Source organism: Halalkalibacterium ligniniphilum (assembly GCF_000334155.1).
Lineage (GTDB): Bacteria > Bacillota > Bacilli > Bacillales > Bacillaceae_D > Halalkalibacterium > Halalkalibacterium ligniniphilum.
In genome coordinates, this window is the sequence record NZ_ANNK01000047.1 from 1 (window position 1) to 57671 (window position 57671).

The following is a 57671-nucleotide window of genomic DNA, read 5'->3' on the forward strand; positions in this document are numbered from 1 at the left end:
CAACGCCAGTCATCGCTATGTCTCTACTCATGCGTTATCGCTCGTTAGAAGATGATACATTCACAGGGAAAGTAGTTGCAGCGCTGCGGAATGAATTTGGTGGCCATGCGGTAGAGAAAAAATAATACATTATAAAAAGGCTCCCCCCCTTTATGGTACACATGAAAAGGGGGGGGTAGCTTTTTTAAAGCTAAAAAAGCTCAAGTGCAAAATCTCGTTTTACACCTGAGCAAAGCGGTAAGGTAAGGTAAGGGATTAGAAGATTACTATTTTTTCGCCGTTAAATGCAGCGGCGTAAAGCTTTTCCATATCTTCTACTGATACTTCACGAGGGTTAGCTGGCGTACAAGGGTCCTCAACCCTGCTGCTATTTTATCTAAATGCTTTTCGAACTCTTTGTTGTTGACACCGAATTCTTTTAAGGTTAATGCGATGTCAAACGCTCTATTTAAATGGCGAAGTAGCTCTGTAAAAGAGTCGATGAGCTCATTGTCCGTGTTTCCAGAAAGTCCAAGCATTCTTGCTATATCAGCGAAACGGAGCTATTCGCTTTTTTATTAAAGTCAATGACATACGGAAGAAAAAGGGCACTTGCTAAGCCATGTGGAATATTAAAGATTGCTCCTCCCTACGGTAATAAAAAAATAAAACCGCAAAGCCTGTTGAATAAACTGCTTTGCGGTCTCTTTATGCATATGCCTATTCAAGGTTGGCGTGCTTGAGCAGGTCAGCAGTCCGCTTTAACTCAGCAATGATTTCCGCTAGATAATCTGTCGTTTGCATGCTCATTACCCTTGTTGGATCCATTTTTGCATTTCTGCAGCCGCCGCTTTTTTATCCTCTTGACCTGTGATTCCACCACCAACGATGACAAGATCTGGTTGTGCTTTAATCACTTCTGGCAACGTTTCTAATTTAATTCCACCAGCGATCGCTGTTTTTGCATTTTTAACAACACTTTTAATCGTTTGAAGGTCTTCAAACGAGTTTTGACCAACTGCTTGAAGGTCATAGCCTGTGTGGACACAAATGTAGTCAACACCAAACTCGTCCAGCTCTTTGGCACGTGTAGCAATGTCTTTGACTGCGATCATATCAACAAGAATTTGCTTGCCTTGTTTTTTCGCTTCTTCAACAGCACCTTTGATCGACTGATCCTCCGCTGCGCCAAGAATCGTGATAATGTCAGCACCAGCCGCAGAGGCTTGGCTTACTTCATAGGCAGCTGCGTCCATGATTTTAAGGTCCGCTAACACCGTTAAATTAGGGAAGGCTGCTTTCACTTCCTTCACCGCTTTCAGTCCTTCATTGATAATCACAGGTGTACCGATTTCCACCACATCAATGTGCTCTTCTACTTCTTTTACTAATTCGATCGCTCCTGGAATGTCTACTAGATCTAACGCTAATTGAAGTTTCATGCAATCTTCACTCCTACTAAGAAATTTCGTTTTGATTGCATCTCTTTACAGATGCATTCACTACACTGTAGCTGAGTCATAAGTATAAGTGAGGAATGATTTAGTTGGAAGTACGCACTTTAAATTTACATAGTGTCGAAAAGTATACTATAAGAAATGGCGGTCGTATGTAAATAATGGAACTTAATAGAGTTGATTTTGCTGTGGAAAATGATTATAAAAGCTGAGAACCCAAGCTACTAAAAGAATGTTGAACAAAGATGCGATGAATCTAGTGAAAATAAGGGAATTGAATGACGAAAATAAATGCTTGACACTAAATGTGAGTGGCAGTAAGATGAGAATCAAAGATGTAATCGATTACATCTTGAAGTGAGGTAGTTGTTTATGTCGACAATTAAAGATGTGGCCAAACGTGCAAATGTTTCTGTCGCAACTGTTTCTAGAGTACTTAGCAAATCTTCTAATGTATCAAAAGCGAAAAAAGAGCAGGTTTTAAAAGCGATAGAAGAATTAAATTACCAACCGAATGCTTTAGGTCGTTATCTACGAACCTCGCAAACAATGACGATTTTAGTTGTCATACCAAATATTACTAACCCATTTTTCTCAAATGTTTTGCGAGGAATTCAAACATATGCCAATCAAGAAGGATACCGTGTCCTTTTGATGGATGTTGAACACTCTGGCTTTCAAGAGCAAAATTACGTAGATATGCTTGAACAAAAGCAAGTGGATGGCTTAATTATGTTAACATCACGTATAAATCCAGAGGTTCTCCATACGATCAGTGAAAAGCATCCCGTTGTCCTTGCCTGTGAATATATTGAGGGATCGATGATTCCTACTGTATCTATTGATAATATAAGCAGTGCAAGGAAAATGACTGAGTATCTTCTTGGACTTGGTTATAAGAATATCGCCCATATTTCAGGACCGATGAATACGATTTTAAGCATTGATCGGTTAAAGGGCTACAAGCAAGCGCTGCAAGCCCGTGAACGGCCGATCAAGTCATCGTCGATTCAAGAAGGAGATTTTACAGTTGAATCAGGCTACAATGTGATGACAAAATTGCTGGCAATGGAATCACGACCAGATGCTGTTTTTGCAGCAAATGATGAAATGGCAATTGGAGCGATTCATGCGATTAAACACCGAGGTTTACGAGTACCAGAAGATATTGCAGTTGTTGGTTTTGATGATATTGAAATCGCTTCCTATTACGATCCGCCGCTGACGACGATCCGTCAGCCAACCTATAAAATAGGCAGGAAAGCAATGAATTTATTAATCGAATTATTGGGTAAAAAGACACTTTCACAGCAACAATTTGTGTTAGATGATGATTTAATTATACGTAAATCTTGTGGACATGATGTGAAGACAAACTTTTCATGGAAGTAAGAAGCTTTACCCATTAAAGGGGGTGTTCGTCGCACCATATTTCCACAGTCAGCCATCATAAAAACAGTATGATTAAGGAGTGATTAAGTTGAAACTTGCTTATCAAACAAATACGTGGGGCGGAGTTGTAGGACATCCTGGTGGTGTAACGTCCATAAAGGATTCATATTATTTAACTCACGGCTCAACAGAGGAAGCATTTAAAGACATTTCTGAATCCGGTTACAAGGGGATTGAAATATTTGAGGGAAACTTAATGGCTTATGATGCTGAGGATTTCAAAAAACTTTTAACCCAATATAATCTTGAATTTGTCGGAGTATATACAGGTGCGAATTTCATTTATTCTGAAATCCTTCCTGAAGAATTAGAAAAGATTGAAACCGTTGCCAAACGTGCAGCTGAACTAGGCTGTATTCATTTAGTCGTTGGTGGAGGAGCGATTCGCTCAACAGGTATTCAAGAGAATGATTACGAAAAATTAGCCGATGGTCTAAATAAGGTGATCAAGATTGCAAATAAGTATGGATTGGTTCCTCACTACCACCCACATCTTGGTTCATTAGGTGAATCACCTGAGCAAATTGAGAAAATCTTTAGCTTAACAGATATTAATTTCTGTCCAGATACGGCTCACTTGGAGGCTGGTGGTGGAAACCCTGCTGAACTCATGAAGAAGTACAAGGATAGATTGAAATACGTTCATTTTAAAGATTTAGAAGGAACAAATTTTCTTCCATTAGGTGAAGGAAAACAATCCTTCTCTGCGATGATGAATGTTTTAAATGAAATCGATTTTGATGGATGGATAACGGTTGAGCTTGATGCATTTGACGATCCGAAAAAGGGTGCACAAATCAGTAAGGATTATTTGAAGAATCAATTTAATCTTATATAAAATTTGTAATCGATTACAATAGTAATTAATAAGGGGGAAGTAAACCATGAAAAAAATGAAAACTGTTGCTTTTTCTTTTACCTTGAGTGCTCTTCTGATTGCATCTGGTTGTGGCGCGGACGACAGTGCGTCACCTCCTGAGCAAGCAGGGGATACAAATGGCGGTGAGCAAGCGGAGCAGGCTGAGGATGTAGAAGTAGATGGGCCGATTACAATCAATCCAGGCATACCGAAAGATACTGAAATCTTTAGTAAAGGACCTCAAGGAGAGGTGGCAGAATCTGCTCATGACCTTGTTTTAACAGAAGAAGAAATTGAAGAAATTCGAAAGGGCGAATATACGGCGGCGATAGCAATGCACTATGCAGGAAATGACTGGTCAAGAGCGCAAGTGAACGGGCTTGAGGCAACGTTTGCAAAAATGGGAATTGACGTCATTGCCGTAACAGACGGCCAATTTAGTGTTGAAAAGCAAATGTCTGATATTGAAACAATCATGGCAAGACAGCCTGACATTTTAGTAAGTATTCCAGTTGATCCAGTCTCATCTGCGAGCGCTTACAGACAAGCAGCAGAAGCAGGTACGAAGCTTGTCTTTATGGATAACGTACCAGATGGATTTACTCCTGGAGAAGATTATGTAAGCGTTGTATCGGCTGATAACTACGGAAACGGTGTAGCTGCTGCTCACGAAATGGCTGAAGCATTAGGTGGAGAAGGTAAAATCGGTGTGATTTATCATGACGCAGATTTCTTTGTGACAGCACAACGTGTGGAAGCTTTTGAAACGACGATTAAAGAAGAATATCCAAATATTGAAATTGTTGACCGTAGTGGAATTGCAAATCCTGAAGATGGTGAGCAAGTTGCAGCAGCGATGCTAACAAGAAATGCAGACCTTGATGGGATGTTCGTCGTGTGGGATGTTCCAGCGGAAGGCGCATTGTCTGCAGCTCGTAGTGCAGGGCGAGATGACCTTGTTGTCACAACGATTGACCTTGGATCAGGTGTTGCGTTAGACATGGCTAGAGGTGGAAATATTAAAGGTGTAGGTGCGCAGCTTCCTTATGATCAGGGGGTAGCCGAAGCGATCTTAGCTGGTTATGCATTACTTGGAAAAGAAGCTCCGCCTTATATTGCCGTTCCTGCACTGTCGGTTACTCAGGATAACGTCGTAGAATCTTGGGAGCTTGTCTATAGTGAGCCTGCTCCAGAAGAAATTCAAAATGCAGCAGAGTAAAAAAAATCGAATGAAACTGATAGATTGAAGGAGGAATTATTTTGAAGAAACAATTAAATGTCGGAATGATCGGTGCTGGTTTTATGGCGAAAGCTCACTCAATGGCGTATGCGTCCATGCCAATGTTCTTTACAAATACAGAAGCAACCCCTTATCGGAAAACAATTGTCGATGTAACGGAGGAATTAGCAAAAGCTGCAGCAGAACGACTCGGCTTTGAAAACTATTCAACAGACTGGCGCTCAGTCGTTGAGGATCCGGAAATCGATATTATTGACATCGTAACGCCAAATGATTCCCATGCAGAAATTGCCATTGCAGCAGCAAAAGCAGGGAAGCATATTATTTCTGAAAAGCCTCTTGCTCGAAATGCGAAAGAGACAAAGGAAATGCTCGAAGCTGTGCAGCAGGCAAAGGTTCGAAATATGGTTGCTTTCAACTATCGAAAAACACCTGCGGTTGCACTTGCAAAAAAGTTTATTGATGAAGGGGCGATCGGTAAAATTATGAACTTCCGTGGTACGTATCTTCAGGATTGGTCAGCAGATCCTGAATCACCACTATCATGGAGATTTCAAAAAGACAAGGCTGGCTCAGGGGCATTAGGTGACATTGGAACTCATGTGATTGATTTTGCTCACTATTTAGTGGGAGATATTGCAGAAGTTATGGCGACAACACAAACATGGGTGAAGGAAAGACCCATTCAAACAGGTGGAATCGATTCACTTGGGAACGTAAAAGGTGGAAACACTGAAAAAGGACCAGTGGATGTTGACGATGAAATATCAACCTTGCTCCGATTCAAAAATGGGGCAGTAGGAAGCATTGAAGCAACCCGTAATGCATGGGGGCGTCATAACTTCCTCACCTTCGAAATTCATGGTGAAAAAGGCTCGCTTTATTTCAACTATGAACGCCGTGATGAATTACAGGTTTGCTTTGCAGAGGATGGAGACGACCGTCGTGGATATCGCACGATTTATACTGGACCAGCCCACCCGTATGGTGAAGGATTATGGCCAATTCCAGGACTTGGAATCGGGTACAGTGAAACAAAAATTGTAGAAGTGTACCATCTTATTGAAGCGATAACGAAGAATCAAGAATGTGAACCAAATTTCCTTGACGGTCATAAAATTGCCCTTGTAAGTGACGCGATGCTTGAATCAGCTGAATCACAGCGCTGGGTGCGAGTGGATCTATAACGGTCACGTGTGAACATTTAGGGCCTCTTGTGCAAGAGGTCCTTTTTAAAAAGGAGAGTTGGTCATGTCACAGCCATTCTTAAGCATGACAAATATTCAAAAGTCGTTTAATAAAATCAATGTTTTAAACAATGTAAACTTTGAAGTGGAAAAAGGTGAGGTTCACGCACTGATGGGCGGGAACGGCGCAGGTAAGTCAACGTTAATGAAGATTTTAACAGGTGTCTACACCTCCGATGGAGGAACGATCACGATTGATGGAAAAGAGGTTCAACTGAATAATCCGAACGATGCAAGCGCAGCTGGGGTATCAATGATCTTCCAGGAATTTAGCTTAGTTCCTAAGTTAACAGTTGCTCAAAATATCTATTTACATCGTGAGCCGAGAAATCGATTTGGTTTTATTGATGATAAAAAAATGATTGAGGATAGTCAAAAAATCCTCAATGAACTTGATTTGCATTTTTCTCCAACTGATTATGTCGAAGATATTAGCGTGGGATTTTGGCAAATGACTGAAATCGCCAAGGCTATTTCCAATGATACAAAAATTCTCATCATGGACGAACCAACATCGACGTTAACACAATCAGAAACTGAGGTTCTATTTCAAATGATTGAAAAACTAAAAGCTTCAGGGATAACGATTATCTATATTTCCCATCGAATGGATGAAATTTTTCGAGTATGTGACCGAATTACCGTCCTTCGAAACGGTACCAACGTTGTAACCGATTATTGTAAAAACATGAACATGGAAGAAGTGATTAATCATATCGTCGGTGGTAAATTAAAGAAGGCATTTGAATGGGAAGAACGACAGGTAAATCGCTCTGGAGCGCCGCTCTTAAAGGTAGAAAATTTGAAAGCTGGTACAAGGGTTGAAAATGCAAGCTTTCAATTATACCGTGGTGAGATTTTAGGCGTTGCAGGGCTCATGGGAAGCGGTCGTTCAGAAATGGCAAGAGCCTTATTTGGAATTGATAAAATTGACGAAGGTGAGATCACAATCAACGAACAGAAAGTGACGATTCAAAACCCTCAGGATGCGATTCGTCAAGGCATTGCTCTCGTTCCAGAAGACCGAAGAGTTCAGGGACTTATACTCGGGCATTCTGTCAAAGAAAATATGATTTTGCCGATTTTGAGCAAAGTTTCAAAAAATGGCTTTATTCAAGAGAAACGTGCAAATGAAATTGTAAACGATTACGTTAAGAAGCTAAATGTAAAAACCGATCATATTTTTAAGCAGATTTCTCTTTTGTCTGGGGGAAATCAGCAAAAAGTCGTTTTGTCAAAATGGCTTGCAAATGACCCTGATATCCTTATCCTTGATGAACCTACAAGTGGTGTCGATATTGGAGCGAAAAGTGAAATTATTGAATTGATTCGAGAAATTGCAGAGTCGGGAAAAGCAGTTATTGTTATTTCATCTGAAATGACCGAATTACTGGCCATTAGTGATCGAATTTTGATCATGAAAAACGGAGTTGTAACAGATTCGATTGAACGACGGGAGATTGCAACAGAGGAGGATGTAGAACGTGCCATCCAAAACGTTTAACTCATTAAAGCATTTCGATTGGCGGACCAATATTGTCTATCTTGCATTTATCGGGGTTTTTATTTACTTCTCGATTTCTTTAAGTGCAGAAGGATTTTTAACATCGGGTAACTTACTCAATATTGCAAGGCAGACGGCAATGATTTCGATTATGGGTGTTGCCATGACCTTTGTTATTTCCTCAAAGGAAATTGACTTATCGGTTGGATCGATTGCTGCGTTATCTGCTTTGACAACTGCCCTGACATTACAATCAGGAGTTGGATTAATTCCAGGCGTAGCTGTCGGGCTTGGTACAGGGCTACTCATTGGTTTTATTAACGGGTTCTTAGTAACGAAAATTATGATTCCATCTTTCTTGGTGACACTTGCCATGATGGGAATTGCGAGAGGTTTGGCGATGTGGATTTCCGACACCGCTCCAGTTCCAATTTTAAATGAGAGCTATATCTTCTTATTTGGCTCAGGAGATGTATTTGGTATTCCAATCTTACTACTGTGGACAATCGTCATTGCTGTCATTGGTCATATTATGTTGAGAAAATCGACGTTCGGTCGGCAAACGCTTGCCACAGGTGGTAATGATAGTGCAGCAAGGTTTACAGGTATTAATACGAACCGAGTCCGTTTATACGTCTTTATGGCATCAGGTTTGATGGCCGCCTTAGCGGGAATGCTTTATGCAGGGCGGATGCAAGCTGGACGCTTCACATTTGGTACTGGTGATGAATTATCTGTTATTGCTGCAGTTATTCTTGGGGGAACAAGTCTATTTGGTGGCGTAGGAACCGTTATTGGTACCGTTATCGGTTCTGTGATGATTGGGACCATTAACAACGGGTTAATCCTAATGGGCTTAGATGTGAGCCAACAGATGGTTGTGCAGGGACTCATTATTATACTCGCTGTTGCCTTTGGTAGAAAAGCGAAGCAATAAGATTAAAATAGTAAGGAGGCAACAACATGAAGGTAGGGATCGTAGGCACAGGCTTTACAGCTCAAGCGCATATTGAAGCTTTAAAGAGACTGCATAATGTTAACATTATTGCGATTTCGTCAAGGAATCTAGAGAAAGCAAGGGCATTTGCCAAAAAGTACGATATCCGAAAAAGCTATGACGACTTTTATGCGCTTATTGATGATGAAGAGGTTGAGGTCATTCATAATTGTACACCGAATCATGTTCACTTTGACGTGATGAAATATGCGTTAGAAAAAAACAAGCATATTATATCGGAAAAGCCGCTCGCTCTTAACAGCAAGCAATCCGAACAATTGCTGCAGCTAGCGGAGAAAAGTCGTGGAATTGCTGGGGTATGCTTTAATTATCGTTTCTTTCCAATGGTGCAGCAGCTAAAAGCGATGATTTCTGATCGGCAGCATGGAAAGCCGTTTTTAGTTAGAGGTGGATATATTCAAGACTGGCTTCTCTATCCAAGTGATTATAACTGGAGACTTGAACCTGAAATGAATGGTCCATCGCGTGCGATTGCCGACATTGGCTCCCATTGGTGCGATACGATTCAGTTTGTTCTTGGTAAAAAAATTGTCGCAGTGTTCGCTGATCTTGAAACGGTGCATAAAGAGCGATTTAAGGCAAAGGAAGAGCAGCAAACCTTTGGCTCTGCAACGTCTGGTGAGGTTGAAAAGCGTCTAATTTCAACAGAAGATTTCGGAAGTGTTTTAGTAAGATTTGAAGATGGTGTGAAGGGCTCTTTCACGGTTTCCCAAGTAACAGCAGGGCGCAAAAATCATTTTCATTTTGAGATTTCTACAGAACAAGCCGCATATTATTGGGACCAGGAAAAGCCGAATACGCTATGGATTGGTCATCGGGATGAAGCGAATAAAGAATTAGTAAAGGATCCCTCGTTATTAGATGAACGTGCGGTAAAATATGCCCATTATCCTGGCGGGCATCAAGAAGGATGGCCCGATGCTCTGAAAAACCTTTTTGTCGACTTTTATCAAACAATTGAAAATGGACAGATTGAAGTCGGTTCTTTTGCGACGATTCAAGAGAGTCATCATGTGATGAAATTGATCGATGCCATCCTTGAAAGCAACGAAAAACAACAATGGATAACGTTAAATTAGTAATTGGAGGCAGTGAATATGAAGCTTGGTGTTTTTACGGTGCTCTATCAGGATCTTTCCTTTGAAGCGATGCTAGACAAAGTTGTGGAACTAGGGATTGAGGCAGTTGAGATCGGAACAGGAAATTATCCTGGGAAGAATCATTGTGACCCTGATGAGCTTTTAAATGACCCCAAAAAAATTGAGCAGTTTTTACAAGCAATTAAAGACCGAAACCTGACAATTAGCGGCTTAAGCTGCCAAGGGAACCCTCTGCACCCAAACAAAGAAATTGCAGAGGAGCACCATCAAACATGGCGTAAAACGGTTCAACTCGCTAAAAAACTTAATGTGGACGTTGTCAATGTATTTTCAGGCTGTCCAGGAGATTCACCGAATGCAAAGCTACCAAACTGGGTGACGTGTTCTTGGCCACCTGAATACGAAGAAATCAAGAATTGGCAGTGGGATGAAGTGGTCGTACCATATTGGACAAAAGAGGCGGAATTTGCAGCAGAGCATGGCGTTAAAATCGCCTTTGAAATGCATCCTGGCTTTGTTGTCTATAATCCTGAAACATTGGTTGAATTAAGAGAGCGAACAGGCAGCAGCAACATTGGTGCCAATTTTGATCCAAGCCATCTCATCTGGCAAGGGATTGACCCAGTTAAAGCATTAAAATTCCTTGGCAAAAAAGAGATGATCTATCATTTCCATGCGAAAGATACGTACTTAGACGCAGGAAATATTGAAATTAATGGTGTTTTAGATACAAAGCATTACAGTAATATTCTCGACCGCTCATGGACGTTCCGAACGATTGGCTACGGCTCATCAGAAAAAATGTGGCGTGATATCATTAGTACGTTAAAAGCGATTGGATTTGATGACGTTGTTTCCATTGAACATGAAGATATGCTCGCATCCATTGATGAAGGGTTAAAGCAAGCAATTTCGATGCTGCAAAACGTGATGCTGAAAGAGCAGCCTGGCGAGATGTGGTGGTCATAAGAGGTTTACAAGTGTAAATGCTCTACATCAATTGAAGAAATGTAAAGCGTGAGAATGCTCAAATAAGTGAGTGTTCTTGCGTTTTTTTTATTTGGTTAGTTAAACCTTCTTGAGCGGATCGCTCTTTTAAAATGGTATGAAAACGAGGCCTCAGAGCATCATTTCAATAAAGGTAGTCCTGTAAGCTTCGTCCCCTTTTCCACAGAAAACGAACATAGCAAATGATTGAATAGAATTTTCGGAAAAATATTGTATACTTGTAATACAGGATGTAACACATTAGTTGCAAAAGTTTATAAATAGGAAAGAATGCTCGAATGTGAACGTAAGCGCTTTCCTTTACGAGCAGATGAAAAGCAATGTTACCCATAGGGAGGGGCTATCACATGAACACGATTCAATCCTACAACTATTACATGCCTACAAATGTCGTCAGTGAGGTAAATAGCTCAAAGCGGACAGGGGAAATCGTTAAAGACGTTGTCCAAAAAAAAGTACTTATAGTAACGGATAAAGGAATTCGAGATGCAGGCTTATTAGAGGGAGTGATCGCATCCCTTGAGTCAGTGAAACTATCCTACGCGATTTTTGATCAAGTAGAGCCAAATCCAAAAGCAGAGACGATTGGAATCGGGGTTACGTACTTAAAAGAAAATGATTGTGATGCTGTTATTGGTATTGGTGGAGGGAGCAGTATTGATACGGCAAAGGCGATTGCTTTTATTGCGACAAGTGGAGGCCATGTCCTAGATTATGAAGGGGTTGGGATGATTTCAACATCACCACTCCCGATCATTGCGATTCCTACAACCGCAGGTACAGGTAGTGAGGTGACAGCATCGACCGTGATTACAAATGAAAAAACGTTATTTAAAGCAGCGGTTATTAGTCCTTATCTCTTTCCCAAAATTGCAATATTGGATCCTGTTTTAGCGATGAAATGTCCACCGTCGATTACGGCAGCAACAGGTATGGATGCGCTGACTCATGCGATTGAATCCTATGTTTCAAAGCTCGCTCAGCCGGTTAGTCAAGCCCTTGCTCTACAAGCGATTAAGCTGATCAGTCGAAATTTACGAAATGCTTATTTCGTAGGTACAGATTTGAAGAGCAGAAGTGAAATGTTAGAAGCTTCCATGCTAGCAGGCTTTGCCTTTTCTCAATCACGCTTAGGGAACGTTCATGCGATTTCACAAGCTTTTGGCGGTGTATTTGATATTCCTCATGGCATTGCAAATGCTACATTATTACCGTTTGTATTAAAATACAATTTGCCTGCATGTCCAGAGAAAATGAAAGATATTGCTGAAGCGATGGGAGCAGATGTATCTAGGCTTTCTACTTCAGAAGCTGCAAGCAAGGTATTAGAAATGGTCATTGAGTTAAATGAGGCGTTTGACATCCCTTCAAACATTAAAGACTTAGGTGTTTCCCTCAACCAATTGCCAAAATTAATTGAGGATTCAATGAGAAGCGGGAATATTTTGGCGAATCCCCGTTTGACGAATGCAAATGATGTAAAAACCATTATTGAAGATGCCTATTATGGGAAGTTATAAATCGAGTGAACAAACGACAAAGGTGAAGCCTATTTGCAGCTTCACCTTTTTGTGCTTTGACGTTTGTTAAGCATCAAGCTATTCAGGATTTTTATTCGTTAAAGGTTGAATTTCGAGCTTATAATCAACATGGACACTCATTTGCTGCCATTCATTGAGCCACTCCTCTTCACCCATTGGTTTCGTAATAGGGCCAAGTGTGTATCTACCTATTTCCAAAGGGTCGACTTGCAGCTCTTGCATTTTTTTTAGTAACCCGGTTGTCCGCGTTTCTAAATAGGCTTCAATTTCTTTGATGAGTGCTTCTAATTCAGTTACTTTACTAAGGTCTTTATCACCTTGGTACTCATCAATGAGGCTTGAGACATTGACAGTAAGAAAAAATGATGCATTTTTTCGATCGACCTCTATCGTCGTAGTTGAACGGAGATAACCCAACGTTGTTGAGAACTTAAGTAATGGGAAGAGCTTAAGGTATTCATCGTTTTCAATAAGCTGGAAGATTTGATCGTCCACATCTTTGATTGTTTCCATTAATGTATCGAATTGAAACAGGGCAGTCCCTTCATATGTAAAATCATCTTCCGTTACTTTAAAAACTGGCAGATAAGGACTTGCATAAGGGGTATAAAGTTTATTTTTAAACTGATGCAGATTGACGATGCTCATTTCCCCTTGGTTTGTTTTTTCGTAATGCTTCAACATTCGATAAAGAAAATAGTCGAGATTTTCCTGTTTTTCAACCTGGTTGTTAATGTATTCTTCAAAGCTTCCCGTTACGATGACAAGGTACAAGCGTTGAGAAATATCAAGATCCTTCAATAATGTATCGATCAATGTAAGAATCCCTTTTTTCGCAAGCTCTTCGTTAATGAAAACCATTCGCAGCTGTCCAGCTTTTAATTCTCGGTAATACACTAAATTAAATTCCTTCTCTCCTTCCTTTAGCAAATCAACCTCCAACGTAACTAAACGCTTTTTTTCTTTTACTAAAGGAGGTACCATCGTACTGATGTTTATTTTTCCTTGTCCTGTATCTTTAACAGACCAAAAAATGACAGGTGCAATTTCTTCAACCATATTGTTTTCAACAAAAGGAGAACACCCGCTGATAAAAAAAACGAAAGTAAAAACAATCAAGCTCTTTGTAGTTGTCTTTTTTGTTTTCATGATTAGATACACCCCTTTCGTTTTCCTGCAACGAAAAGAATAGTAGGAATACATAAATACGTCAAAGCACCAACCCAAAGCTGCGTGTTAAGCCAGAGGTTTTGTTTGGCTTCGTCTTGCCAAATGCCTTCGTTTACCAAGATCATGCATGCAAGAATGAATAGACTGCATATAACAAAGCCAATCGGCGTCGGCTGCTTATGGACCTTGTTACCAATAATCCGGATGGCACCATAAAACAATAACAAAAAAATGGCAAGTACAAATGCATAATGAAAAATATAAAAAGTCAGCAAGATTAAATCAATTCTTTCGAAAACAGGCGACTGGATATAGCGGAGCATATTAACAATTGGGAAGTTGGTTTTTTCTAAGTAATGTGCACCGAAAAAAAATAACGAAGCAATAAACAAGATGATGTATTCTAGGACAGAAAGGGCATTTGCATAGAGTAAATGTTTTTTAAACGTTTGCTGTGGAGCGAACCAAGGTGCCAAAAAAATCAAGTATTCTGGTCCTGATAAGGAAGACCAGACAAATAATACACCTTTCCAAGAATGGAGCGACCATTCTGAGGGGAAGAGTGGATATAAATCACGTAAAGAGGCGATCGGTGGAAAATAAAAAAAGAAAAAAAGAAAAATTACCCAAACTAAACTTAAAAATACGATTACAGCAAAGCGTAGCGTATTTTCCATTCCCTTTGCAGCTAAATAGCAGCTGCACAAAAAAAGAACAATAATCAGCCAATTTGTGTTAATGGAAGGGAACATAAATTGCTGAACGATTTCCACATACCCGATTACGAAAACAGTGACTTTTAGAACAATAACAAGTAAGCCAATAACCGTGAAAAAACGAATCGGACGTTTACCAAAAAGCTGCACAAATCCTTGGTAGCCATTTCTTGAATGGTCTGAGGAAAACCATTTCGAGAAAATCACAAGGTTAAAATGTGAAGCGACACCGACTGCAAGAATGATCCAAATCATATACGGGTCAATCAAATAAATTGGCATGAGCAAAACTAAGTAGAGCATTTGCATTCGATTGACAAAAAATAAGGCATATTCACCACCTAAAGTCGATGTTTTCATATATAAGGAAGAGAGGGACATAAAATCATCTCCTTCGACTATAACGCCATTTTTGCAAAGGATACAAAGAAAGAGGACGGATTTTCGTCCACTGCAAAGGGCCACGAATGAACAGATCAATCCAGTCTTTCCAGTAAAATGGCGAGACTGGTGCCAGGTAAGGCTGTTTTAAAGAAGTAAGGCTATTTAAATGGGCAAGCAAGCCAACGAATCCAATCATGATGCCGAAAATCCCTAAATAAAGAGAGAGGATTAAAAATATAAATTGAATGAGTGTATGCGATTTCGTCATTAAATAATTGGGCACTAAAAATGAAGCAATGGCCGATATACCAGCGAGTACAATTAATACTTTACTGGCAAAGCCTGCTTCTACAGCAGCTTGGCCAACAATAATACCACCGATGACACCTAAGGTTTGGCTTGATTTCGTCGGCATACGTAAGCTAGCTTCTTTAATAATTTCCATCGTTCCTAAAATTAAAAACGATTCCCAAAAAGGGGTGAAAGGTAATTTGCTTCTCGATTCTAGTAAAACAGAAAGGATTTGTAATGGTAACATTTGGTAATTATGAGTTGAAAGTGCTACATATAGAGGCATTAATACTAAAGATAATAGAAAGCTTAAATAACGAATGCTCCGTAAAAAGCTAGCGACAAGCCAGCGATTGATATAATCCTCAGGTGACTGAAAAAGGTGAAAAAAAGTAATTGGAGCGATTAAGGCAAATGGTGTGTTACTCACAAAAATGGTTAATTTCCCAACGCCTAAAGAGTAAGCAACCATATCCGGTCGATCCGTTTGTTGAAACTGTGGAAAGACACTGTGCATATGATCCTCCATGAAAGCGGCAATTTGGGAGGAGTCAAGAAACATGTCATAATCGATACTCATGATTTTCTCTTTTGCAATTTTTATAAAGGTAGGGTTTGTCACATCTTCAATGTACATAAGAACGACGTTTGTTTTTGATAAGGAACCGACTGTAAACGTTTCAGTCTTTAACGTTGTAATTGGAAGCCGCCTGCGAATTAACGTGATATTGTTTTCTAATTGTTCACTAAAGCTATCTTTTGCTCCATAGAGGATCGTTTCTGTTTCAGAGGTTTCAATGCCGCGGCTTAACGGGTTTTGTAAGCGGACATACCACCATTTGTTTGCTGTATTGTCAAATAGAAGGATGGATCCGGTCATTAGCTGTTCTTTTGCATCTTCTAATTTAGTGATTTCTAATACTTTCGATGTTGTAATGCAATGATCAAGCGGCTGATCGGAACATTGAAGTAAAGGTCCAATGATCGATTCGTTCATTCGTTCAACATCGATTAGCGTTCGCATGTAGATAAGCATAATTTTATTGCCACTCTTCATCTGCCGGACAATGATCTCAGCATCTTCCATATTAGCAAGCAGCTGTTTAAGGGCTTCAAAGGTTACAGCTGTTTGTTGATCTGTGGCTTGAGACTTTTTCTGTTCTTGCTGATTTTTATTTCTAAACTTATTTCGAAACAAAAACATCAGATCACCTGAAATCTTATGAATTGGTCTTAAGCAAGCTCTAGCTTTTAGTATGCTCAGGTTCTTTTTTTTTTACCCTAATCCTTTCATTAAATTGAAATTAGTGGTGAACCAACCTTCTAGATTGGAAATTTGTTATAAGTATGTCGATTTTTTTTATTATTAGGTACTCGTCCTTAGCTAGGCTGTCTTGCTTAGTAGTTTTTTTGTGTCAGTAAAGCTTACATACTTACAGATATAAGAAAAAATCTTTGAAATAATTAGATTAAATAAATGAATAAATGTGGGAGTGTTGAATATGAAACTGTCGGATTTAAAAAAGAGTGGACACGCACCTTCTTTACTTTCTTCCTTCTTATATTTTGATGTCAGTTTTATGATATGGGTGTTATTAGGCGCATTAGGGGTGTATTTGACAGCCGATTTTGGCTTAACACCTGCTCAAATTGGCTTGATCGTGGCTATTCCTATTTTAGCAGGTTCCGTTTTTCGCATTATACTAGGCGTATTGACTGACCGGTTTGGACCTAAAAAAACGGGGATCGGTGGAATGATTGTTACAATGATTCCCCTCGTTTGGGGTTGGCAGTTTGGTCATACGATCGTTGAACTTTATGCAATTGGAATTTTATTAGGTGTGGCAGGAGCGAGCTTTTCAGCTTCTCTTCCGATGGCAAGTCGCTGGTATCCGCCTCATTTGCAAGGGTTAGCCATGGGGATAGCAGGAGCAGGGAATAGCGGTACGCTGTTTGCCACACTCTTTGGACCACGTCTTGCCGAAAGTTTTGGCTGGAATGGTGTCATGGGTTTGGCTTTGATTCCTCTAGCGCTTGTGTTGCTCTCGTACATTTTGATGGCAAAAGAGCCTCCTAATCAGCCGAAGCCGAAGCCAGTCAAGAATTATTTTCTTGTGTTTAAAGAAAGAGATACGTGGTATTTTTGTTTTCTCTATAGTGTGACATTTGGTGGGTTTGTCGGCTTAGCAAGCTTCTTAAGTTATTTTTTCGTGACGCAATACAATGTCTCTGGTGTACGAGCGGGAGACTTTGTTACATTTGTTGTTGCAGCAGGAAGCTTTCTTCGTCCAGTTGGTGGGTTCATTGCCGACAAAATTGGAGGCGTCCGTTTGTTGCAGTTTTTATTTATCGGTGTAGCGATTTGCATGTTTGGTGTCAGTCTATTACCACCCATTGCCGTTGTAACCGTCATTTTATTTATCGGAATGGGATGTCTCGGCATGGGAAATGGGGCGATTTTTCAGTTGGTTCCTCAACGCTTCCAAAAAGAAATCGGCATGGTCACAGGAATTGTAGGCGCAGCTGGTGGGATTGGGGGATTCTTTTTACCAAATATTTTAGGAACTCTAAAGCAGATAACTGGTACTTATGCTAGCGGATTTATTACTTTTTCAATGGTTGCTCTTGTTGCTCTAGGAATGCTCTTTATTGTGCAAGCTGGCTGGAGAAAGCAATGGAAGCTTTCAGGGAAATCGGTCCGTATTTAACAGCTATGTCTTGAATTAAAAATAATATGATGTAAGGTCTAACTCTTTTAGCGTCAGCAGGGGTTAGGCCTTTTTTGTTGTGAAAAAGGGTGATCATCTCAGGGGGAAGCTTAGAAATGGATTAAACAGTTGAATGTGAGTAAGTCTCACTATTTGTGGGATTTTGTTGTATTTCGACTGTGGTTTATCCCGAGAGTAAGGTGATATGTTTCAAATGTTTTTCCTTTTTTACAATCATATTTCGATTCAATTAAGAAAGGGGGAAAAGCATTGCTTGTTTTAACGGGGCTTGGTACGATTCAACACGTGGCAACTTACAAAGGAGGTTCACATCATGAAAAAAAATCATACAGCTCGATTGTTACGTAACATTGGTTTACCATTAGCAGTCGCTGGTGTCGTACTCTTTGCGTTACCAAATGGATCGGATGCGAGCGGTAAATGGAGTTCAGAAGTAACCCTGCTTCAAGAAGGAGCAGAAGGTACAAAGGTTGAACAGCTACAAGAGCTATTAACCGATCAAGGCTTTCTAGATGAAGGCCAAGTGAATGGTTCATATAATCAAGAAACATTGGATGCCGTAACATCCTTCCAGAAAGATTATCATCTAGTAGTCGATGGAATTGCAGGTCCGCAAACGCTTGGCTCTCTATTAATTTTACGTGAGGGTGATGAAAATAAGCTTGTTGAAGATTTGCAACAGAAATTGCAAAATCTAGGTTACTATGAAAACGAAGTACATGGTGTCTTCGATTCAGCAACACAAAAGGCTGTCAAGGCATTTCAGCAGGCTGAAGGAATTGGGGTAGACGGTCTAGCTGGGCCTGAAACGTATGCAACGCTCTATTATTCAACCAATGCAACAGCAGAAGCAACGAGAGAGTCAGAGGCTGCGGCACCAAAGCAAGTACAAGCTACAACAACAGCTTCCACAGAGGTTGCCCCATCATCAGCTGAACAAGCAACCTATGAAATGGAAGCAACAGCATATACGGCTTATTGCGAAGGCTGCTCAGGTACAACTGCAACGGGTATTGACTTACGCAGCAATCCAAATGCAAAGGTTGTTGCCGTTGACCCTAATGTGATTCCGCTTGGAACACGTGTCCATGTTGAAGGGTATGGAGAAGCCATTGCTGGTGATACTGGCGGTGCCATCAATGGTCACAAGATCGACCTTCATATGCCAACAAAGGAAGAAGCGAGGAACTTTGGTCGGCAAACTGTAACAGTGACAGTACTTGATTAATAGAAAATAGCGAATCTGAATGCTCCCTTGGTCGTGTTGAACGAATCAGGGGGGTTTTTATGTGCAATGATGTTCTTAAGTGCTACTGTTGAAAGATGGATACAATCGCAGCCTATTTTTACAACAGAAAAGGGTTGACTTGAGGTTTTGAAAGGGATTGGTTTACAATGGAAGAATCGACATAGTATAAGCTTAAGATAATGAAAAGGGAGTTGTTACATATGGCGCGAGTAGTAAGTATTGTAGGAAGCCCAACGACCACATCAAGAACGACGATCATGACTCGATATTTAGAAAAGCAGTTAACTGAACGTGGTATTGAAGTTGAGACCATTTATGTGCGTGATCTTCCTCCAGAAGATTTACTTCATGTTAATTTTAACAGTGAGCCATTAAAAGAAAGCCATGCAAAGGTCGCTGAAGCAGATGGTGTGATTGTTGCTTCACCCGTCTATAAAGCATCCTATACTGGCATTCTGAAAACATATCTAGACCTTCTCCCCCAAGATGGGTTACGAGGTAAAGCGGTTCTTCCATTAATGACAGGTGGAACATTTGGTCATTTACTAGCGATTGATTATGGATTAAAGCCTGTGTTGAATTCCTTAGGGGCGCGTCATGTTTTAGGTGGGGTATACAGTCTTGATACGCAATTAAACTGGACCGATAATGAAAAATATGAGATTGATGAAGAGATTGAAGTTCGGCTAAGCAACGCTTTGCATGATTTGGTCATGGCTATTTCTAAATAGCTTTCAGTAAAGAAGCGCCTACCCAACAATGAAGGGAGGCGCTTCTTTTTGCAAGGCTCTTATTTTACTAGATCATCATTCCATTTATATGTCCAGAATCGTTCAGTGTTCAACCAAGCGAGGGCTTCTGGATCTTGCTTTGCCCATTTTTCTTCCATATCTTTTAACATCCAAGCTGTTTGTGATATATGTGCTTGCATCGCCTTGATTTTCTGCTCAGAGACCTCACGTACATCATTGACAATATCAGGAGGCCCAAGCTCTTCCATGTGGTTGTTAGAAAAGGCAACGCAATGAAGCTTTGGTCGCTTATCAATAGGCAGACGCCTTACAGCACGAACGACGGCGCGTCCTGTTGCTTCATGATCAGGATGTACGGAGTAACCAGGATAGAAAGTAATGACAAGGGATGGATTCAATTCATCGATTAATTGACTAAAAAGCTCGGTTAAAGCTTTGTCGTTTTCAAATTCAATTGTCTTATCTCGGAAGCCCATCATCCGTAAGTCATCAATGCCCATCACTTTTGCGGCTTGTTGTAATTCATTTTTACGAATCAATGGTAGGGACTCTCTTGTGGCAAACGGAGGGTTACCTAAATTTCTGCCCATTTCTCCTAATGTTAGGCAGGCATAGGTTACAGGCGTACCGTTTTTTACATGGAGTGAAATCGTACCTGATACGCCGAAAGCTTCATCATCAGGGTGAGGAAAAATGACAAGCACTTGTCGTTCTTGTTCCATAAGAGACACGTTCCTTTCCCCCTATTCAAAAGGGTTCTTACTTATTTCTAAAGCGACCGCCAGCTTCCCGTCAAAGTCATGGCCTGCAAGCAGCAGCCGTCCTTGTTCATCTAGTTCTGCATGGGTAAGCCCTTCAGCATATACCCAACCGATCGCTAGCTTTAACCCGACACGATAAGGGCCTTCACCTGTAATTTTTCCGTGCTCGTAGTTTACTTGTGCGTTCCGTATATATGCGCCTGCAGAAAAGAAAGACTCATTAAAATGTGAAGCATAGGCACCATTGGTCGTTTCTAAATGTATGTAGACATCTTGCTGTGCAAATTGGTCAATCAAGGTTTGCACATTTTTCGGTTGAATCAAATCCATTCTAAAACCTCCTCTTCCGAAGCAACGCTTACTAGTATTATACAAAATGAGCAGCTGCGATACCAATAATCGTTCTTCATCATCCTAGAAATTTCCATAGAGCAGCTCATTCTAAGAAAATCGCAAGCAAGTCTTGTGAGAGACAGTATATCATTGACCACTATGTTGGAGGTCCTCCCCCTTTTCAACTAAAAAACGAATGCTGTTCTTCACTGCATTCGCTTTACATACGTCCTTTTAATAATTTCGCATCAAGGATAAATGGCCCAAAAGGGAGAACGGAGGCAACAATGGCTAGAAATGAGTGAGAAAAACGCCACCAATCCGTTACGATTTTCATATAAAGAATTGCTAAAATATACAGGATGAAAAGTCCTCCGTGGATCGCACCAACGATAGTGACAGCAAGTGGGAGGTCAAACATGTATTTTAGAGGCATGGCAATCCCGAGAAGAAGCAAAAATGAAATTCCCTCAAGGTAGCCAATCAAGCGAAAACGTTTAACAGGTGTATTCAACATTGTATCAACTCCAAAGATATAGCATCTTGATCTAATCTTTTTATTATAGCAACAATCGAAAAAAGAAGGTATGTAAAATCGATGAACATTGAATGAACTAAAGGGGATAAATTAGCTTGAATTCCTCGTCTTTCAGGTGCTTACAAATCTTGCCTCGCTTAAGGAATCAGGTGAACGTTCTTTCGCCAAGGTTTTGCAGATGCTTTTGCTGACGGCTTGTTTAAAAAAGAATGGGACAGGGTACAGACTTTTTGGCACATTGGCAGGAAAAACACCAATCCGTGTCATATTTATAATAGGAAAATAGATTTGAACAAAAGGAGTGTGCTGGATGATAAAAGGACGTATGTATGTAAATGGTGAATGGACAGGCGATTCTCTTGATACAATTGATGTATTGAATCCAGCGACAGGTGAGCAGGTAGGGACGATACCAAACGGTGGAAAAGAAGAAGCAAGGGCAGCCATTGAAGCTGCACATCAAGCGTTTCCTGAGTGGGCTGCATTAACAGCGCTTGAGCGTGCAAACTACTTGATGAAATGGCATGACCTCATTTTAGAAAACAAAGATGAAATCGCTGAAATTTTAACGAAAGAAATGGGGAAACCATTAGCCGAAGCAAAGGGAGAAATTGTTTATTCTGCTTCGTTTATCTCATGGTTTGCTGAAGAAGGAAAGCGTGTGTATGGACGGACGGTTCCAGCGTCTTCTCCAAATAAGCGGATTCACGTCCAAAAACAGCCTGTAGGAGTGGTTGCCTCAATTACACCGTGGAATTTTCCAGCTGGGATGATTACTAGAAAGATGGCACCAGCTTTAGCTGCTGGTTGTACATTTGTTGCTAAGCCTGCAGAGCTGACGCCATTAACGGCGATTAAGCTTGTTGAACTATGTGAAGAAGCAGGGTTTCCGAAAGGTGTTGTGAACCTTGTCATGGGTGATGCAAAAGCAATTGGCGAAGAGATGACAAGCAACGAAAATGTCCGGAAATTAACCTTTACTGGCTCAACTGCAGTAGGGAAGCTCCTCATGAAACAAAGTGCGGAACGTATGCTGAATGTCTCCCTTGAATTAGGTGGTCATGCGCCGATGATTATTTGTGATGACGCCGATCTTGATAAAGCCGTTGATGGTGTCATCGCTTCAAAGTTCCGAAATGCCGGTCAAACATGCGTATGCGGAAACCGAATTTTTGTGCAAGAAGCGATCGTAGATGCGTTTTTAGCCAAATTAAAAGAAAAAACGCAGACATTAAAAGTAGGAAACGGCTTAGAGGAAGGTGTACACATTGGGCCGCTGATTGAAAAGAAAGGCTATGACAAAGTGAAAAAGCATGTGGAGGATGCAGTAGAGAAGGGGGCGAAAGTTATCATCGGTGGAGAAGGAGCGGAAGAGGGCAATGCTTATTTCTACCAGCCGACCATTCTTACAAACATTTCAGATGACATGCTTGTTATGAACGAGGAAACCTTTGGACCTGTTGCACCAATTCAAACGTTCAAAACTGATGAAGAAGTGATTGCGAAAGCGAACAACACACGCTATGGGCTTGCAGCTTATTTCTTTACGGAGAACTATTCAAGGGGAATGAAGCTGAGCGAGAAGCTTGAATATGGAATTGTCGGTTGGAATGACGGTGTCCCAGCTGTCGCCCAAGCGCCGTTTGGTGGGATGAAGGAAAGCGGTCTTGGACGCGAAGGTGGACAAGAAGGAATGGAAGCCTTTTTAGAAACGAAATTTTTATCAATTGGTCTATAAAAAGCACGAAGAAGAGTGGGGCGATTATGCACCACTCTTTCTTCATTAGGTCCTTTGTTTTGAGTTATTTCTGCGGCTTAATGCATGCTGTAGGTGAAGTCTTTTTTTTGTTGCACAATACAATAGAATAAAAAGAACAAATTTAGAAGGAAATGCGGCGGATAAATTTTAGAACGATTAGAAAAGTACCTTAAAAAGTTTGTCAGATTTTGCCCGAAATCTGATAAAATGAACAGGAATTCACTTATCAGGCATTGAATACGTTTTAAGCATCGATTCTTGGCAAGAAATAGGTTTAGGCTTTTATGAAAGAGGGGATAAAATACGATGGCAAATGAAACAGTTTTTGATCAAGTAATAAATCGAAAAGGAACCGCTTCGGCAAAATGGGATTATGTAGATACATTGTATAAAGGAAACGACTTACTCCCTATGTGGGTGGCTGATATGGATTTTCAAGCCCCAGCTCCTGTCATTGAAGCCATACAGTCAAGAGCAGCTCATGGGATCTTTGGGTACCCGACACATACAGCATCTGTAGATAAAGCGGTGCAAAGCTGGGCGAAGCGTCATTACAACTGGGACATTGACCCTGAAGATTTAATTTACACCTCTGGAATTGTGCCGACGATTAGTCGAATTATTGAGGCGTTTACAAATGAGAAGGATCGAATCGTCATTCAAACGCCGGTATACCATCCATTTTATGATCTGGTAACAAATAATAAGCGTGAGCTCATTAAAAATCCGCTTATTTATGATGGAACAAGCTATAAGATGGACTTTGCTCAGCTTGAATCGGGCATCGATAGCCGAACAAAAATGTTGATCTTGTGTAACCCGCATAATCCTGTTGGGCGTGTTTGGACGAAAGAGGAGCTCGAGAAGCTTGCACAAATTTGCGTAGCCAATGACCTTCTCGTTGTTTCTGATGAAATTCACGCTGATTTGTTGTATGAAGGATTTCAGCATATCCCGATCGCTTCATTGTCAGAAGAAATGGCTAGCCGTACGTTCACATGTTTAGCTCCAAGTAAAACCTTTAATTTAGCAGGTATTCAAACATCATACGTCGTTATAAAAAATTCAGTTTTACGGGCAGGTTTGAAAAAACATCTTACGTTAAACTTTATGAACATGACAAATTCGTTTGCAGAACTTGTCACAGAAGTTGCCTATAACCAAGGGGAGCAATGGTTGCAAGAACTTCGGGCTTATATTCAAGGAAACGAGCAGTATGTTCGTCGCTATGTAGAGACCCATATGCCGAAAATTTCTCTCGTAAAGCCTGAAGGAACTTATTTACTTTGGCTTGATTGTTCAAAATTAGGGTTATCCGCAAATGAACGAAAAAAATGGCTTGTAGAAGAAGCGCGCGTAGCTCTTAATCATGGCCCAATGTTTGGGAAGGAGGAAGGGGATGCTTTTGAACGAATGAATATTGCGTGTCCAAGAAAAACGATACAAGAAGGTTTAGAGCGTATTAAAAAAGCATATGTTCAACGTGGGTTCTAGGGACAGGAAGGTAGTTTTAGAAAATTTTTGGAGGAAGTAACGGATGAAAAGCATTGAGAATGATATATTGATCGAAGCATATCAAAAAGCAAAAGAGCTGAAGCTCGATCATGACTTCATCGCTCTACTCCATCAAGAGCTTCTGAGAAGGAATTTAGTGTGTCAGGACACGGTAGTTACAAAATAATTGATGCTTATTTATGGCAAAAGAAGAAAAATAATGCCCGTTCATGAATTTGTTTTATAAATGAATACTTAGGACAAGTCCAGCATATAGATGGAACGAGCAGCACAATGAGTGGGGATAACCTATTCATTGTATTCTTGTCATAAAGGAGACATGGGTTATGAATTCAAAAAAGCTATTAAAAAACCTAACGGAAGAATGTAAAGAGAAGCTTTGTCGCGAACTAACAAATAAAGAAGTTGAATTGATTTACTGGATAACAGAAAGACAGTATGAATTGAATTATACGCAAATAAAAACTTCATAGGGATGGATATATAATGAAAAAAGCAGGCTGCCTCCTAACTCAAAGGTGCAGGCTGCTTTTTTTCATTGGGACTAAGCTACACGGCAAGAGGAAAGACAGCCAAAGACACCCTAGTGCAATTAAATGAGCGAGTTGAAGCTGGTGAATGAACGTTAGAGGAAGCACAAATTCAGGGGAGAGAACGACTGGCTGGACCCGTCATAGAAGTAACAGAGGATGGCAGTTTAGTTCGTGATTTGCTTGAAGCGGCGCGTTCTGCTGAAGTAGAAGGCCGTTTCCATCAGTATATGTGGTTAAATCTTGAAGAGACCGCCGCCTGCGAAAAAATCGCCTGCGTTACCTTTTTTGATGAGTGGGGCTGGATGGTTGGGGTGGGGGCGTAACGGAGGAGTTTTATGAGTCACTCGACTGTTTAAGCATGGCCATTTTTGTTTCATATTCGATTTTATGGTTTAATGAATGTACAATCTTTTGTAGCCAAAAGGAGGAAATGCGTCTTGAAAACCTTCAAGTTGTATTCTTTGCAAATATGGAAAGAGCAGAAGGGGGAATTGGAAAAAAAGCGCATTCCGACGAAAGATGGACTGATTATTAACATGGAAAATTCTAAAGGGACATGGTTAATTGATGCCGTCGTAGCAATTGAGCAGCTCCCATTATTTCAGCAAGTGAAAAAAGAAGACAAAGATCTGCTTGTGGAGGTCGTCATTACAAGTCCGAACAATTACCCAGCGACGATGATTGTTCATGTTCGACGAGTGACAGAGCTATCAGACCAGATTAGTGTGTTATTAGAAGGAAGCCTTCTCATTCAAAAAGAGGACATTGTCGAACATATGCTAAAGCAGCTTGTTGAGGAAGGATACACTGGTGAGAGGTTATTGCAAGAGTTTAAGCAGCGAAAAGATCAGCAGCGGACATCGATTGAAGTTGTAGCAAATGAATTGTATCTATCGATGAAAGAAAGCGGTCAGTACCGCTTATAAATTTCGCGAATCAATGAGGCTGGGACGTAACGAACGTGTATGATTGAAAATACGAACAATGCACAACCTTAGCGAAGTATATTTCCGAAGCGAATGCTATGCATCAACGATCATTACGTTCGGACTTCTCATCAATAAAAACCCTTTTGTCCCAGCCCTGTTGATTTTCTCAAAAGATAAAAAGGGATAACCTTTCTAAGCTGTTTAGAGATAGTCGCTTAACGCTTTCTATTTATCCATTTTAAATGCGTAGTTCTCTACGTGTTGATTTTTAATCCTAGTATGGAAGTAGACCTTTGAGAGAATGGGAGAGGCCGACATGCTTTCGTTTAAAGATTTACAAGGTAACACTGTACGATTAGCTTTTGAAGAAATGCGGTTTTCGTTGAATCCGAAACATGTGTGGGTGATTTGCCGGTATCAGAACAAATGGCTAGTGACGAATCACAGAACACGAGGACTTGAGTTCCCAGGTGGGAAAGTTGAAGCTGATGAATCAGTCACAGAGGCTGCATATCGAGAAGTGAAAGAAGAAACGGGAGCTAGCGTTGAAACGCTCACGTTTATCGGACAATATGAGGTTCTTTTTGAACAGCAATCAATTGTAAAAAATATTTATTTTGCTTCGATCAAATCGTTGGAAAATCAGGCAAGCTATTTCGAAACAGAAGGACCGATGCTTTTGTCGGAGCTACCGACAGATATTCGAACAGATAAAAGGTTTAGCTTTATTATGAAGGATGATGTTTTGACGTACTCATTAGAAAAGCTTGCAGAAAAGCAACTGGTGTAGCAGTTGCTTTTCTGCGGTAGATGATAAGGCAAATGGTTTATTTCGTCTGGTGAAGAACAAGTTTTTGCTCAAGATATTCCACACATTTATACATACATGTGGCAAGGACAGCAATGACGGCTAAACTTAAGAGGACAAGGGTAAAATTAAACACTTGGAATCCGTAAATAATCATGTAACCGAGGCCTTGCTTAGATACAAGGAATTCACCAACGATGACCCCAACCCATGCTAGACCAACGTTCACTTTTAAGGTTGAAATAATGGTTGGAAATGAAGCGGGTAAAATCGCCCGCCGAAACACCTGTGTCTTAGAAGCCCGGAAGGTTCGAAGCACTTTAATATAATTCTCATCCACCTCTTTAAAGGCAGTGTAGACTACGATGGTTGTAATAATCACGGAGATTAATGCCCCCATGGCGATAATGGACGTAAAGCCAGGACCAAGCCCGACAATTAAAATAGGACCGAGAGCGACTTTTGGCATTGAATTTAAGACAACGAGATACGGATCAAGCACCTTTGATGAAAAAGGTGACCACCAAAGGAGTGCAGCAAGCAACGTACCGCCCAGTGTTCCTAATAGAAACCCAAGCATCGTTTCAAATAATGTGACAGACGTATGGGTTAGTAGGCGTCCATCTCCAGCCATCTCTAAAAAAAGCGACCAAATTTGAGTAGGCATACTAAAGAGGAGCGGATCGATCCATCGTGCTTGTGAGGCGAGTTCCCATATCGCTAGAAACAAAACAAGAATGGAAAACTGACAAATGACAACAATGCGCTTTTGCTTCTTTAGCTTTTGAAGGTATTGGCTGTGGAGTTGTTCATTCAAGGGCTTCAATTTGCTCCAACTCCTTCCAAATGATTTGAAACAATTCTGTGTAGACTGGATGTTGTCTCGCCTCAAACGGAAGGAGAGCCTTTAGCTCTCGTGGTACAGGAAAGATTTGATGAATCCGTCCGGGACGTGCAGACAAAAGGACAACCGTATCAGACATGGCGATGGCTTCACCGATATCATGGGTGACGAGCAATGCGGTTTTTTGCTCTAGCTTTAACGTTTTAAAGACAAGGTTTTCTAGCTTAAGCTTTGTTTGATAATCCAGCGCAGAAAAAGGCTCATCAAGTAGCATAAGCGATGGCTGGGTGACGAGCATACGTACTAAGGCAACTCGCTGACGCATGCCCCCTGAAAGCTGAGATGGGTAATGAAGCTTTTTTTCGCCAAGACCCATTTGTTCAAGTAAATTAAGAGCTAGCTGTTTGGTTTCAGGTGTCAGTTTTCCCATAATCGACAGACCAACAGTAATGTTTTCAAAAATCGTCAACCAAGGAAAAAGGTAGTCTTGCTGTAGCATATAGCCAATATGAGCATTATTTTCCTTAACGTTTTTCCCGTTCAGTAATACGTCACCAGAGGTTGGTGTCAGCAGACCAGAGATGATGGAAAGCAAGGTTGTTTTTCCACATCCACTTGGTCCAAGGATGGAGAGGAACTCACCTTCATGAAGCGTAACATTAATGTTTTCAATGGCGGTTGTTGCTGCTTGTTTTGTAACATACGTATGGGAAAGGTTTTTTAAAACGAGCTGAGTCATCGTATGCACACCTACCTACTCCATTGCCTTTTCTGCCATTTGTGTATTTACGAGCGTGTCATACTTCACCATTTTCGGGAGTTCTCTTGCCTCATCCATAATCGTTTGAAGATGCTCCCAAGCGTCTTGCTGCAGGAGTGGTGTCGTTGCATAAGAGCCTTGGCTACGGTAGCGTTCGACGACTTGGGCAATGACGTCCACTTCGGTCTCATCAAAATAAGGTGCAATGACTTCGGCAATTGTATCGACAGATTCTGAATCTACCCACTGCTGAGCTCTATAAATGGCTGTTGTGAAGCGTTCTAGGACGTCACTTTGTTCAGCTAGTGTGCTCTGCTTCGCCATAAATACAGTATACGGAACATTGCCTGATTCTGTACCGAATGAAGCGACAATATGACCAATGCCCTCATTTTCAAAAACCGTTGCTTGTGGCTCAAATAGCTGGACAAAATCACCTGTTCCTGAAGCAAATGCACTAGCAATGTTGGCAAAGTCAATATTTTGGATAAGCTCTAAGTCTTCATGGGGGTCGATCCCGTTTTTATGCAAGACGTGCTCGCCGACCATTTGCGGCATACCTCCCTTGCGTTGACCAAGGAAGGTGCTCCCTTTTAGGTCTTCCCACTGAAAGGAATCAAGCTTTTCTCGTGAAACAAGAAATGTTCCGTCCGTTTGTGTTAATTGGGCGAAGTTAATGGCTGGATCGAGGGACTCTTGAGCGTAAACGTAAATGGAGGTTTCGGCACCAACGAGGGCGATATCCGCTCCATCAGAGAGGAGGGTTGTCATCGTTTTGTCTCCACCCCAAGTGGTTGTTAGGCTGAGGTCGATGCCTTCTTCTTCAAAAAAACCTTTTTCCATCGCAACATAAAGGGGTGCATAGAAGATTGAGCGAGTCACTTCTGCTACTCGAACGGTCTCATTTTCTGTACTTGAAAGTGAGCATGCACTCACAAAAAATAATAAGGAAACTAGAAAAACAGATAGCAACGAGCGTCTAACCATTTTTTCGTCAACTCCTTCTGTTCACTTGGGATGTAATAGTGTATGCGTTGTGATAAAAATGTGTGTTAGCCCATGAGAAAGGAGAGCGTATCATGAATGGAGAAATGATTCATCAACAGCGAATTCCCTCACCCCACCCAAAAATTAAGCTGTATCTTGTCACCTATTGGAGTGATGGATTGAGAGTAAAAGGTTACTTAGCTGAGCCCGAGTGGGGGATTCAATTACCTGGGCTCCTCTATTTAAGAGGAGGCATAAAAAATGTGGGCATGGTCAGAATTGCTAGAATTATTCAATGGGCAGCTGAGGGGTTTGTGGTGATGGCTCCTTTTTATCGTGGCAACCGTGGTGGGGAAGGACAGGAGGATTTTGGCGGAGAAGACCGTTATGATGCTTATGCAAGCTTCGATTTGCTCAAAAGACATCAAAGGGTTTGTGCAAAATGGATCCATGTGTTTGGGTTCTCTCGTGGAGGAATCATGGCATTGCTGACAGGAATTGAGCGTGATGTGGCATCTGTTACGACATGGAATGGAGTATCCGATATGTTCTTAACCTATGAGGAGAGAATTGATTTGCGGAAAATGCTCAAGCGGGTTGTTGGAGGGACGCCTACGAAGGTTCCAGAACGGTATCAATGGCGAACGCCTCTTGAAAACATTGCTTTCATTCAAGGACCTGTACAAATTATTCATGGTGTGAAGGATGAGCATGTTTCAGTGGAGCATGCCTACCGATTGGAAAGGGCATTGCGTGAACATGGAAAAAGAATGCACCTTCGCTATTTTGAAAGCTATCCCCATCACTTCCCGCCTTTTGAACATCGACGCATTTTAACAGAAGCTGCTGATTGGATGAAGCAACAACAAACATAGAGGTCGGCTCTCGTGAGTCGACCTCTATAAATGATTCATTATTGTACCTGTGGACCAGCTTGTTTGATGGTCTCGGACACTCCATCAAAACGTTTAAAGTTTTCGTTAAATTGAGCAGCAAGTTCGTTCGCTTTTTGGTCATACTCTTCTGGATTCTCCCATGTGCCTTTAGGCTGAAGGACTTCGTCAGGAACACCAGGGCAATGAAGTGGTACATGAAGCCCGAAAATTGGATCGGTGATCGTTTCTACCTTTTGAAGCTCACCTTGCAGGGCAGCTTGAATCATTGCACGTGTGTATGGTAGGTTCATTCGTTTGCCGACTCCGTAAGGGCCGCCAGACCAACCTGTATTAACAAGGAAAACCTCAACATCATGCTGTTCAATTTTCTCCCCAAGCATTTCAGCATAGCGAGCAGCAGGAAGTGGGAGGAACGGTGCTCCGAAGCATGTAGAGAACGTTGCTTCTGGTGATGTTACACCTCGTTCAGTCCCTGCTAATTTACTTGTGTAACCAGAAAGGAAATGATACATTGCTTGCTCTTTTGTTAATTTACTAATTGGAGGTAATACTCCAAAGGCGTCTGCAGTTAAAAAGATAATCGTATTTGGATGACCAGCGACGCTTGGGTTTAAGGTGTTCGGAATCGCTTCAATTGGGTATGCAGCTCGCGTATTTTCTGTTAGTGACGTATCGTCATAGTCCGGAAGACCGGTTTGTTCATTAATGACGACGTTTTCAAGAACAGCACCAAAGTGGATCGCATTCCAAATTTGTGGCTCTTTTTCGTAGGATAGATTGACACATTTCGCATAGCAACCACCTTCGATATTAAACACACCGTTATCCGACCAACCGTGCTCATCGTCCCCAATAAGGTAACGATTTGGATCAGCAGATAGCGTCGTTTTTCCTGTACCAGATAAACCGAAGAAGAGGGCAACATCTCCTTCTTTCCCAGCATTTGCTGAACAGTGCATTGACAGTACTTCTTGTTCAGGCAGTATGAAATTCATGACAGAAAAGATCGATTTTTTCATTTCACCAGCATATTCAGTTCCTCCAATAAGAACGACACGCTCTTCAAATGAAATGATGATAAATGTTTCTGAATTTGTTCCATCTACTGCAGGATCGGCTTTAAAACCAGGGGCAGATACGATGGTGAATTCTGGCTTGTGCGTCTCAAGCTCTTCTTTTTTGGGACGAATGAACAGCTGATGGGCAAACAAGTTATGCCATGCACGTTCGTTTACGACTTGAAGGGGGAGACGGTAGCCTAAGTCTGCACCTGCAAACCCACGAAACTCAAACAGTTCATCTCTTTCCTCTAAGTAAGATAGAACTTTTTTGTATAATCGATTGAACGCTTCTTTTGCAATTGGTTGGTTCACTGGACCCCAATCGATTTTTCCTTCTACAGAAGGTTCGTTCACGATAAATTTATCTTTAGGGGAACGGCCTGTATACGTTCCTGTTGCCACACTTAAAGCACCTGATGACGTTAAGCGACCCTCTTTTCGCATTAATGATTTTTCGACCAAGGTGGACACTGGTGCATTAAGGATAACTTGTTCACGTTGTAGGAGCTGTTCAAGCTCAGAAGAGTTGCTTACCGTTTTCATTATGCTAACCCCATTTCTTTCTCGTATATTTGGAAAACATTTCTGATTAATTTCTTTTAATTAGTATAACACATTTTATTTAATAGTCTATACTATTAATCTTTTTTTCTTCGTGTGAGCCTCATTTTTTTTATGATCCAAATTTTTAAACGGGATAAGGTGCTTTAGGGCATGAACCGTGTCGCATTTTTTGTGTGTGAATATGATGTAAAAGATGATCAAGACAACAATTAAGAGGTTGCTCTTTCTTTTTGGGAGAATACAAGTTCGAAAGACGGCTTTGAGCGAATCTAATGAAGGGGGGCGAGCGAAAGTGCTTTTTTGCTCTTTATCCTTTTTATCCTTTGTTGAAGCTCCACCCCTTTTTTGAAAGTTGTACATGAATCGTATGTAAATGAGACATGATAGTATAGTAAGGAAGATGCCGCATTTTCTGCTAATGGTTGACATGATGTGACAAGTACGTTATGATATTCGGCGAACGGATACTCTTATCCCGAGTCGGTGGAGGGACAGGCCCGAAGAAACCCAGCAACCAACACCTAAAAAAGGTGGAAAGGTGCTAACCTGCAAGGCACTAGCCTTGAGAGATAAGAGGCGAAAGGTAAACGGACCAACCCTTTTCCTCATTTTTAGGAAAAGGGTTTTCATGGTTTTATACACGTCTTTGCTAAAACAACTTCACGTTAAGTGGGTGAATGAGTGCCGTATCACATTTCGTACATCTACCTTGTAAGAGTAGTTTGTACAAAGGAGGATTCTGCTTCATGGTTGAAAAGAAAAGTCGCCGTTTGTTTACATCAGAATCGGTAACAGAAGGTCACCCAGATAAAATATGTGACCAGATCTCTGATTCCATTCTTGATGAGATCTTAAGAAATGATCCAAATGCCCGTGTAGCTTGTGAAACAACTGTAACTACTGGACTTGTGCTTGTAGCGGGAGAAATCACAACGAGTACATATGTAGATATTCCAAAAGTTGTTCGTGAAACGATTGCAAATATTGGGTATACACGTGCAAAATACGGTTTTGATGCGGAAACATGTGCCGTTTTAACGGCGATTGATGAGCAGTCTGCTGATATTGCTCAAGGTGTTGACCAAGCGTTGGAAGCACGTGAAGGTCAAATGACGGACGCAGAAATTGAAGCGATTGGTGCGGGAGACCAAGGACTTATGTTCGGATATGCAAATAATGAAACAGATGAGCTTATGCCTTTACCGATTTCCTTAAGCCATAAGCTTGCTCGTCGCTTAACGGAAGTACGTAAGGAAGAGATTCTTCCATATTTGCGCCCAGACGGAAAAACACAAGTAACCGTAGAGTATGATGAAGAAGGTAAGCCTGTTCGAATCGATACAATTGTTATTTCTACCCAGCACCACCCCGAAATTTCATTAGAGCAAATTCAACGCAATTTAAAAGAGTACGTTATTCTCCCAGTTGTACCTGAGCATCTGATTGATGAAGATACAAAATACTTCATCAATCCAACAGGACGCTTTGTGATTGGCGGCCCTCAAGGAGATGCAGGCTTAACAGGACGTAAGATTATCGTTGATACGTATGGCGGATATGCTCGTCATGGTGGTGGGGCATTCTCTGGAAAGGATCCGACAAAGGTAGACCGTTCTGGTGCCTATGCTGCTCGTTATGTAGCGAAAAATATCGTTGCTGCCGGTCTTGCTGATAAATGTGAAGTGCAGCTTGCCTATGCAATCGGTGTTGCACAGCCTGTATCCATTTCAATTGATACATTCAGTACAGGACTTGTATCGGAAGAAAAGCTTGTGCAATTGGTGCGTGAAAACTTTGATCTTCGCCCAGCAGGCATCATTAAAATGCTTGACCTTCGCCGTCCGATTTATAAGGAGACTGCGGCGTATGGGCATTTTGGTCGTACAGATGTAGAACTTCCTTGGGAACAAACAGATAAGGCTGAGCTCCTAAAAAGCCAAGCTGGTCAATAATCATGAAAAAGACGAAGCTAGTATTTGCTGGCTTCGTCTTTTTTAAGCATAAATTCAATGAAGTCTAGCTTCAGATGCTAGGCGATCGAGTTGCTTCAGCTTGTTAATGGTTCCTTAAAACCTGGAAATGCATGTACAGGATTACAGCATTTCTGCTTTTCTTGTGTATGGAGAAGGGGCGGAGCTCAAGAATCGTTCGATTGATTTTTAACTTATGGGCGGACATCGTTCTTTAACGTATGTGATATTTCTCAATTGTAAAAACGGAGGAGGTGAATGGTATGGCACAAGATGTTTTGTGTGAAGTAAATAACGAAAGTGATCAAGGGAGCTTGTCCCATAGCTTTACAAATAGGCAACAAGCTTGTACTTTTTGTAGAGAAGCTGTAAGCTTAAAATGGATAAAATTCAATTAATACCTTTTTCTTTTTTAGGGTTGCAGACCTTTATAATACTGTCCTTTCTCTACGTACTCACGACGAATCCGGGCCATATCCTGTTTATCTTCCTCACTTAATTCACGGACGACCTTTGCAGGGCGGCCAAAGGCAAGGGTGTTAGGTGGGATTTTCTTGCCTTGAGGTACGAGGCTGCCAGCTCCTATAAAAGCACCTTCACCTACCTCTGCTCCATCAAGAACAATCGAACCCATGCCGATTAGGGAGTTTTTACGAAGTGTACAGCTATGTAAAATGACTTGATGGCCGACAGTTACGTCATCTTCAATAATAAGAGGATACCTTGGGCTTTGATGGAGAACGGAGTTATCTTGAATGTTCACACGATTTCCGATCAATGTTTTTGAGACATCTCCACGAATAACTGTGTTAAACCACACACTCGTTTCCTCCCCGATTGTCACATCTCCTGTAATTGTCACGTAATCGGCAATGAAGGCGCTTTCTGAAATTTGTGGCTTTATTCCGAAATATGGGTAAATCACGCAAACACATCCTTTTCGTTTTATCAAAAAATTATTATACTTATTTTATCGTATTTTAAATGAATTTTCTTCCTGAATGTGACCGAATAATAGAGGGCCCATTCATAACGAGCAAGGGGGTTAATCAACATGTGGAAATGGGAAGTGGCGGATCCGCGCGGATCGATTGTTGTCGTTCATGGAGCGGGAGAGCATCATGGCCGCTATCAGTGGCTTGCAAAGAAGTGGAATGATATTGGATTAAACGTTATCATGGGAGATTTGCCTGGACAAGGGAGAACCAGGGGTAAGCGTGGTCATATTCAATCCTTCCGTCAATATATAGATACGGTACTTGAATGGCTTGAGGCTGCAAAAATAGACAATTTACCGGTTTTCCTATTTGGGCATAGTATGGGAGGGCTTGTGAGCATTCGTACTCTTGTGGAAACAAAAGGACTCTCTGTTCATGGCGTGATTCTTTCTTCTCCCTGTCTTGCGCTCTATCAGCCACCATCAAAAGGGAAGGAGCTCGCTACGAAGGTTCTTCACCGTGTGACACCAACATTTAGCCAAAATGCTGGCATACGTACCGACCTCGCGACTAGAAATGAAGAAGTACGTGAAGAATATTTAAAAGACGAATTGCGTGTAACAAAGGTGAGCGCCCGCTGGTATCAGGAGTTAACAAAAGCAATGCGAGTAAGTCACCGCTATCCTGAAAAATTTCCAGACGTTCCGTTACTTGTTTTGCAGGCAGGGGAAGATTACCTTGTCGATAAATTTGCTGTAAGGGACTGGTTTAACTCCCTTTCGCTCCGAGAAAAAGGGTATAAGGAATGGGATGGCCTTTACCATGAAATCTTCAATGAACCAGAGCGTGAAGCCGTTTTCCGTTATGCATCCATGTTTGTCGAGCAGCATCTTTCGTAAAGCCGCCAATTGGTGGCTTTTTCGTTATGTAAATACGACAAGTGCATTCTAGGAGCTTCGTTGTTGTCTTCAAGCTTTTGTGCTAGTGTACTACATATGAAACAGATTGAGGAGGAAAGAAAGTGAAAGTTCCGAGCCACCCACTGCCATTATTATTAACAATTTACCGAGAGGTTGTGCCTGCGGTCCATCGTCATCTTGATCGATGGAAGGAAAAAGCAAGGCAAATTCCGGACCCTGAATTGCGATTTCATGCCTTAGATGGCTTAACGAGAAAAGCGTTTCATTGTGAGGGAGGAGGCGCATTTGGCCTTTTAGGAAAAGAACGATTTGATGATTTCCTTTCCTTTATGATCGCCTATCAAACAATGTGTGACTACTTAGATAACCTTTGTGATCAGAGTGAGTCCCTCGATCCAAATGATTTTCGTGCCCTGCATGACGCGTTGCTAGCAGCGCTGACACCTGGTGCGCCTCTCGAAAACTATTATCGCTTCCGAGACGAGCAGGAGGATGGCGGTTATTTGCATGAGTTAATTAAGACGTGTCAAAAAACACTGCAAAGCTTTCCTTCGTTTGAAAAAGTGCAACATCATATGCTGCAGCTTAGTGGCTATTACGGCGATTTGCAAACGTACAAGCATGTAAAAAAAGAAGACCGAGTGCCTTTACTAGAGGCATGGTTTGAAAAGCATCGTCAAGAGGTGCCACCAATGACATGGTATGAATTTTCAGCATGTACTGGTTCAACGTTAGCGATTTATACCTTAGCAATCTATGCAACAAAGCCAAATTTATCGGAAGAAACTGCTCAATTGATAAAGGAAGGCTATTTTCCGTGGGTACAAGGTGCTCATTTATTGCTCGACTATTTTATCGACCAAGAGGAAGACATTGCAGATGATGAGCTTAATTTCTTGTTTTATTATGAGAGCGAAGAAGAGATGATTTCACGGTTTCAATATTTTGTGAAAATGGCAGAAGAAACAATGACAAAGCTACCTGATCCTAAATTCCATCGGATGATCCATCGAGGTTTAATCGCTATTTATCTTGCCGATGAAAAGGTACAAGGAAATCCAGAATTAAAGAAAAAGTCAAAGCAAATGGCAAAGCTTGGAGGAATACCGACGTTATTTTTCCTATTAAATAGCTGGGTGTTCCGCAAAAAGAAAGAGGCTGCATTATAAAATAAATAAAGAAAGGCTGTTCCTTTTTCGTGGGGACAGCCTTTCGCTTGCTTTTATTCTTGGTTATACCCGCTGCTTACGAGGTCTAATTTGCCTGTTTCAGGGTGAATGACAAGACCGTGAACAGGTATATTTGGTGGAAGGAGAGGATGATTGCGAACAATTTCCACACTATTCATGACATTGTCCTCGACCCGGGTAAAGCCAGTTAAAAAGTTTTTCACATTGATGCCAGAAGCCTCTAACGTTTGAAAAACGGTTGAGTCTACTCCCCTTTCTTCAATTTTTTTAAGAATGGAGCTCCCTTCTAAGCCAGTCATTCCACAGCCATGGTGACCAATGATGCAAACCTCCTTAGCTTGCAACTCATAGAGGGCCACAAGAATGCTTCGCATAATGCTCCCGAATGGATGTGAAATCACGGCCCCTGCATTGCGAATGATTTTTGCATCTCCATTTTTTAAATTCATGGCATGAGGGAGAAGCTCATTTAGTCTTGTATCCATGCATGTTAAGATGACAAGCTTCTTCTTCGGAAATTTCTCTGTTCGATACTGCTCAAATGTTTTTGCTTCAACAAATGCTTGATTATGTTCTAGAATCGAGTTTAATAAGCTCACCAAACAACCTCCTCATTCATCTTTTCGTTATTCATCTTTTAGTTATAAATAGAAAAATAGTTTCTACTATTCTAACAATCTGTCACATAAAAACCAATCGTTATTTTTTACCTTGGCTGTTTGGGGAGAGATGAATGGACAGTTACCTTTTTTCAATGGCTATAATAAAAGGAGGATTGTTTGTCTGGTTCACAAATTCATAGCGTAGGACATGAGCGTTCTTTTGATTAAGTCCTTCAGCGTAGGCAACCACTTCGTTCCGTTCAATTTTTCCTTGTTCATGTCCATGATAAATAACGAGTACGATCAGTCCACCTTTTGGCATGAACGTTAACAGTTGCTCCACTGCCGCAAGGGTTGTAGCAGGATTTGTCACAATGTCTTTGTCACCACCAGGGAGATAGCCAAGGTTGAAAATCGCTCCTGCTACTTGAGCTTGACGCTCTATTGGCAGATACTCATTCAACCGTTCATGTCCGTCATGAATCAAGGTGACACGATCGAGCAACGCTTCGTTTGTTAGACGTTCCCTTGTAGCTGTAATGGCCTCTGCTTGAATATCAAATCCGTAAACATGGCCGCTATCACCGACGAGGGTTGCGAGAAAAGCCGTATCATGTCCATTTCCCATTGTGCAATCAACCGCCACATCACCTGGCTTCACTGCCTGTTCCAATAAATAGCGTGCAAAGGGAAGGATACCCTGTAGCTTCATCGGTTTATCACCTGACCTGTGTGGTAATGCTTTCCTTGCCAGCTGTTTCGGCGTATAAGCTCTGCTTCAATGGCATTCAACACCTTCCATTTACTCATGCTCCACATTGGACCGATCATTAATTCACCTGGTCCATCTCCCGTTAAGCGGTGAACAATCATATGAGGAGGCAAAATTTCCAATTGGTCTACTACAAGCTTCACATAGTCCTCAAAGCTCATCAATTCAAGCAAGCCTTTTTCATACTGCTTGACCATAGGTGTCCGTTTTAATAGATGAAGTGAGTGGATTTTAATCCCTTGGACATCGAGCTTTGCAACCTCAAGAGCGGTCTCCATCATCATGTCATAGCTTTCAAGAGGAAGTCCGTTAATAATATGTGAGGCGATGCGAATCCCATGCTTTCTCAGTTTGTTCACACCTTCTACATAGCATTCATAGTCGTGTGCACGATTGATGAGAAGTGCCGTTCGTTCATGAACGGTTTGTAAGCCAAGTTCAACCCATAAATAGGTTCGTTTGTTCAATTCAGCTAAATAGTCCACCACATTATCTGGTAGGCAATCGGGGCGGGTCGCGATGGATAGACCAACGACGCCTTCCTGCTGCAAGATGACCTCATAATAATTCCGCAACGTCTCAACTGGTGCGTATGTGTTCGTGTATGCCTGGAAATAGCCAATGTACTTCCCAGACCTCCATTTTTTATGCATCCGTTCCTTTATTGTATGAAACTGTGTCACGAGGTCGTCCTTCCGGTCACCGGCAAAGTCGCCAGAGCCTCTCTCGCTGCAAAATGTACAGCCGCCCCTTGCGACACTTCCGTCCCGGTTCGGGCAGTCAAATCCAGCATCAAGGGGAACTTTAAACACTTTTTCACCGAAGTGGTCACGTAAATGTTGATTCCAAGAATTATACCGTTTATCCCCAAACCGAAGCGGAACAGGTTCTAATGATCGTTGCATGGCTTTCACCTTTTTCTACATAGTCGCTTTGTGTCTTGCATCGTTTTTGAGTCAGTCTGAAAATATTGTAGCATGTCTATTGCTTTCCGCCAAAGCGCCTATGGCAAGATACTTCTTAGCTTGATCAAAAAGGGTATAAATCGGTCTTAGTGCGAAATTTTTGTCCACATTTCTTTGCGGTTGCTTGACAGTCAAGGATCCAATTCTTACAATAACAATATTGAGAAAAATAAGTCGACGATTTTAAAGACCGTTCGACATTTTGAAACATCTCGGACATTTTTATCGATAACAGGAAAAACGTTGCAGAGGAATAGTAGTGGAATGGTTGCGTTTAAGAGAGTTGACGGCTGGTGCAAGTCAATCGCAAACACCCATGAACTCGCCTTGAAGTTGTAATAGTGAACCTTAGTAGCTGTTACCGTTTCCCGCGTTAAGGGTTGAAGTGAGCCTTCGCTCAGGCAAAGGTTAAAGTGGGTGGTACCGCGGGATTGGTCGATTCGAATAGACCTCTCGTCCCTTTTGGGGATGAGGGGTTTTCTTTTACACGTTAATAACGTATTAATTTTTCAACACAGAAGAGTATCGACGTAGTTAAAAATTTGAAGGAGGTTTCACCATGTCATTTTCCCATAAAGAAATTGAAAAAAAGTGGCAAACGTATTGGGAAGAAAATAAAACATTTAAAACAATGGAAGATCAAGATAAACCTAAATTTTATGCCCTTGATATGTTTCCATATCCATCAGGTGCTGGTCTTCATGTTGGACATCCAGAAGGCTACACGGCAACTGATATCCTTTCACGTATGAAACGGATGCAAGGATATAATGTTCTTCATCCAATGGGGTGGGATGCGTTTGGTTTACCAGCAGAGCAGTACGCACTAGATACAGGGAATGATCCTGCAGAATTTACAAAACACAACATTAATAACTTCCGTCGGCAAATTAAAGCGCTTGGATTTTCCTATGACTGGGACCGGGAAGTAAACACGACGGATCCTGAATATTATAAATGGACCCAATGGATCTTTTTGAAGCTTTATGAAAAAGGCCTAGCCTACATAGATGAAGTTGCTGTTAACTGGTGTCCAGCACTTGGGACGGTCCTTGCGAATGAAGAAGTGATTGATGGAAAAAGCGAACGTGGGGGGCACCCAGTTGAACGTCGTCCGATGAAGCAATGGATGCTAAAAATCACAGCTTATGCGGATCGCTTGCTTGAGGACTTAGAGGAGCTTGATTGGCCAGAAAGCATTAAAGATATGCAACGCAACTGGATTGGTCGTTCGGAAGGTGCTGAAGTGACGTTCCCGGTTGAAGGGATTGATGAGGCGATCACTGTCTTTACAACACGTCCAGACACGCTTTTCGGTGCAACCTACATGGTGCTTGCTCCCGAGCATAAGCTTGTAGACAAAATCACAACCGATGAACAAAAGGAAGCGGTTGATGCCTACAAGAAGAAGGTTGGAACAAAAAGTGACCTTGAGCGGACAGAGCTTTCTAAAGAAAAAACAGGTGTGTTTACAGGGGCGTATGCGATAAATCCTGTAAATAATGAAAGAGTGCCTGTTTGGATTGCTGATTATGTTTTAGTCAGCTACGGAACAGGTGCAATTATGGCGGTTCCAGCCCATGATGAGCGAGATTATGAGTTTGCACAAACGTTTGATCTTCCGATTCAAGAGGTTGTGGCAGGGGGTAATATTACTGAGGAAGCGTACACAGGAGACGGGGAGCATGTGAATTCTGGCTTCCTGAATGGATTAAAGAAGAATGAAGCGATTAGCCGTATGATCGAATGGCTTGAAGCAAACGGAAAAGGGAAAAAGCAAGTTACCTACCGCCTTCGTGATTGGCTCTTTAGTCGTCAACGGTACTGGGGAGAGCCGATTCCAATTATCCATTGGGAAGACGGAACGATGTCAACGGTTCCAGAAAGTGAGCTGCCTCTTGAGCTACCGAAAATGAAGGAAATCAAACCTTCAGGCACAGGTGAATCTCCTCTTGCGAACGAGAAGAACTGGCTTGAGGTCACAGATCCTGAGACGGGTAAAAGAGGTCGTAGGGAGACGAACACAATGCCGCAGTGGGCAGGAAGCTGCTGGTATTATTTACGCTATATTGACCCGAACAATCGTGAAGCCCTTGCTGATCCAGAAAAATTAAACAAATGGCTACCAGTAGATATCTATGTTGGCGGGGCAGAGCATGCGGTGCTTCATTTGCTCTACGCTCGTTTCTGGCATAAATTCTTATATGATATTGGGGTTGTTCCGACGAAAGAACCGTTCCAAAAGCTATACAATCAAGGAATGATTCTCGGTGAAAACAATGAAAAAATGAGTAAATCGAAAGGGAATGTTGTCAATCCTGATGATATTATTGAGAGTCATGGTGCTGACACGCTTCGCCTTTACGAGATGTTCATGGGGCCGCTTGATGCTTCGATTGCTTGGTCAACCAATGGCTTAGACGGGGCACGCCGTTTCCTTGATCGCGTATGGCGGTTATATGTGGATGAGCGTACAGGGAAGCTAAATGAAGCGATTGGCGATGAAAAAGGATCTGATAGCCTCATCCGTGTGTATCATCAATCGGTGAAGAAAATCACTGAGGATTTCGCAGAGCTTCGTTTTAATGTGGGAATTTCGCAAATGATGGTCTTTATTAACGAAGCGTACAAGCAGGAACGCTTGCCACGTGACCTCATGGAAGGCTTCGTGAAATTGCTTGCGCCGATTGCGCCACATTTGGCTGAGGAGCTTTGGGAAAAGCTTGGTCATGCTGGTACACTTACGTATGAAGCTTGGCCTACCTATGACGAGTCATTCTTAGTCGAAAATGAAGTTGAGATCGTTGTTCAAATGAATGGGAAGGTTCGGACGAAGCTTGTTGTTCCAGCCGATGCTACACGAGAGCAAATGGAAGAAACGGCGATGTCCGATGTAAAAGTTCAGGAAGCCCTTGCTGGAAAAACGGTCCGAAAAGTGATTGCCGTACCAGGAAAGCTTGTCAATATTGTTGCGAACTAAATATATGGAAATAGCTCCTCTAGAAGAACTGCTTCAAGAGGGGCTATTTTTCTAAAGATAAGATACGAAGGCTTTCGCATTAAAGGGCTTGGTGAAAAACCAAGCTTTATTTATCACACTAGTATTCGCTCGGCAGCCCCTTTCCCTGCCGTATAACCTGTTGAAAAAGCGCAGGTAATATTATAGCCGCCTGTATAGCCGTGAATATCGAGAACTTCTCCGCAAAAATAAAGGCCTTTTTTCTTTTTTGATTGCATCGTCTTTGGCTCCACTTCTTTCACAGAGACACCGCCTCCTGTTACAAAAGCCTTCTCAAGAGGAAGCGTACCATTCACTTGAAAGGAAAATTGTTTAAGCATTTTCGTGAATTGGCGCACTTTTTCATGGGAGATACTAGCACTTTGGCTACTGCTATCGATTTCGACTGTTTCAAATAAAAACTGTAAAAAACGTTCAGGAGCCATTCCCTTCACAACATTTTTAAACGCTTTTTTCGGTTCAGCCTTCATCGCTTTAGTGATTGATTGAAAGAGCGCTTCCCCACTTTGCTCAGGAAAAAGGTCAATTTGCATTTCGGTCGTCGGTACCTTAGCCTTTTTTAACGTCTTTACGACATATTGGCTACAGCGTAAGGCGGCAGGTCCAGAAAGGCCAAAATGAGTGAAAATCATGTCGCCACGATGGGTTTTTACAAGCTTCCCCTTTGTATTGAAGACAGAAAGGGAAACGTCACGAAGGGAAAGACCTTGAAGGGCTTTTTCCTTAATAAATCCTTCATTCGAGGTAATTGGAACCTCTGTTGGATAGAGCTCGGTAATCGTATGGCCTGCTTGCTTAGCCCAAGGGTATCCGTCTCCAGTGCTTCCTGTATGGGGAACAGACATCCCTCCAACGGCGACGATAATCGAATGGGCGTGAAGGAGTTCACCATTTTCAAGCTTAACGGCCTCTACAGAGTCTTCATTAAATACCATTTCCTTTACAGGTGTGTTCAGCCTAATCTCAACCTGATATTCTTTAATCTTATTAATGAGTGTATTAACGACAGTCTGTGCTTTATCAGTAATAGGGAACATCCGACCATGATCTTCTTCCTTCAAGAGAATGCCTAACTGTTCGAAGAAGTTAATGATGTCCTCATTATTAAAAATCGAAAAAGGGCTGTACATAAACCGTCCATTACCAGGAATAAACTGAATCAATTCATCAATGGGTTTGCGGTTCGTCACATTGCAGCGTCCCCCACCAGAAATAGCCAGCTTTCTTCCTAACTTATCACCTTTATCAATCAGGAGGGTATTTGCTCCATGCTTTGCGGCAGAGACAGCGGCCATTAATCCGGAAGGGCCACCACCTATAACGATTACATCATACATGACAAAAGACACCTTTCTAACGTTCTGTATTTATTTGAGTGCAGCCATCCATTGCTAACTTGTGAACATACAAAGACTCTTGTCTGTGATCAAATGACTACTTTAATCTTAAGAATAGTATTTTGTTCAACCTCTTTCAAGAAGCACGAGATGATGGTACATTTTTAAATCGTCAACTAAATCGGAAAATGAAATAGCTTAGAAAATGGATTCAATTGCATAGGTTATTTTAAGACAAAGGTCTACCTTAGGAATATACGCTCCAAAATCAAACATTTGATGAAGGTGGAAATTACATCAAGAAAACATGGCATAACTATGCTACAATGCTTACTAGATCATGAAAGATGCAGCTCGTGTACATAGGAGGAAGCGATGGCAGATTCAAAGCTTTTGCGGGGAACGATGGTACTAACCGCAGCGACACTCATCTCAAAAATTTTAGGGTTTATTTATATTGTGCCTTTTACAGAAATTGTTGGTCAAACCGGAATTGCACTCTACGGCTACGGCTACACTCAGTATACTGTTTTATTAAGCCTTGCTACCTTAGGGGTTCCAATAGCCGTTTCAAAATTTGTCTCAAAATATCAATCATTAGGGGATTATGAGACAGGCTATCGTTTATTCCGATCAGGGCTTGTTTTTATGAGTATAACGGGGGTCCTTGCTTTTCTGTTTCTATTTTTGGCAGCGCCATTTTTAGCTTCACGTATTCTTCCTGTGGAGGTGGAAGGGGGAAACACACAGTCGGATCTTATTTTTACAATTCGTATGGTAAGCGTAGCCTTGCTTGTTGTACCTGTCATGGCACTTGTACGGGGGTATTTTCAAGGGCATCAATCAATGGGGCCGACCGCTGTTTCTCAGGTCGTTGAACAAATCATCCGCATTATCTTTATTTTGGCGGTAACCTTTGCGCTTGTTAACATTGCCGGTGGTGAAATCGGAACAGCTGTTGGTTTTGCGACATTTGGTGCCTTTGTAGGAGCAATTGGCGGGCTTGCTGTCCTCAGCTATTATTGGATCAAACGAAGAAAAGGGATCTTACAGCAGGTGGAGCAAAGTACTGTTCGCCATAATCTTTCATTGCCAGAGATGTATAAGGAGCTGATTTCCTACGCTTTACCATTATCTTTCGTCGGTTTGGCAATTCCATTGTTTCAATTAATTGATACGTATATGTTTAATACGGCATTAAAAAATGTAGGATTAACGAGCAACGCTGAGACGTTTTATGCAGTTATCTCACAAACAGCCCATAAAATTGTGTTAATTCCAATGGCTTTAGCAACCGCGTTATCCATTACCCTTGTTCCGACAATTACGAGGTCGTTTACAGATGGAAATCAACCGCTTTTACAGCGGCAAATTACGCAAACCTATCAAATCATTCTGTTTATCACATTGCCTGCCGCTGTCGGGTTATCTGTGTTGTCCTATCCGATTTTTGGGTCACTGTTCGGTCTAGTTGATCTTGAAATTGGTGGACTTGTATTAAGGTATTATGGTCCGATTACCCTGTTTTTCTCGATCTTCGCTGTGACAGCGGCGATTCTTCAAGGGTTAAACAGGCAAAAGTATGCGGTAATTGCTCTCATCGTTGGTTTAGTGGTGAAGCTAGCAACAAATTACGTACTGCTGACTTCAATCGGCCCTCTTGGAGCTGTTGCTTCAACGTACCTAGGGTTTTTCATTGCAATCGGAATGAATGTGTGGGCGATCGGAAAATTTGCAAACTTTGATTATCGTTTTATTGTGAAGCGAGGGTTGCTTATTTTCATTTTTACAGTTGTCATGGCGATTGGCGTCATTGCTGCTTATCAAGTTCTGTATCTACTTTTTCCACTTGATACAAGGCTCAACAGCTTTATTTTAACGATTGTTGGTGTTGGAGTTGGAGGACTTGTTTATCTTTATCTCACGTATCGATCCCACTTAGCTGGACAAGTGTTAGGTACCCGTTTTTCATTTTTAAAAAGAGGTTGACTTATTGAAGATAGCTCTCATTGATGGACAAAGGCGACTGCATGGTCATATCACGCAAACGGTTGTCATCAAGAGAGCTTTCCCTTATCACAGCGGGGTCGTCGATAAAAACCGAAAAAAGAAAAAAATCCCTTGATTTCGACAAGGGTTGTCAACGAATTGCCCTTTTGCTTCGATCCGCTGTTTGTTATAATAAACCAAGCGAAATAGGCAGTTCCGATAAAGAAAGACATGTCTTGGATAAGTCTATCGAATTGAGGGAGTCCCATGAATTATTCATTTATAAAAGATAATGATTGGCTGCTTATCATCACAACGCTTTTGCTTGCGAGTTTTGGGCTGTTGATGGTGTTCAGTTCTAGTTATGTTACAGCTTTATATGAAGCAGGGAACCTGTATCATTATGCCCAAAGACAATTGATATGGCTTATTTTGTCCCTCCTTGCCTTTTTGTTTTTTATGCATTTTCCGTATCGTTTTTATAAAAAGCTTGCTCCCTTGATTCTCTTTTTTTGCGTTGTTTCCTTGATTCTAGTCAAAGTACCAGGCATTGGTGTATCAGGTGGAGGAGCAGAACGTTGGATTGGAATCGGGCCTTTTACTGTACAGCCTTCCGAATTTGTAAAGCTTGGGATGATTATTTACTTAGCTTCGGTATATTCACAAAAGCAAGCCTATATTGATCAGTTTGTAAAAGGGGTTATGCCACCTCTTATTGTCGTTGGGGTTATTTTTACCTTAATTATGCTTCAGCCAGATTTAGGCACCGCTACAGCCATTTTGATTTTGACAATTTTAATTGTCTTTTTCTCTGGAGCTAAGTGGCGCCATCTGGTCGGATTAGCTATTGTCGGTTTATCGTTATTTATAGTGTTTGCTACATCAGCCTCTTATCGAATGGAACGGCTTACCTCCTTTATGGACCCCTTCTCTGATCCCTACGGCTCAGGTCTTCAGCTCGTCCAGTCCTATATTGCCATTGCCCATGGCGGTCTAACGGGAGCAGGACTTGGTCAAAGTGTTCAAAAGCTTTTATATTTACCAGAACCTCATACAGACTTCATTTTGGCCATTATTGCAGAAGAATTAGGCTTTTTGGGAGTGGGGTTTGTCCTTTTCTCCTATGGCTTTATCTTGTTTAGAGGTGTAGCGATCGGCACTCGTTGTAAAAATCCATTTGGAAGTTTGTTGGCTTTTGGGATCGTCTTTCAAATTGCGATTCAAGTGGTATTTAATGTTGGTGCGGTTACAGGCTTACTGCCGATTACGGGAATCCCCCTTCCACTTGTTAGTAATGGGGGCTCTTCGTTACTTGTAACCCTCATTTCCATCGCAATTTTGGCCAATATCGCAAGGCATAACATTCGTCAAAGAAAAGGAAAGATGAAAGAGGAACGATCGCTTCAAGCATCGTAATTAAGTAAAAAATCGTTTTGAGCCGTTTTGTCTACATTTTTGAATGTTTGCTATAATTGTGGAGGGTTTCCTAAAGGATACTTTCACTTTATTGAAATTTCTTTGTTTGTTGAACAAGGGCATGAAAGGAATGGGATATGGAACAGCAAAAGTCACCCTTTCAGCAGTTAGATTATACGCTTCTGTTTTTGTTGTTTTTACTTATGTGCATTAGTCTCCTTGCTATTTATAGTGGGACGACAGAGCAGTATACCGATCTGGAAACAAATCGGGGTATTTTTATGGAACGTCAGCTGCTCTGGTTTGCAATTGGAATTGTACTCATGATTGGGGCAATGCTCGTTGATTTTGAAATCTTTAAGAATTTATCGATTCCAATGTATATTATTGGAATGATTTTGTTACTTTGGGTAGAGTTTTTTGGTATCATTCGTAATGGATCTCAGAGATGGATCGGAATTGGTGATGCCATTTCATTTCAGCCATCTGAATTTGTAAAAATTATTGTGATTATTGCATTAGCTCATTTGCTCTCTCGTCTGACTGCCGAAAAAAGAGAAAAAAGTCTACAAGCTGATTTTATCCTTTTACTAAAAATATTAGCGGTTGGTCTTCCACCGTTCTTTCTGATTTTAAAGCAGCCAGATTTAGGTACTGCGCTTGTCATCGGCAGTGTGATTGCTACGATGATTCTTGTTTCAGGTATTTCTTGGCGGCTTATTGGTTTTATTGTGTTGCTGGTTGTCGCTGGATTGTTAACGATGGTTTATTTACACAATTATCATTTTGCCTTCTTTTCAAATTACTTAATCGAATCGCACCAATTGGAACGAATTTACGGATGGTTAAATCCTGAGGAATACGCCAGTGATTTTAGCTATCAGACGGTTCAAGCGATGATTGGTATTGGCTCTGGTCAGCTTTATGGTAGTGGGTACTTACAAAGTATTCAATCTGCTAGTGGCAATGTGCCTGAGCTCCACACCGATTTTATTTTCACCGTTATTGGTGAGGAGTTTGGTTTCATCGGCGCAACGATTCTGCTTGTCATTTTCTTTCTCATGTTTTATCGAATGGTGTTAATTGCTCTTAGCTGCAACAATCTGTTTGGAACCTACTTAGTAGCTGGTGTCATCGGCTTATTGGTTTTTCAAGTGTTCCAAAATATTGCCATGACCGTTGGACTCATGCCAGTTACAGGACTTGCGCTACCATTTATAAGTTACGGGGGAACAGCACTATTAACAAATATGATTGCGATTGGCATTGTGTTGAATGTAAACATGAGGACAAAGCATTACATGTTCAAATCAGACGAAGCGATGTAGGGGAAAAGGGGGAATTCTGTGCATTTGTTTGTCGGCTCTGGAAGGCTAACATCCGCGCTCCTCTCTTTTTTTAGAAAACAGGAAGAAAAAGTAGGTGTATTCGGAAGAAATCCTCAAACGGCATCTGATCTTGCCGCTCAGTATGCTTTTGTTGAGGAAGTCAATGAAACAGCATTCTCTCAAGCCACCCATGTCTATGTTTGCCTGCCTAAGGATCAATACGCACCCTTTTTTCAAAGCTACAGTCATTGGTTTGCTGAGGGGGCTGCTTTTTACTTCTTTGCAACGGCGGCAATGGAGAAGGAGGTAAGGGAGTGGATTCCTTTTAAACGTGTCGTTCCTTGCAAAGTAGTAGGGCATGCGAAGCAGATGGCGGAAGACCATAAGGGGCTTCTTGTGATTCCAGAACACCACGAAAAAGAGCGGGACGTGCTGAGACGCTTTTTCGGGTCAGGGATTGATGTTGTGCTTGGAGAGGAGCAGACCGTATTACAAGCAAATACGATAGCGACAAAGGCTGTTCTTGAAATGATGGTTGAACTTCGAGCTTTATTACAGGAAGCAAATGTTCCTCCAGATTGGCATAACCATATTTGTGAACAGACCGTTCGTGGTGTAGCAAAAGCTTATGTTAAAAATGACCTCGGGGGATTTGCTAGAGCATTTCTTAAGGATGAAATGAAGGTGGGCGACCATGAGACTTGATAAATTACTTTCGAACATGGGATTTGGTTCTCGAAAAGAAGTAAAAAAGCTTTTAAAAGCAGGTAGTGTTCGTGTAGAAGGTAAGGTGGTAAAAGATCCTTCAATCCATGTACAGCCCGAGCTACAGAATGTGACTGTCCATGGTGAAAACGTGGAGTATAAGCCTTTTATCTACTTAATGCTGAACAAACCAAAAGGGGTCATTTCAGCAACAGAGGATATGGAGCATGAGACGGTTGTCGATTTATTAGCCTTTGAGCACGCTCTGTATGAACCCTTTCCAGTTGGTCGATTAGATAAGGATACGGAAGGATTTGTCCTGTTAACAAATGATGGAAAGCTGAACCATGAATTAATGTCACCCAAAAAACATGTAAAAAAAACCTATTGGGCAAAAGTTCGTGGTGTGGTGAGAGAAGAGGATATAACAGCGTTCAAAGCTGGCGTTATCCTTGACGATGGGTATAAAACGAAACCAGCTGAGCTCGTGATTTTAACAAGCGGTGAAATCTCTTATATTGAGTTAAGCATTACTGAAGGGAAATTTCATCAAGTGAAACGAATGTTTCAAGCAGTAGGTAAAAAAGTGTTAGAGCTAAAGCGATTATCCATTGGCCCCCTCGCATTAGACGATTCTCTTGAAACGGGGATGTATCGCGAATTGACAGAGGATGAGGTTGTATTACTTAAAAATCATCAAGCCTAAACGAAAAGAGCTTCCTTTTTAAAAGGGAGCTCTTTTCTCTGTTTTCTGTGGAAAAGGGGACAGAGCTTACAGGATGATAAAGCAAGAAGCCTGTTCCTCACACCACCTTAATTGAAAGGTTGCTCATCGTTACTTGACGGCCTCGTTTCCATCCCAGTGGGAAGAGAGAGCAACTCATAAGGTTTCTATAGAGGTCATTATGATACACGTGTTTTTTTCTTTTTTGTAACTGTCCACTTACCGCGAGTTGGGCTCTCAACAAGTTTGTTGTACTCTAGCACGTTTAAATCTCGCTGGATCGTGCGCTGGGTAATACCAAACTCTTCAACCAATTCATTCGTTGTGACGGTCCCCCTTTGTTTAATGTACAAGTAGATGGACTTAATTCGAGTCAGCATACGATCAGTTGAAGTTTGCAAAAAACCACTCCTTATTCATCATATCTGCATTGTTATTCTATTCATTATATGCAAGGATATTCGTAACCTAGCTGTGAGCAATGAATAGTTCAAAACGACGGTCAATGGCTACCAGCATTACGGTAAAATAAAGTAACCTTGGCAAACATTGATTTTTTTAAGGAAGAAGGGTAATGTTGGTAATAGATGGTGGTTTTCTACAGTTGGTATCATTCGTCTATAACCCTTCATCACGTTTATTGTACAATAATTTTGTCAATATGGCAAAAAATCAGCTGAATCCTGCTAGAATAAGTGATAGACGGGGAATTTTATTAAGAAACCATCATGAGCGACTTGCTCTTCCCACTGGGATGGAAACGAGGCCGTCTTGTTATACTGTACACCATTTCAATGAAGGCGGTGTGAGCGGAAGTGCTTGATTGTTTCACCAGCTTGTACTGAAGCTCCGTCCCCTTTTCGTAGAAAAAGAATCCCCCTGCTTTATGAGGGGGGCGTCTTTGTTTAAAGATTTCTCAGTGTTATGATTGTTCATCAAACTGAAATAAATCAGTGGACAGATAGCGCTCACCAGTATCACAGGCAATGGCAACAACAACATCGTCTGGAGATAAGCGTTTTGCAACTTGCATGGCTGCATAGCATGCTGCACCAGATGAAGGACCGACGAGAATGCCTTCAAGGCGGGCTAATTGTCGAGCGGTTTCGTAGGCATCTTCATCTTCAATTTTAAAAATCTCTTCATAGACATCCTCGTTTAAGATCGGGGGAATAAAGCCAGGGCTTGTCCCAACGAGCTTATGCGGACCTGGCTTTCCACCAGATAAGACCGGGGAGCCAGCAGGTTCAACAACGTGAACGGAAACATTCGGGTAAAATTCCTTTAATTTTTCACCTGTTCCGGTGATTGTACCACCTGTTCCTGATGCTGCAACAAAGGCGCTAAGCGATTTTCCAATCGAATCCAAGGCGTCTTTTATTTCGACAGCTGTCGTATGACGGTGCGCGTCTGGGTTTGCATCGTTTTCAAATTGCATTGGCATAAAGCTATTGGGAATTTCTTTGACGAGTTCGTGTGCCTTATCGATCGCACCTGGCATTTTTTTCTCGCCATCTGTTAAGACGACTTCTGCACCATATGCCTTTAATAAGTTAATTCGCTCCTGTGACATCGTATCAGGCATTGTCAAAATTGCACGATAGCCACGAGCTGCGGCGTTCATGGCAATGCCAATGCCAGTATTACCGCTAGTCGGCTCTATAATCGTTGAACCAGGCTTTAAATAGCCATCTTTTTCAGCTTGGATAATCATATTAAATGCTGCCCGGTCTTTAACGCTCCCGCTCGGGTTAAACATCTCCATTTTTAAATAGACAGCAGCTCCGTTTTTATCTGGAAGACGGTTCAGCTTGACTAACGGAGTTTGACCAATTAATTCCGCAATATTCTCAACGACTTTCATTGACATGTCACATCCTTCTATCAGCTTTGCTCTTTCATTTTAACATAGGGAGGGAGCGATTTCCTATGCAAGTGATCAGGCTTATCGAACGTTTGTGACGAAGTAAGGATTGAAACGAGATTTGTAAATTTTTTAAGTAGGTGAACATCATGCGACAACCACATTTCTTTTTGGCACTGCCTTTACCAAAAAATCTAAAAGAAAATATTGCAAGTAAAGCTCAAGAAATACCGTTTTATCGGTCATTTAAAAAATGGCTACATCCTGAAGATTTACATATTACACTGGTTTTTCTGGGAGCTATGGAGGAAAATCAATATCAAGAACTTGTGGACAAGTGTCAGTCTCTAATCTTAAGCAAGAACCCCTTTTCATTGACAACCAATCACTTTTCTTTCTTTGGACAGCAGGAGAAACCACGTATTTTTTGGCTTGGGGTGGAACAATCAAATCGACTTGCAGAGCTTCAAGGTGAGGTTCAACAAATCTGTTTAGACGTAGGGATGACGGTGGAAAAACGCCCGTATCGTCCTCATATTACGTTGGCCAAGCGCTGGTCTGACGCGCGTTCTTTTGCGGAGGTTCAGGCATTGCTACAACCTCTCTCTTCTTTAACATGGGAGGTCAATGAGTTCGTATTGTACCGTACGAATGTAGACAAAATTCCTTCTTATGAAATCGTAGAGCGTTTTTCTTTTCAGCAAAAGGGGGAATAACATAATGAATCTCATTCGTATTACCTTTCACATTTGTATTCTATATGGATTTTATCGGATGGGAGCATGGATTCAAGAAACCTTCGCTCTCTTTATACCAGGAAGTATTATTGGTTTGTTTTTGCTGTTGCTATTATTCATAACGAAAATCATGCCTGTTGAATTTGTGGAGCAAGGAACACAGGTGCTGCTGAAATACATGCCAATGTTGTTTTTACCTGTCATTGTTGGTGTAATGCAATATCCACAGATTTTCTTAGGAAAAGAACTGTTGCTAATTGTTATCACACTTTTTAGTACAATCATGGTCATGGCAGTGTCTGGTTTGTTAACGCAATGGATGGCGGTAAAAAAGGAGCAAAAGTCATGATAGAGCTTTTCCTTTCGATTGCGAGTATTGCTTTTACCGTCCTTGTATACATGGGGGCGCGGTTTGTGCATATGCGTTTTCCCCATCCATTGACACTACCACTATTAATTGGCACGATTTTTATTATTTCGTTCCTTCTCCTATTTCGAATTCCTTATGAAGTCTATGAAGCTGGAGGACGGTGGATTGAAGAATTATTGGGGCCTGCAGTTGTGGCACTTGCTTATCCTTTGTACCGGCAAATGTCTTTATTAAAGAAGTATTTTTTCTCTATCCTTACTGGTGTGATGATAGGTTCCATTGTCGGTGTAATTTCAGGATTCTGGCTTGCTAGCTGGCTCGGTGTGGAACAAGAGCTCGTCCATTCGATTGTTCCAAAATCAGTGACGACCCCTGTTGCGATGGATGTGACGGCGTATCTAAATGGAAACCCCCCATTTGCAGCCCTTTTCGTTATTATTGCAGGAATTGGCGGTGTCCTTCTAGCACCAACTGTCTTTCGCTGGTGCAAGATCACCCATACGCTTGGCAAAGGAATTGGGATGGGCACAGCCTCTCACGCCGTCGGAACGGCCAAGGCTTTGGAGAACAGTGAGAAGGAAGGGGCAGCTAGTTCCATTGCGATGACGTTAAGTGCCATTATTGTTTCCATTTTGGCGCCTGCTCTCGTTTTTATCTTGCAATCGTAGACAAGGCAACGTTTAATAAGGATAACAGAAACCTGTATGAGCAGCACCCTCTTCCCACACGGATGAAAACAAGTTCATCAGGTCATTCTGTGCACCATTTCAATGATGTCCTGCGGGGAAAACGGAAGTGCTTCAACGTTTTATCAGCTTGCACTGAAGCAGTGTCCCCTTTTCCATCATAGAAAAGATAAGAAGAACGCTATGCGATTTGAAGAAAGCTGGAGGGAAAAAGGTGGCCCATTTAATAAAACTTGAAGATTATTCATCACGCTATCAATACGATATGAATCGATACCCGAGCCAGTTTACGAGAATGAAAAGAGAACGCTGGTACTATGTTAAGTCCCAATGGCAACAGCAACAGGTTGAAAATAAGCGTGAGCATCAAATGAATGATGAGGTAGAGGATGACTGGTTTGAGGAGCAATCAAATATCTTTTCTCAAGCATTAAACCGTGTTCGCGCATTTTATCAAAAAAGAACGTCTCCGTTTGAAAGAGAAGCGGATCTTGTTGTGAAGGAAACGAGCAGCGAGGCGAACCTCCCACCAACACTGGAAGCACTTCGCGAGCATTTTCTTGAAGAGATTTTTCAATCTCAGCTTCGCTGGGCAAGTTCATCATTGGTCGATGTATCAACTCTTCATCCTCGCTATCAATATGATGAATGGTTACGTTTTTTTGCTCTTAGGCTACCAGATAATTATTTTTTAATGTATAAGCCCGTGTTTTTCATTAAGAATGCGCCGATTGAACTTGAAATTATGCTTATTAGTCCGACGGAGCTTTCTTGTATTACGATTCTTGAAGGTCAAGAGCATAGTGTTTTCGAAGCAACGTCAGAGCGTTTTTGGATTGAGTATGTCGATAAAACAAGGAAAAAGCGCCTCAGTCCGTTTGTTAGTCTTGGACATATGACGGGAGTTGTTTCCCAGTTAATGAAAGATGCAAATTTGTCGTTCCCGATTCGTAAAGTTGTATTAGCTCCAATGAGTGTGATTGATAACAAAGTGCAGGGAGCAAAGGTCGATTTTGTTGACAAACGAAACTTCCAAGCGTGGCATGAGAAGTTACAGCGGCATCCATCCCCTTTAAAGAAAGACCAAGTGCTTACTGCCCAAGCTCTCTTAAAGCATTGTCATATTGTCGCTTCAAGCAGGGAGGAAGCAGATGAGGAATCGAGTGGTGCTGATCGTGAGAACCCATTGAATTAGTGCAGGAAAGCCAGTATAATGAGTAAGGCTTATTGAATAATAGGATTCGGATGTTATTAAAAAGAGATAATTGTTAAGACAAGGGGACTTGATTGAATGAGAGAAGCAGAGGGTGTAGGAGGGTTACTTGTTGAGCCTGATGATTTTACGTGGCGAGTTGCCCGCCACTTTAATTGGAGTGGGGGCTTCGAATATATGATTGAAATTGAAGAGCTCGATGGCTGTATTAGTTATGGAAATACGATCGGTGATGCAAAGCATGGATTATATGAAGCTCTTCATTTATGGATTCGTCAATATGGTGAATCTGCATTGCCTGAAATTCCTTCAGGTGCCCAGCTTATTTTTCTTGACCCTCCGATGACGGTTGAGGATTTTGAATATATTAACCAAGAATTAAAAAAGTTAAATTAAAAAAATCGATCCCACGCCACGAGGATCGATTTTTTTTATGAAGCAGGCGCCAACGACTCGAGCTGCTGACATCTTGTGTTTTTGTTATGAAAAAACAACGGTTTTATTGCCGTATACGATGATTTTGTCGTCAATATGCCATTTAACGGCACGGGCGAGAACCTCACGCTCGACATTTTTACCGACGACACGGAGCTGCTCTGTTGTGAAACGGTGGTTTACGCGAAATACATCTTGCTCAATAATTGGACCTTCATCAAGGTCATCTGTGACATAGTGAGCTGTCGCCCCAATAAGCTTTACACCGCGCTGAAAGGCTTTTGCGTATGGGTTAGCTCCGATAAATGCTGGTAAAAATGAATGATGAATATTAATAATTTGTTTTTCAAATGTTTCAACAAATGTAGGAGATAAAATTTGCATGTAGCGAGCTAACACGATGACATCAATCTTGTGAGCTTTTAAAAGCTCTGTCTGCTTTTGTTCTGCAGAAGCTTTTGTCTCCTTTGAAACGGGTATATGGTAAAATGGGATTCCGTAGCTCTCCACAATCTCTTTTAAATCAGGGTGGTTGCTAATGACTAAAGGAATTTCAGCGTGAATTTCTTTGGAGCGCCATTGCCACAAGATTTCTAACAAGCAATGATCTTCCTTCGAAACGAATATTGCCATTCGTTTGAGTCGTTCTTCACGTTCCATTCTCCAGTCCATTTCATATTCTGAAGCGACCGATTGAAAATCCTCTTTAACTTTGTCGAACACTTCTGGTAATCCTTTAATATCAAACTCGATCCGCATAAAAAAGCGACCGCCCTCAGGATCGGTTGAGTATTGGTCAGATTGTACAATATTCGCACCGTGCTCATGCAAAAAAGAAGATACGGATGCTACAATTCCAGCACGGTCATGGCAGGAAATGAGCAAACGAGCACGATAAGATGGTCTTTCTTGGTTCACATTGTTTCCTCCGTTCCTTTTGTTTTCCACTAAAGCATGATTGATGCATTTCAACAAAACCACTCATTTAGTATGGATTGCTGCTCAAGAAAAACATCAAAATTTAAGCGATTACTAAACACGAGTTTTTCCGCTCACAATACAATAAATAGTACATAAATCGCTTTCCCATTGGAAGGGGGCTTACACCATTGAAGCAAAAGGAGACTAGACCTGTCAATTCAATTTTTTATTCAGCCGAGTTTATGACGGAGTACGTGATTCGATTTACATGTAAATCGGCAAGCGAAGGTGGAGAGATACCGCAAGTAACGGTGTATCAAGACCAACATTTGGTGCAAGTTCGCTCGATTAAAAGTGAAAAAGAAAATAATCGTTTATTTTATCTTATTACACTCAATGAGCCCATCTCTTTTGGCAAAGAATATACAATTTATCATGAACAAGAGAGGACGTCTTACTGCATCCATGCAACGGAGGTTGTCCGGACTGATTCATTCGATCAGCAATTTTATTATGAAGGGGACGATTTAGGAGCTACATACACGCAGGAAGAGACAATGTTTAAGTTATGGGCTCCAACGGCCGTAGAGGTGAAATTGCTTCTATTTCAAACTTGGTACGATGAAGACGAGCAAATGTATGCCATGGAGCGCTGCGAGCGAGGAACATGGAGTGCGACGATACAGGGTGACCTTGATGGAGTGTGTTATTTGTACCGAGTGAAGGTAAATGGAGAATGGACAGAAGCGGTTGATCCATATGCAAAGTCAGTATCGATCAATGGGGATAAAGGCATGATTGTAGATCTAAAGAAAACCAATCCAGACGTTTGGGTAACCCCTTCAATCATGAAGGTAGAGGATAGTATTATTTACGAGCTCCATGTCCGGGACTTCAGCATCGATAAACGTAGCGGAGTAAAAAATAAAGGCAAATATCTTGGATTAGTGGAGGAAAAAACAGTCGGCCCAAAACAGCTGTCAACAGGCCTTGCCTATCTTGAGGAGTTAGGCATTACACATGTGGAGCTCCTTCCCCTTGCTGATTTCGGCAGTGTTGATGAATCGAACCATCTAGCTGAGTACAATTGGGGATACGATGTCATCCATTATTTTTCGCCAGAAGGGAGCTATGCTTCAGATCCATACGAAAAGGGCACACGAATCTGTGAGTTAAAAAAAATGATTGCTAGGTTTCATGAGAAGAACATTCGAGTCATTCTAGATGTGGTGTATAATCACGTTTACGTCCGTGAAACCTCTCATTTTGAAAAAATTGTACCGGGCTACTTTTTTCGTTACAATCCTGATGGAACATTAGGAAATGGAACAGGGGTTGGAAATGATCTTGCTTCTGAACGGGCAATGGTGCGAAAATTCATTTGTGATTGTGTGACCTATTGGGCAAAAGAGTATCGAGTTGATGGGTTCCGCTTTGACCTAATGGGGATTATCGATGTGGAGACGATGAAAACCCTTCAGACACTTCTTTTAAAAATAAATCCTTCTCTTTTATTATTGGGCGAAGGATGGGATCTGCCCACACCTCTTGACCAAAGCAAGAAAGCCACAAGTGCACAAGCAAAA

54 protein-coding genes, 1 pseudogene, 1 riboswitch and 1 other annotated feature (1 of these 57 running past the window's edge) are annotated in these 57671 nt (G+C 41.5%); of the genes and pseudogenes, 36 read left to right on the forward strand and 19 right to left on the reverse strand.

Annotated features, from left to right (window positions below):
• A pseudogene (locus BLT_RS22935) lies at positions 1–125 on the forward strand (phosphogluconate dehydrogenase (NAD(+)-dependent, decarboxylating)); the annotation flags it as partial.
• 663 nt (positions 126–788) lie between these two features.
• On the opposite strand, the gene hxlA reads toward BLT_RS22935, so the two are convergent.
• Positions 789–1421 carry a 3-hexulose-6-phosphate synthase gene (hxlA, locus tag BLT_RS0103740; RefSeq protein ID WP_017726468.1) on the reverse strand — a complete coding sequence of 211 codons (633 nt, stop codon included), beginning with the start codon at positions 1419–1421 and terminating at the stop codon, positions 789–791.
• A gap of 387 nt (positions 1422–1808) precedes the next feature.
• On the opposite strand from hxlA, the gene BLT_RS0103745 reads away from it, so the two are divergent.
• The 9 genes from BLT_RS0103745 (at position 1809) to BLT_RS0103785 (ending at position 12384) form a co-directional block, all read left to right on the forward strand.
• Positions 1809–2828 (forward strand): LacI family DNA-binding transcriptional regulator, encoded by a 1020-nt coding sequence (locus BLT_RS0103745; protein WP_017726469.1) that lies wholly within the window; start codon positions 1809–1811, stop codon positions 2826–2828.
• Between the two features lie 79 nt (positions 2829–2907).
• Positions 2908–3726, forward strand: a complete 819-nt coding sequence (locus tag BLT_RS0103750; RefSeq protein WP_394295493.1) for a sugar phosphate isomerase/epimerase family protein — start codon at positions 2908–2910, stop codon at positions 3724–3726.
• A 46-nt stretch (positions 3727–3772) separates the two neighbouring features.
• On the forward strand, positions 3773–4966 hold the full coding sequence (locus BLT_RS0103755; RefSeq protein ID WP_017726471.1) for a substrate-binding domain-containing protein: 1194 nt from the start codon (positions 3773–3775) through the stop codon (positions 4964–4966).
• Between the two features lie 65 nt (positions 4967–5031).
• Positions 5032–6174 (forward strand): Gfo/Idh/MocA family protein, encoded by a 1143-nt coding sequence (locus tag BLT_RS0103760; protein WP_035425456.1) that lies wholly within the window; start codon positions 5032–5034, stop codon positions 6172–6174.
• A gap of 64 nt (positions 6175–6238) precedes the next feature.
• On the forward strand, positions 6239–7738 hold the full coding sequence (locus tag BLT_RS0103765; RefSeq protein WP_017726473.1) for a sugar ABC transporter ATP-binding protein: 1500 nt from the start codon (positions 6239–6241) through the stop codon (positions 7736–7738).
• Entirely contained in the window at positions 7719–8675 is a 957-nt protein-coding gene (locus BLT_RS0103770; RefSeq protein ID WP_017726474.1) for an ABC transporter permease, read from the forward strand. Before BLT_RS0103765 ends, BLT_RS0103770 begins: the two co-directional genes overlap by 20 nt.
• Before the next feature lie 26 nt (positions 8676–8701).
• A complete protein-coding gene (locus tag BLT_RS0103775) occupies positions 8702–9835 on the forward strand; it encodes a Gfo/Idh/MocA family protein (protein ID WP_017726475.1) in 1134 nt (377 codons plus the stop codon).
• A gap of 18 nt (positions 9836–9853) precedes the next feature.
• Positions 9854–10825 (forward strand): sugar phosphate isomerase/epimerase family protein, encoded by a 972-nt coding sequence (locus BLT_RS0103780; RefSeq protein ID WP_017726476.1) that lies wholly within the window; start codon positions 9854–9856, stop codon positions 10823–10825.
• Positions 10826–11211: 386 nt separating this feature from the next.
• Positions 11212–12384, forward strand: coding sequence for an iron-containing alcohol dehydrogenase (locus BLT_RS0103785; protein ID WP_017726477.1), 1173 nt, complete (start codon positions 11212–11214; stop codon positions 12382–12384).
• A gap of 78 nt (positions 12385–12462) precedes the next feature.
• Here BLT_RS0103785 and BLT_RS0103790 read toward each other — a convergent pair whose 3' ends face one another.
• From BLT_RS0103790 to BLT_RS0103800, 3 genes are read right to left on the reverse strand one after another with little or no spacing between them, the layout of a single operon-like run.
• Positions 12463–13554, reverse strand: a complete 1092-nt coding sequence (locus BLT_RS0103790; protein WP_017726478.1) for a Ger(x)C family spore germination protein — start codon at positions 13552–13554, stop codon at positions 12463–12465.
• Positions 13555–13556: 2 nt separating this feature from the next.
• Positions 13557–14672, reverse strand: coding sequence for a GerAB/ArcD/ProY family transporter (locus BLT_RS0103795; protein ID WP_017726479.1), 1116 nt, complete (start codon positions 14670–14672; stop codon positions 13557–13559).
• 4 nt (positions 14673–14676) lie between these two features.
• On the reverse strand, positions 14677–16170 hold the full coding sequence (locus tag BLT_RS0103800; protein ID WP_017726480.1) for a spore germination protein: 1494 nt from the start codon (positions 16168–16170) through the stop codon (positions 14677–14679).
• A gap of 298 nt (positions 16171–16468) precedes the next feature.
• Here BLT_RS0103800 and BLT_RS0103805 point away from each other — a divergent pair, with 298 nt between their 5' ends.
• The 3 genes from BLT_RS0103805 to ssuE all read left to right on the forward strand — a co-directional run bounded on the left by BLT_RS0103805 (position 16469) and on the right by ssuE (position 19675).
• On the forward strand, positions 16469–17674 hold the full coding sequence (locus BLT_RS0103805; RefSeq protein ID WP_017726481.1) for a nitrate/nitrite transporter: 1206 nt from the start codon (positions 16469–16471) through the stop codon (positions 17672–17674).
• A 334-nt stretch (positions 17675–18008) separates the two neighbouring features.
• A complete protein-coding gene (locus tag BLT_RS0103810) occupies positions 18009–18923 on the forward strand; it encodes a peptidoglycan-binding protein (protein ID WP_017726482.1) in 915 nt (304 codons plus the stop codon).
• Between the two features lie 221 nt (positions 18924–19144).
• A complete protein-coding gene (gene ssuE / locus BLT_RS0103815) occupies positions 19145–19675 on the forward strand; it encodes an NADPH-dependent FMN reductase (protein ID WP_017726483.1) in 531 nt (176 codons plus the stop codon).
• Positions 19676–19734: 59 nt separating this feature from the next.
• Here ssuE and bshB2 read toward each other — a convergent pair whose 3' ends face one another.
• From bshB2 to BLT_RS0103830, 3 genes are all read right to left on the reverse strand, one after another.
• Positions 19735–20418 carry a bacillithiol biosynthesis deacetylase BshB2 gene (gene bshB2 / locus BLT_RS0103820; RefSeq protein ID WP_026104979.1) on the reverse strand — a complete coding sequence of 228 codons (684 nt, stop codon included), beginning with the start codon at positions 20416–20418 and terminating at the stop codon, positions 19735–19737.
• A gap of 21 nt (positions 20419–20439) precedes the next feature.
• Positions 20440–20787: a YojF family protein gene (locus tag BLT_RS0103825; RefSeq protein ID WP_017726485.1), complete on the reverse strand. Its 348-nt coding sequence runs from the start codon at positions 20785–20787 to the stop codon at positions 20440–20442.
• 223 nt (positions 20788–21010) lie between these two features.
• Positions 21011–21307, reverse strand: a complete 297-nt coding sequence (locus BLT_RS0103830) for a DUF3817 domain-containing protein (protein WP_017726486.1) — start codon at positions 21305–21307, stop codon at positions 21011–21013.
• A 331-nt stretch (positions 21308–21638) separates the two neighbouring features.
• On the opposite strand from BLT_RS0103830, the gene BLT_RS0103840 reads away from it, so the two are divergent.
• The 6 genes from BLT_RS0103840 (at position 21639) to ytkD (ending at position 26854) form a co-directional block, all read left to right on the forward strand.
• A complete protein-coding gene (locus BLT_RS0103840) occupies positions 21639–23066 on the forward strand; it encodes an NAD-dependent succinate-semialdehyde dehydrogenase (protein WP_017726488.1) in 1428 nt (475 codons plus the stop codon).
• Between the two features lie 327 nt (positions 23067–23393).
• A complete protein-coding gene (locus BLT_RS0103845; RefSeq protein ID WP_017726489.1) occupies positions 23394–24581 on the forward strand; it encodes a MalY/PatB family protein in 1188 nt (395 codons plus the stop codon).
• 43 nt (positions 24582–24624) lie between these two features.
• Complete coding sequence (gene sda, locus BLT_RS22945; RefSeq protein ID WP_017726490.1) at positions 24625–24768, forward strand: sporulation histidine kinase inhibitor Sda; 144 nt, start codon at positions 24625–24627, stop codon at positions 24766–24768.
• A gap of 507 nt (positions 24769–25275) precedes the next feature.
• Positions 25276–25458 (forward strand): cache domain-containing protein, encoded by a 183-nt coding sequence (locus BLT_RS24910; protein WP_394295494.1) that lies wholly within the window; start codon positions 25276–25278, stop codon positions 25456–25458.
• Positions 25459–25572: 114 nt separating this feature from the next.
• Positions 25573–26061, forward strand: coding sequence for a YwpF-like family protein (locus BLT_RS0103865; protein WP_017726493.1), 489 nt, complete (start codon positions 25573–25575; stop codon positions 26059–26061).
• 319 nt (positions 26062–26380) lie between these two features.
• Positions 26381–26854: an RNA deprotection pyrophosphohydrolase gene (ytkD, locus tag BLT_RS0103870; RefSeq protein WP_017726494.1), complete on the forward strand. Its 474-nt coding sequence runs from the start codon at positions 26381–26383 to the stop codon at positions 26852–26854.
• Positions 26855–26891: 37 nt separating this feature from the next.
• On the opposite strand, the gene BLT_RS0103875 is transcribed toward ytkD, so the two are convergent.
• The 3 genes from BLT_RS0103875 to BLT_RS0103885 are packed head-to-tail and all read right to left on the reverse strand — an operon-like array spanning position 26892 to position 29463.
• Positions 26892–27698, reverse strand: coding sequence for an ABC transporter permease (locus BLT_RS0103875; protein ID WP_017726495.1), 807 nt, complete (start codon positions 27696–27698; stop codon positions 26892–26894).
• Complete coding sequence (locus BLT_RS0103880; RefSeq protein ID WP_017726496.1) at positions 27682–28455, reverse strand: ABC transporter ATP-binding protein; 774 nt, start codon at positions 28453–28455, stop codon at positions 27682–27684. The genes BLT_RS0103875 and BLT_RS0103880 overlap by 17 nt, the downstream gene beginning before the upstream one ends.
• Before the next feature lie 15 nt (positions 28456–28470).
• Entirely contained in the window at positions 28471–29463 is a 993-nt protein-coding gene (locus tag BLT_RS0103885) for an ABC transporter substrate-binding protein (protein ID WP_017726497.1), read from the reverse strand.
• A gap of 92 nt (positions 29464–29555) precedes the next feature.
• Between BLT_RS0103885 and BLT_RS0103890 the strand changes: the two genes are divergently transcribed.
• Entirely contained in the window at positions 29556–30338 is a 783-nt protein-coding gene (locus BLT_RS0103890) for an alpha/beta hydrolase family protein (RefSeq protein ID WP_017726498.1), read from the forward strand.
• Positions 30339–30376: 38 nt separating this feature from the next.
• Here the strand turns inward: BLT_RS0103890 and pckA are convergent, their stop codons facing one another.
• The gene (gene pckA / locus BLT_RS0103895; RefSeq protein ID WP_017726499.1) at positions 30377–31963 is read right to left on the reverse strand and encodes a phosphoenolpyruvate carboxykinase (ATP); all 1587 of its coding nucleotides are present in this window, start codon (positions 31961–31963) and stop codon (positions 30377–30379) included.
• A gap of 488 nt (positions 31964–32451) precedes the next feature.
• A riboswitch (SAM riboswitch) is annotated at positions 32452–32560 on the forward strand.
• A gap of 170 nt (positions 32561–32730) precedes the next feature.
• Between pckA and metK the strand changes: the two genes are divergently transcribed.
• Positions 32731–33936, forward strand: coding sequence for a methionine adenosyltransferase (gene metK / locus BLT_RS0103900; RefSeq protein WP_017726500.1), 1206 nt, complete (start codon positions 32731–32733; stop codon positions 33934–33936).
• Positions 33937–34217: 281 nt separating this feature from the next.
• Positions 34218–34352 (forward strand): hypothetical protein, encoded by a 135-nt coding sequence (locus BLT_RS24660; protein ID WP_017726501.1) that lies wholly within the window; start codon positions 34218–34220, stop codon positions 34350–34352.
• Positions 34353–34366: 14 nt separating this feature from the next.
• Here BLT_RS24660 and BLT_RS0103910 read toward each other — a convergent pair whose 3' ends face one another.
• A complete protein-coding gene (locus BLT_RS0103910; RefSeq protein WP_017726502.1) occupies positions 34367–34879 on the reverse strand; it encodes a gamma carbonic anhydrase in 513 nt (170 codons plus the stop codon).
• Positions 34880–35008: 129 nt separating this feature from the next.
• Here BLT_RS0103910 and BLT_RS0103915 point away from each other — a divergent pair, with 129 nt between their 5' ends.
• Complete coding sequence (locus BLT_RS0103915; RefSeq protein ID WP_017726503.1) at positions 35009–35791, forward strand: alpha/beta hydrolase; 783 nt, start codon at positions 35009–35011, stop codon at positions 35789–35791.
• A gap of 122 nt (positions 35792–35913) precedes the next feature.
• Entirely contained in the window at positions 35914–36981 is a 1068-nt protein-coding gene (locus BLT_RS0103920) for a tetraprenyl-beta-curcumene synthase family protein (protein WP_017726504.1), read from the forward strand.
• Positions 36982–37034: 53 nt separating this feature from the next.
• On the opposite strand, the gene BLT_RS0103925 is transcribed toward BLT_RS0103920, so the two are convergent.
• The 3 genes from BLT_RS0103925 to BLT_RS0103935 all read right to left on the reverse strand — a co-directional run bounded on the left by BLT_RS0103925 (position 37035) and on the right by BLT_RS0103935 (position 39281).
• The gene (locus BLT_RS0103925) at positions 37035–37601 is read right to left on the reverse strand and encodes a beta-class carbonic anhydrase (protein ID WP_017726505.1); all 567 of its coding nucleotides are present in this window, start codon (positions 37599–37601) and stop codon (positions 37035–37037) included.
• Positions 37602–37743: 142 nt separating this feature from the next.
• Positions 37744–38316 carry a class I SAM-dependent methyltransferase gene (locus BLT_RS0103930; RefSeq protein WP_017726506.1) on the reverse strand — a complete coding sequence of 191 codons (573 nt, stop codon included), beginning with the start codon at positions 38314–38316 and terminating at the stop codon, positions 37744–37746.
• The gene (locus BLT_RS0103935) at positions 38313–39281 is read right to left on the reverse strand and encodes a TIGR01212 family radical SAM protein (RefSeq protein ID WP_017726507.1); all 969 of its coding nucleotides are present in this window, start codon (positions 39279–39281) and stop codon (positions 38313–38315) included. Before BLT_RS0103935 ends, BLT_RS0103930 begins: the two co-directional genes overlap by 4 nt.
• A 294-nt stretch (positions 39282–39575) precedes the next feature.
• Positions 39576–39805 (forward strand) — a binding site (T-box leader).
• Positions 39806–39900: 95 nt separating this feature from the next.
• Here BLT_RS0103935 and leuS point away from each other — a divergent pair.
• A complete protein-coding gene (leuS, locus tag BLT_RS0103940) occupies positions 39901–42321 on the forward strand; it encodes a leucine--tRNA ligase (RefSeq protein ID WP_017726508.1) in 2421 nt (806 codons plus the stop codon).
• 113 nt (positions 42322–42434) lie between these two features.
• Here leuS and BLT_RS0103945 read toward each other — a convergent pair whose 3' ends face one another.
• Positions 42435–43697 (reverse strand): BaiN/RdsA family NAD(P)/FAD-dependent oxidoreductase, encoded by a 1263-nt coding sequence (locus BLT_RS0103945; protein WP_017726509.1) that lies wholly within the window; start codon positions 43695–43697, stop codon positions 42435–42437.
• A 375-nt stretch (positions 43698–44072) separates the two neighbouring features.
• Here BLT_RS0103945 and BLT_RS0103950 point away from each other — a divergent pair, with 375 nt between their 5' ends.
• The 5 genes from BLT_RS0103950 to BLT_RS0103975 all read left to right on the forward strand — a co-directional run bounded on the left by BLT_RS0103950 (position 44073) and on the right by BLT_RS0103975 (position 49841).
• On the forward strand, positions 44073–45686 hold the full coding sequence (locus BLT_RS0103950; RefSeq protein WP_017726510.1) for a putative polysaccharide biosynthesis protein: 1614 nt from the start codon (positions 44073–44075) through the stop codon (positions 45684–45686).
• A 267-nt stretch (positions 45687–45953) separates the two neighbouring features.
• The gene (gene ftsW, locus BLT_RS0103960; protein ID WP_017726512.1) at positions 45954–47102 is read left to right on the forward strand and encodes a putative lipid II flippase FtsW; all 1149 of its coding nucleotides are present in this window, start codon (positions 45954–45956) and stop codon (positions 47100–47102) included.
• A gap of 137 nt (positions 47103–47239) precedes the next feature.
• Positions 47240–48430 carry a rod shape-determining protein RodA gene (rodA, locus tag BLT_RS0103965; protein ID WP_017726513.1) on the forward strand — a complete coding sequence of 397 codons (1191 nt, stop codon included), beginning with the start codon at positions 47240–47242 and terminating at the stop codon, positions 48428–48430.
• 18 nt (positions 48431–48448) lie between these two features.
• Positions 48449–49135, forward strand: coding sequence for an NAD(P)-binding domain-containing protein (locus BLT_RS0103970; protein ID WP_017726514.1), 687 nt, complete (start codon positions 48449–48451; stop codon positions 49133–49135).
• A complete protein-coding gene (locus tag BLT_RS0103975) occupies positions 49125–49841 on the forward strand; it encodes a pseudouridine synthase (RefSeq protein WP_017726515.1) in 717 nt (238 codons plus the stop codon). Before BLT_RS0103970 ends, BLT_RS0103975 begins: the two co-directional genes overlap by 11 nt.
• Positions 49842–50038: 197 nt before the next feature.
• Here the strand turns inward: BLT_RS0103975 and BLT_RS0103980 are convergent, their stop codons facing one another.
• Both BLT_RS0103980 and cysK read right to left on the reverse strand, forming a co-directional pair.
• Positions 50039–50260, reverse strand: a complete 222-nt coding sequence (locus BLT_RS0103980) for a DeoR family transcriptional regulator (protein WP_017726516.1) — start codon at positions 50258–50260, stop codon at positions 50039–50041.
• A 521-nt stretch (positions 50261–50781) separates the two neighbouring features.
• Positions 50782–51723 (reverse strand): cysteine synthase A, encoded by a 942-nt coding sequence (gene cysK, locus BLT_RS0103990; protein WP_017726518.1) that lies wholly within the window; start codon positions 51721–51723, stop codon positions 50782–50784.
• Between the two features lie 149 nt (positions 51724–51872).
• Between cysK and thpR the strand changes: the two genes are divergently transcribed.
• The 5 genes from thpR to BLT_RS0104015 all read left to right on the forward strand — a co-directional run bounded on the left by thpR (position 51873) and on the right by BLT_RS0104015 (position 55125).
• Complete coding sequence (gene thpR, locus BLT_RS21375; protein WP_017726519.1) at positions 51873–52439, forward strand: RNA 2',3'-cyclic phosphodiesterase; 567 nt, start codon at positions 51873–51875, stop codon at positions 52437–52439.
• Between the two features lie 4 nt (positions 52440–52443).
• A complete protein-coding gene (locus tag BLT_RS0104000; RefSeq protein ID WP_017726520.1) occupies positions 52444–52809 on the forward strand; it encodes a CidA/LrgA family protein in 366 nt (121 codons plus the stop codon).
• The gene (locus BLT_RS0104005; protein WP_017726521.1) at positions 52806–53498 is read left to right on the forward strand and encodes an LrgB family protein; all 693 of its coding nucleotides are present in this window, start codon (positions 52806–52808) and stop codon (positions 53496–53498) included. Before BLT_RS0104000 ends, BLT_RS0104005 begins: the two co-directional genes overlap by 4 nt.
• A 232-nt stretch (positions 53499–53730) precedes the next feature.
• Positions 53731–54711 (forward strand): hypothetical protein, encoded by a 981-nt coding sequence (locus BLT_RS0104010; protein ID WP_017726522.1) that lies wholly within the window; start codon positions 53731–53733, stop codon positions 54709–54711.
• Between the two features lie 96 nt (positions 54712–54807).
• Positions 54808–55125: a type II toxin-antitoxin system HicB family antitoxin gene (locus BLT_RS0104015; RefSeq protein WP_017726523.1), complete on the forward strand. Its 318-nt coding sequence runs from the start codon at positions 54808–54810 to the stop codon at positions 55123–55125.
• Between the two features lie 84 nt (positions 55126–55209).
• On the opposite strand, the gene purU is transcribed toward BLT_RS0104015, so the two are convergent.
• Entirely contained in the window at positions 55210–56082 is an 873-nt protein-coding gene (purU, locus tag BLT_RS0104020) for a formyltetrahydrofolate deformylase (protein WP_017726524.1), read from the reverse strand.
• Positions 56083–56273: 191 nt separating this feature from the next.
• Here purU and pulA point away from each other — a divergent pair, with 191 nt between their 5' ends.
• Positions 56274–57671, forward strand: the 5' portion of a protein-coding gene (gene pulA, locus BLT_RS0104025) for a type I pullulanase (protein WP_017726525.1). Its footprint extends 759 nt past the window's final position; 1398 of the gene's 2157 nt are visible here — the first part of the coding sequence; it begins with the start codon at positions 56274–56276; its stop codon lies beyond the right edge, outside the window.

Excerpts from the sequence above, each read along its gene's own strand:
- hxlA (WP_017726468.1), bottom strand. The coding sequence starts at position 1,421 with ATGAAACTTCAATTAGCGTTAGATCTAGTAGACATTCCAGGAGCGATC.
- BLT_RS0103745 (WP_017726469.1), top strand. The coding sequence starts at position 1,809 with ATGTCGACAATTAAAGATGTGGCCAAACGTGCAAATGTTTCTGTCGCA.
- BLT_RS0103755 (WP_017726471.1), top strand. The coding sequence starts at position 3,773 with ATGAAAAAAATGAAAACTGTTGCTTTTTCTTTTACCTTGAGTGCTCTT.
- BLT_RS0103760 (WP_035425456.1), top strand. The coding sequence starts at position 5,032 with ATGATCGGTGCTGGTTTTATGGCGAAAGCTCACTCAATGGCGTATGCG.
- BLT_RS0103765 (WP_017726473.1), top strand. The coding sequence starts at position 6,239 with ATGTCACAGCCATTCTTAAGCATGACAAATATTCAAAAGTCGTTTAAT.
- BLT_RS0103775 (WP_017726475.1), top strand. The coding sequence starts at position 8,702 with ATGAAGGTAGGGATCGTAGGCACAGGCTTTACAGCTCAAGCGCATATT.
- BLT_RS0103780 (WP_017726476.1), top strand. The coding sequence starts at position 9,854 with ATGAAGCTTGGTGTTTTTACGGTGCTCTATCAGGATCTTTCCTTTGAA.
- BLT_RS0103785 (WP_017726477.1), top strand. The coding sequence starts at position 11,212 with ATGAACACGATTCAATCCTACAACTATTACATGCCTACAAATGTCGTC.
- BLT_RS0103790 (WP_017726478.1), bottom strand. The coding sequence starts at position 13,554 with ATGAAAACAAAAAAGACAACTACAAAGAGCTTGATTGTTTTTACTTTC.
- BLT_RS0103795 (WP_017726479.1), bottom strand. The coding sequence starts at position 14,672 with ATGTCCCTCTCTTCCTTATATATGAAAACATCGACTTTAGGTGGTGAA.
- BLT_RS0103800 (WP_017726480.1), bottom strand. The coding sequence starts at position 16,170 with ATGTTTTTGTTTCGAAATAAGTTTAGAAATAAAAATCAGCAAGAACAG.
- BLT_RS0103805 (WP_017726481.1), top strand. The coding sequence starts at position 16,469 with ATGAAACTGTCGGATTTAAAAAAGAGTGGACACGCACCTTCTTTACTT.
- BLT_RS0103810 (WP_017726482.1), top strand. The coding sequence starts at position 18,009 with ATGAAAAAAAATCATACAGCTCGATTGTTACGTAACATTGGTTTACCA.
- ssuE (WP_017726483.1), top strand. The coding sequence starts at position 19,145 with ATGGCGCGAGTAGTAAGTATTGTAGGAAGCCCAACGACCACATCAAGA.
- bshB2 (WP_026104979.1), bottom strand. The coding sequence starts at position 20,418 with ATGGAACAAGAACGACAAGTGCTTGTCATTTTTCCTCACCCTGATGAT.
- BLT_RS0103825 (WP_017726485.1), bottom strand. The coding sequence starts at position 20,787 with ATGGATTTGATTCAACCGAAAAATGTGCAAACCTTGATTGACCAATTT.
- BLT_RS0103830 (WP_017726486.1), bottom strand. The coding sequence starts at position 21,307 with ATGTTGAATACACCTGTTAAACGTTTTCGCTTGATTGGCTACCTTGAG.
- BLT_RS0103840 (WP_017726488.1), top strand. The coding sequence starts at position 21,639 with ATGATAAAAGGACGTATGTATGTAAATGGTGAATGGACAGGCGATTCT.
- BLT_RS0103845 (WP_017726489.1), top strand. The coding sequence starts at position 23,394 with ATGGCAAATGAAACAGTTTTTGATCAAGTAATAAATCGAAAAGGAACC.
- sda (WP_017726490.1), top strand. The coding sequence starts at position 24,625 with ATGAAAAGCATTGAGAATGATATATTGATCGAAGCATATCAAAAAGCA.
- ytkD (WP_017726494.1), top strand. The coding sequence starts at position 26,381 with ATGCTTTCGTTTAAAGATTTACAAGGTAACACTGTACGATTAGCTTTT.
- BLT_RS0103880 (WP_017726496.1), bottom strand. The coding sequence starts at position 28,455 with ATGACTCAGCTCGTTTTAAAAAACCTTTCCCATACGTATGTTACAAAA.
- BLT_RS0103885 (WP_017726497.1), bottom strand. The coding sequence starts at position 29,463 with ATGGTTAGACGCTCGTTGCTATCTGTTTTTCTAGTTTCCTTATTATTT.
- BLT_RS0103890 (WP_017726498.1), top strand. The coding sequence starts at position 29,556 with ATGAATGGAGAAATGATTCATCAACAGCGAATTCCCTCACCCCACCCA.
- pckA (WP_017726499.1), bottom strand. The coding sequence starts at position 31,963 with ATGAAAACGGTAAGCAACTCTTCTGAGCTTGAACAGCTCCTACAACGT.
- metK (WP_017726500.1), top strand. The coding sequence starts at position 32,731 with ATGGTTGAAAAGAAAAGTCGCCGTTTGTTTACATCAGAATCGGTAACA.
- BLT_RS24660 (WP_017726501.1), top strand. The coding sequence starts at position 34,218 with ATGGCACAAGATGTTTTGTGTGAAGTAAATAACGAAAGTGATCAAGGG.
- BLT_RS0103915 (WP_017726503.1), top strand. The coding sequence starts at position 35,009 with ATGTGGAAATGGGAAGTGGCGGATCCGCGCGGATCGATTGTTGTCGTT.
- BLT_RS0103930 (WP_017726506.1), bottom strand. The coding sequence starts at position 38,316 with ATGAAGCTACAGGGTATCCTTCCCTTTGCACGCTATTTATTGGAACAG.
- BLT_RS0103935 (WP_017726507.1), bottom strand. The coding sequence starts at position 39,281 with ATGCAACGATCATTAGAACCTGTTCCGCTTCGGTTTGGGGATAAACGG.
- leuS (WP_017726508.1), top strand. The coding sequence starts at position 39,901 with ATGTCATTTTCCCATAAAGAAATTGAAAAAAAGTGGCAAACGTATTGG.
- BLT_RS0103945 (WP_017726509.1), bottom strand. The coding sequence starts at position 43,697 with ATGTATGATGTAATCGTTATAGGTGGTGGCCCTTCCGGATTAATGGCC.
- BLT_RS0103950 (WP_017726510.1), top strand. The coding sequence starts at position 44,073 with ATGGCAGATTCAAAGCTTTTGCGGGGAACGATGGTACTAACCGCAGCG.
- ftsW (WP_017726512.1), top strand. The coding sequence starts at position 45,954 with ATGAATTATTCATTTATAAAAGATAATGATTGGCTGCTTATCATCACA.
- rodA (WP_017726513.1), top strand. The coding sequence starts at position 47,240 with ATGGAACAGCAAAAGTCACCCTTTCAGCAGTTAGATTATACGCTTCTG.
- BLT_RS0103975 (WP_017726515.1), top strand. The coding sequence starts at position 49,125 with ATGAGACTTGATAAATTACTTTCGAACATGGGATTTGGTTCTCGAAAA.
- cysK (WP_017726518.1), bottom strand. The coding sequence starts at position 51,723 with ATGAAAGTCGTTGAGAATATTGCGGAATTAATTGGTCAAACTCCGTTA.
- thpR (WP_017726519.1), top strand. The coding sequence starts at position 51,873 with ATGCGACAACCACATTTCTTTTTGGCACTGCCTTTACCAAAAAATCTA.
- BLT_RS0104000 (WP_017726520.1), top strand. The coding sequence starts at position 52,444 with ATGAATCTCATTCGTATTACCTTTCACATTTGTATTCTATATGGATTT.
- BLT_RS0104005 (WP_017726521.1), top strand. The coding sequence starts at position 52,806 with ATGATAGAGCTTTTCCTTTCGATTGCGAGTATTGCTTTTACCGTCCTT.
- BLT_RS0104015 (WP_017726523.1), top strand. The coding sequence starts at position 54,808 with ATGAGAGAAGCAGAGGGTGTAGGAGGGTTACTTGTTGAGCCTGATGAT.